This is a genomic window from Pseudomonas sp. F220 (assembly GCF_057813935.1).
Genome location: NZ_JBVASJ010000030.1, coordinates 1 through 57,671, shown reverse-complemented (window position 1 = coordinate 57,671; position 57,671 = coordinate 1). Strand labels below are relative to the sequence as shown.

General features: G+C 58.3%; 45 protein-coding genes and 1 tRNA gene. 29 read left to right on the top strand and 17 right to left on the bottom strand.

Annotated features, from left to right (window positions below; genetic code table 11):
- Positions 1 to 132 precede the first annotated feature (132 nt).
- The 6 genes from ACZYSM_RS21885 to ACZYSM_RS21860 form a co-directional block, all read right to left on the bottom strand.
- Positions 133 to 957, bottom strand: coding sequence for an ABC transporter permease (locus ACZYSM_RS21885; RefSeq protein WP_489074498.1), 825 nt, complete (start codon positions 955 to 957; stop codon positions 133 to 135).
- A gap of 13 nt (positions 958 to 970) precedes the next feature.
- Positions 971 to 2,218 carry an ABC transporter permease gene (locus ACZYSM_RS21880; protein ID WP_489074496.1) on the bottom strand — a complete coding sequence of 416 codons (1,248 nt, stop codon included), beginning with the start codon at positions 2,216 to 2,218 and terminating at the stop codon, positions 971 to 973.
- Between the two features lie 172 nt (positions 2,219 to 2,390).
- Positions 2,391 to 3,434: an ABC transporter substrate-binding protein gene (locus ACZYSM_RS21875; RefSeq protein ID WP_489074494.1), complete on the bottom strand. Its 1,044-nt coding sequence runs from the start codon at positions 3,432 to 3,434 to the stop codon at positions 2,391 to 2,393.
- Positions 3,435 to 3,482: 48 nt separating this feature from the next.
- On the bottom strand, positions 3,483 to 4,607 hold the full coding sequence (locus ACZYSM_RS21870; protein ID WP_489074492.1) for an ABC transporter ATP-binding protein: 1,125 nt from the start codon (positions 4,605 to 4,607) through the stop codon (positions 3,483 to 3,485).
- A 352-nt stretch (positions 4,608 to 4,959) separates the two neighbouring features.
- Complete coding sequence (locus ACZYSM_RS21865) at positions 4,960 to 5,589, bottom strand: response regulator (RefSeq protein WP_489074490.1); 630 nt, start codon at positions 5,587 to 5,589, stop codon at positions 4,960 to 4,962.
- Positions 5,590 to 5,598: 9 nt separating this feature from the next.
- Positions 5,599 to 7,989, bottom strand: a complete 2,391-nt coding sequence (locus ACZYSM_RS21860) for a PAS domain-containing sensor histidine kinase (protein WP_489074488.1) — start codon at positions 7,987 to 7,989, stop codon at positions 5,599 to 5,601.
- Between the two features lie 74 nt (positions 7,990 to 8,063).
- Between ACZYSM_RS21860 and ACZYSM_RS21855 the strand changes: the two genes are divergently transcribed.
- A complete protein-coding gene (locus tag ACZYSM_RS21855) occupies positions 8,064 to 9,059 on the top strand; it encodes an alpha/beta hydrolase family protein (protein WP_489074486.1) in 996 nt (331 codons plus the stop codon).
- Between the two features lie 42 nt (positions 9,060 to 9,101).
- Here the strand turns inward: ACZYSM_RS21855 and ACZYSM_RS21850 are convergent, their stop codons facing one another.
- Genes ACZYSM_RS21850 through ACZYSM_RS21840 form a run of 3 tightly spaced genes read right to left on the bottom strand, consistent with a single transcriptional unit; the run spans position 9,102 to position 11,567 of the window.
- Positions 9,102 to 9,869, bottom strand: coding sequence for a TerB family tellurite resistance protein (locus ACZYSM_RS21850; RefSeq protein WP_489074484.1), 768 nt, complete (start codon positions 9,867 to 9,869; stop codon positions 9,102 to 9,104).
- A gap of 1 nt (position 9,870) precedes the next feature.
- Positions 9,871 to 10,545: an N-acetylmuramate alpha-1-phosphate uridylyltransferase MurU gene (gene murU, locus ACZYSM_RS21845; protein ID WP_489074482.1), complete on the bottom strand. Its 675-nt coding sequence runs from the start codon at positions 10,543 to 10,545 to the stop codon at positions 9,871 to 9,873.
- On the bottom strand, positions 10,542 to 11,567 hold the full coding sequence (locus tag ACZYSM_RS21840) for an aminoglycoside phosphotransferase family protein (RefSeq protein ID WP_489074480.1): 1,026 nt from the start codon (positions 11,565 to 11,567) through the stop codon (positions 10,542 to 10,544). Before ACZYSM_RS21840 ends, murU begins: the two co-directional genes overlap by 4 nt.
- A 130-nt stretch (positions 11,568 to 11,697) precedes the next feature.
- Between ACZYSM_RS21840 and ACZYSM_RS21835 the strand changes: the two genes are divergently transcribed.
- The 11 genes from ACZYSM_RS21835 (at position 11,698) to ACZYSM_RS21785 (ending at position 25,897) form a co-directional block, all read left to right on the top strand.
- Positions 11,698 to 14,496 carry an LPS-assembly protein LptD gene (locus ACZYSM_RS21835; RefSeq protein WP_489074478.1) on the top strand — a complete coding sequence of 933 codons (2,799 nt, stop codon included), beginning with the start codon at positions 11,698 to 11,700 and terminating at the stop codon, positions 14,494 to 14,496.
- Entirely contained in the window at positions 14,477 to 15,793 is a 1,317-nt protein-coding gene (gene surA / locus ACZYSM_RS21830; protein ID WP_489074476.1) for a peptidylprolyl isomerase SurA, read from the top strand. Before ACZYSM_RS21835 ends, surA begins: the two co-directional genes overlap by 20 nt.
- Positions 15,790 to 16,779 carry a 4-hydroxythreonine-4-phosphate dehydrogenase PdxA gene (pdxA, locus tag ACZYSM_RS21825; RefSeq protein WP_489074474.1) on the top strand — a complete coding sequence of 330 codons (990 nt, stop codon included), beginning with the start codon at positions 15,790 to 15,792 and terminating at the stop codon, positions 16,777 to 16,779. The genes surA and pdxA overlap by 4 nt, the downstream gene beginning before the upstream one ends.
- Positions 16,776 to 17,594, top strand: coding sequence for a 16S rRNA (adenine(1518)-N(6)/adenine(1519)-N(6))-dimethyltransferase RsmA (gene rsmA, locus ACZYSM_RS21820; protein WP_489074472.1), 819 nt, complete (start codon positions 16,776 to 16,778; stop codon positions 17,592 to 17,594). Before pdxA ends, rsmA begins: the two co-directional genes overlap by 4 nt.
- A gap of 122 nt (positions 17,595 to 17,716) precedes the next feature.
- Entirely contained in the window at positions 17,717 to 18,097 is a 381-nt protein-coding gene (gene apaG / locus ACZYSM_RS21815; protein ID WP_489074470.1) for a Co2+/Mg2+ efflux protein ApaG, read from the top strand.
- Positions 18,097 to 18,981, top strand: coding sequence for a symmetrical bis(5'-nucleosyl)-tetraphosphatase (locus ACZYSM_RS21810; protein WP_489074468.1), 885 nt, complete (start codon positions 18,097 to 18,099; stop codon positions 18,979 to 18,981). The genes apaG and ACZYSM_RS21810 overlap by 1 nt, the downstream gene beginning before the upstream one ends.
- Before the next feature lie 33 nt (positions 18,982 to 19,014).
- Complete coding sequence (gene glpE / locus ACZYSM_RS21805) at positions 19,015 to 19,344, top strand: thiosulfate sulfurtransferase GlpE (protein WP_489074466.1); 330 nt, start codon at positions 19,015 to 19,017, stop codon at positions 19,342 to 19,344.
- A 297-nt stretch (positions 19,345 to 19,641) separates the two neighbouring features.
- A complete protein-coding gene (locus ACZYSM_RS21800) occupies positions 19,642 to 21,564 on the top strand; it encodes a PrkA family serine protein kinase (RefSeq protein WP_489074464.1) in 1,923 nt (640 codons plus the stop codon).
- A gap of 208 nt (positions 21,565 to 21,772) precedes the next feature.
- A complete protein-coding gene (locus ACZYSM_RS21795) occupies positions 21,773 to 23,044 on the top strand; it encodes a YeaH/YhbH family protein (protein ID WP_489074462.1) in 1,272 nt (423 codons plus the stop codon).
- Positions 23,041 to 24,603: a SpoVR family protein gene (locus ACZYSM_RS21790; RefSeq protein ID WP_489074460.1), complete on the top strand. Its 1,563-nt coding sequence runs from the start codon at positions 23,041 to 23,043 to the stop codon at positions 24,601 to 24,603. The genes ACZYSM_RS21795 and ACZYSM_RS21790 overlap by 4 nt, the downstream gene beginning before the upstream one ends.
- Before the next feature lie 64 nt (positions 24,604 to 24,667).
- Positions 24,668 to 25,897: a multifunctional CCA addition/repair protein gene (locus tag ACZYSM_RS21785; RefSeq protein WP_489074458.1), complete on the top strand. Its 1,230-nt coding sequence runs from the start codon at positions 24,668 to 24,670 to the stop codon at positions 25,895 to 25,897.
- Positions 25,898 to 25,993: 96 nt separating this feature from the next.
- On the opposite strand, the gene folK is transcribed toward ACZYSM_RS21785, so the two are convergent.
- The gene (gene folK, locus ACZYSM_RS21780) at positions 25,994 to 26,512 is read right to left on the bottom strand and encodes a 2-amino-4-hydroxy-6-hydroxymethyldihydropteridine diphosphokinase (RefSeq protein ID WP_489074456.1); all 519 of its coding nucleotides are present in this window, start codon (positions 26,510 to 26,512) and stop codon (positions 25,994 to 25,996) included.
- Positions 26,503 to 26,856 carry a dihydroneopterin aldolase gene (folB, locus tag ACZYSM_RS21775; protein ID WP_489074454.1) on the bottom strand — a complete coding sequence of 118 codons (354 nt, stop codon included), beginning with the start codon at positions 26,854 to 26,856 and terminating at the stop codon, positions 26,503 to 26,505. The genes folK and folB overlap by 10 nt, the downstream gene beginning before the upstream one ends.
- A 74-nt stretch (positions 26,857 to 26,930) precedes the next feature.
- Between folB and plsY the strand changes: the two genes are divergently transcribed.
- Positions 26,931 to 27,500 carry a glycerol-3-phosphate 1-O-acyltransferase PlsY gene (gene plsY, locus ACZYSM_RS21770; RefSeq protein WP_489074452.1) on the top strand — a complete coding sequence of 190 codons (570 nt, stop codon included), beginning with the start codon at positions 26,931 to 26,933 and terminating at the stop codon, positions 27,498 to 27,500.
- Positions 27,501 to 27,554: 54 nt separating this feature from the next.
- Here the strand turns inward: plsY and tsaD are convergent, their stop codons facing one another.
- On the bottom strand, positions 27,555 to 28,580 hold the full coding sequence (tsaD, locus tag ACZYSM_RS21765) for a tRNA (adenosine(37)-N6)-threonylcarbamoyltransferase complex transferase subunit TsaD (protein WP_489074450.1): 1,026 nt from the start codon (positions 28,578 to 28,580) through the stop codon (positions 27,555 to 27,557).
- A 199-nt stretch (positions 28,581 to 28,779) separates the two neighbouring features.
- On the opposite strand from tsaD, the gene rpsU reads away from it, so the two are divergent.
- The 15 genes from rpsU (at position 28,780) to ACZYSM_RS21690 (ending at position 48,469) form a co-directional block, all read left to right on the top strand.
- Positions 28,780 to 28,995 carry a 30S ribosomal protein S21 gene (rpsU, locus tag ACZYSM_RS21760; RefSeq protein WP_002551877.1) on the top strand — a complete coding sequence of 72 codons (216 nt, stop codon included), beginning with the start codon at positions 28,780 to 28,782 and terminating at the stop codon, positions 28,993 to 28,995.
- Between the two features lie 485 nt (positions 28,996 to 29,480).
- Positions 29,481 to 31,442 (top strand): DNA primase, encoded by a 1,962-nt coding sequence (gene dnaG / locus ACZYSM_RS21755; protein ID WP_489074448.1) that lies wholly within the window; start codon positions 29,481 to 29,483, stop codon positions 31,440 to 31,442.
- Positions 31,443 to 31,509: 67 nt separating this feature from the next.
- Positions 31,510 to 33,357, top strand: a complete 1,848-nt coding sequence (gene rpoD, locus ACZYSM_RS21750; protein WP_489074446.1) for an RNA polymerase sigma factor RpoD — start codon at positions 31,510 to 31,512, stop codon at positions 33,355 to 33,357.
- Positions 33,358 to 33,479: 122 nt separating this feature from the next.
- The gene (locus ACZYSM_RS21745; protein WP_489074444.1) at positions 33,480 to 37,223 is read left to right on the top strand and encodes an EAL domain-containing protein; all 3,744 of its coding nucleotides are present in this window, start codon (positions 33,480 to 33,482) and stop codon (positions 37,221 to 37,223) included.
- Between the two features lie 15 nt (positions 37,224 to 37,238).
- A tRNA-Ile gene (locus tag ACZYSM_RS21740) sits at positions 37,239 to 37,315 on the top strand.
- A 94-nt stretch (positions 37,316 to 37,409) separates the two neighbouring features.
- The gene (locus ACZYSM_RS21735) at positions 37,410 to 37,871 is read left to right on the top strand and encodes an Lrp/AsnC family transcriptional regulator (RefSeq protein WP_008067391.1); all 462 of its coding nucleotides are present in this window, start codon (positions 37,410 to 37,412) and stop codon (positions 37,869 to 37,871) included.
- Positions 37,872 to 38,109: 238 nt separating this feature from the next.
- Complete coding sequence (locus ACZYSM_RS21730) at positions 38,110 to 39,807, top strand: flavin monoamine oxidase family protein (protein ID WP_489074441.1); 1,698 nt, start codon at positions 38,110 to 38,112, stop codon at positions 39,805 to 39,807.
- Between the two features lie 13 nt (positions 39,808 to 39,820).
- A complete protein-coding gene (locus tag ACZYSM_RS21725) occupies positions 39,821 to 40,615 on the top strand; it encodes a carbon-nitrogen hydrolase family protein (protein ID WP_489074439.1) in 795 nt (264 codons plus the stop codon).
- 48 nt (positions 40,616 to 40,663) lie between these two features.
- Positions 40,664 to 43,117, top strand: a complete 2,454-nt coding sequence (gene pqqF / locus ACZYSM_RS21720; protein ID WP_489074437.1) for a pyrroloquinoline quinone biosynthesis protein PqqF — start codon at positions 40,664 to 40,666, stop codon at positions 43,115 to 43,117.
- 176 nt (positions 43,118 to 43,293) lie between these two features.
- A complete protein-coding gene (pqqA, locus tag ACZYSM_RS21715) occupies positions 43,294 to 43,368 on the top strand; it encodes a pyrroloquinoline quinone precursor peptide PqqA (protein WP_009045898.1) in 75 nt (24 codons plus the stop codon).
- A gap of 85 nt (positions 43,369 to 43,453) precedes the next feature.
- A complete protein-coding gene (pqqB, locus tag ACZYSM_RS21710) occupies positions 43,454 to 44,365 on the top strand; it encodes a pyrroloquinoline quinone biosynthesis protein PqqB (RefSeq protein WP_489074435.1) in 912 nt (303 codons plus the stop codon).
- A gap of 137 nt (positions 44,366 to 44,502) precedes the next feature.
- A complete protein-coding gene (gene pqqC / locus ACZYSM_RS21705; RefSeq protein WP_489074433.1) occupies positions 44,503 to 45,255 on the top strand; it encodes a pyrroloquinoline-quinone synthase PqqC in 753 nt (250 codons plus the stop codon).
- A complete protein-coding gene (gene pqqD / locus ACZYSM_RS21700; RefSeq protein WP_489074431.1) occupies positions 45,252 to 45,527 on the top strand; it encodes a pyrroloquinoline quinone biosynthesis peptide chaperone PqqD in 276 nt (91 codons plus the stop codon). The genes pqqC and pqqD overlap by 4 nt, the downstream gene beginning before the upstream one ends.
- 13 nt (positions 45,528 to 45,540) lie before the next feature.
- On the top strand, positions 45,541 to 46,671 hold the full coding sequence (pqqE, locus tag ACZYSM_RS21695; protein ID WP_489074540.1) for a pyrroloquinoline quinone biosynthesis protein PqqE: 1,131 nt from the start codon (positions 45,541 to 45,543) through the stop codon (positions 46,669 to 46,671).
- On the top strand, positions 46,637 to 48,469 hold the full coding sequence (locus ACZYSM_RS21690; RefSeq protein WP_489074429.1) for a S9 family peptidase: 1,833 nt from the start codon (positions 46,637 to 46,639) through the stop codon (positions 48,467 to 48,469). The genes pqqE and ACZYSM_RS21690 overlap by 35 nt, the downstream gene beginning before the upstream one ends.
- A gap of 357 nt (positions 48,470 to 48,826) precedes the next feature.
- Here ACZYSM_RS21690 and ACZYSM_RS21685 read toward each other — a convergent pair whose 3' ends face one another.
- Entirely contained in the window at positions 48,827 to 50,110 is a 1,284-nt protein-coding gene (locus tag ACZYSM_RS21685) for an aspartate aminotransferase family protein (protein WP_489074427.1), read from the bottom strand.
- Positions 50,107 to 50,805, bottom strand: a complete 699-nt coding sequence (locus ACZYSM_RS21680; protein ID WP_489074425.1) for an MOSC domain-containing protein — start codon at positions 50,803 to 50,805, stop codon at positions 50,107 to 50,109. Before ACZYSM_RS21680 ends, ACZYSM_RS21685 begins: the two co-directional genes overlap by 4 nt.
- Before the next feature lie 101 nt (positions 50,806 to 50,906).
- Between ACZYSM_RS21680 and ACZYSM_RS21675 the strand changes: the two genes are divergently transcribed.
- Positions 50,907 to 51,836, top strand: a complete 930-nt coding sequence (locus ACZYSM_RS21675) for a LysR family transcriptional regulator (protein ID WP_489074423.1) — start codon at positions 50,907 to 50,909, stop codon at positions 51,834 to 51,836.
- Positions 51,837 to 52,074: 238 nt separating this feature from the next.
- On the opposite strand, the gene ACZYSM_RS21670 is transcribed toward ACZYSM_RS21675, so the two are convergent.
- The 3 genes from ACZYSM_RS21670 to ACZYSM_RS21660 all read right to left on the bottom strand — a co-directional run bounded on the left by ACZYSM_RS21670 (position 52,075) and on the right by ACZYSM_RS21660 (position 57,277).
- Complete coding sequence (locus tag ACZYSM_RS21670; RefSeq protein WP_489074421.1) at positions 52,075 to 53,853, bottom strand: acyl-CoA dehydrogenase C-terminal domain-containing protein; 1,779 nt, start codon at positions 53,851 to 53,853, stop codon at positions 52,075 to 52,077.
- Between the two features lie 248 nt (positions 53,854 to 54,101).
- Positions 54,102 to 55,898 carry an acyl-CoA dehydrogenase C-terminal domain-containing protein gene (locus ACZYSM_RS21665; protein ID WP_489074419.1) on the bottom strand — a complete coding sequence of 599 codons (1,797 nt, stop codon included), beginning with the start codon at positions 55,896 to 55,898 and terminating at the stop codon, positions 54,102 to 54,104.
- 89 nt (positions 55,899 to 55,987) lie between these two features.
- A complete protein-coding gene (locus ACZYSM_RS21660) occupies positions 55,988 to 57,277 on the bottom strand; it encodes a GGDEF domain-containing protein (RefSeq protein ID WP_489074417.1) in 1,290 nt (429 codons plus the stop codon).
- Positions 57,278 to 57,671: the final 394 nt, after the last annotated feature.

The following is a 57,671-nucleotide window of genomic DNA, read 5'->3' as shown; positions in this document are numbered from 1 at the left end:
ATAGCTGGGAAATACACCGTCGTAGGAGCTGCCGAAGGCTGCGATCTTTTTTCTCAATTTCACTTGAATTTCAAGCGCAAGATCAAAAAATCGCAGCCTCCGGCAGCTCCTACAGGATTGTTGCAGGCTGCGTTAGACCTGCGCCGTACGCAGCTTCTCGCTACGCCCACGCAACCACTCCAGAGTCAGCAGCAGAACCACCGAGAAGCCGATCAGTAGCGTCGCAGCGGCGGCGATGGTCGGGCTGAGGTTTTCGCGGATGCCGCTGAACATCTGCCGAGGCAAAGTCGCCTGTTGAGGCCCGGCCAGGAACAACGTTACCACCACCTCATCGAACGACGTCGCAAAGGCAAACAGCGCCCCACTGATCACCCCTGGTGCGATCAACGGCAGAGTCACCCGGCGGAAAGCCGTCAGCGGCGAAGCGCCCAGACTGGCGGCAGCACGCACCAGGTTTTGGTTAAAACCTTGCAAGGTAGCCGACACGGTAATGATTACGAACGGCACACCCAACACCGCATGCACGACGATCAGCGAGATAAAGCTGTTGCCAAATCCCAGCGGAGCGAAGGTCAGGTAACTGGCCACACCAATGATCACCACCGGCACCACCATCGGCGAAATCACCAGCGCCATCACCAGTGGTTTGCCAGGAAAGTCGCCGCGCGTCAGGCCGATGGCCGCCAGCGTGCCGAAAACCATCGCCAGAACGGTCGCCGCCGGGGCAACGATGATGCTGTTCTTCAGGGAACGCATCCACTCCGCCGAAGCAAAAAAGTCCTGATACCAATGCAGCGAGAAACCTTGCAGCGGGTAGACCAGAAAACTGCCGGAGTTGAACGACAACGGAATGATCACCAACACCGGCAAGATCAGGAACAACAGGACCAGCCCGCAGAGAATGCGCAAGCTGTAGAACCAGACCCGCTCAACGGGCGACATATAAGGACTCAGCATTTCGATTCTCTCCTTAGCTCAGGCGCAGGCGACTGGCGCCCACCAGCCAGCTGTAAATCAGGTAGAGCACGATAGTCGCCAATAGCAGCAACCCACCGAGCGCAGTCGCCATACCCCAGTTGATGCTGGTGTTGGTGTAGAAGGCGACGAAGTAACTGACCATCTGATCATTCGGGCTGCCAAGCAACGCCGGAGTGATGTAGTAACCGATCGCCAGGATGAACACCAACAGACAACCCGCACCGACACCGGCATAGGTCTGCGGGAAATACACCCGCCAGAAGCTGGCAAACGGATGGCAACCGAGGGAGATCGCCGCTCGCATATAGGTTGGCGAGATGCCTTTCATCACGCTGTAGATCGGCAGAATCATGAACGGCAGCAGGATGTGCACCATGGAGATGTAAACCCCGGTGCGGTTGAACACCAGTTCCAGCGGCTTATCGATCACCCCCATGGCCATCAAGCCGCTGTTGATCAACCCTCCCGATTGCAGCAAAACAATCCATGCCGCGACTCGCACCAGAATCGAGGTCCAAAACGGCAATAGCACCAGAATCATCAGCAGGTTGCTTTGCCGAGACGGCAGATTAGCCAGCAGGTAAGCCAAGGGATAAGCCAGCACCAGGCAGATTGCGGTGATGATCAGGCCCATCCAGAAGGTGCGGGCGAAGATATCGAGGTAAATCGCCTGGTCCGGCGTGGCCGGGGCCACTTCACCGAGGTCGTCGATGCGGTGATCGACCGCCGCCAACAGGTAATAAGGTGTGAGGCTGCTGGTGTTGCGGCGGATCGCTTGCCAGTACGCCGGATCACCCCACCGCTCATCGAGGCTTTCCAGCGCGTCTTTATAAGAAGCTGGCTCAGTCTTGAACGGCAACGCTCGCGCGGTTTTGGTCAGCAGGCTGCGGTAGCCGGCCAACTCCATGTTCAGTCGCTTGGACAGATCGCCCAAGGTTTGATTCTTGTGGGCTTCGGCCAGATCGAAGCTGGCAGCTTTGTACACCGGCTCAGCCGGCAGGCCTCGACCATCCCAGGCAGCCACAGCCGCCACAGTGCGTGGCATGCCGCCGACCACTTCCGGGTTACCGACGCTCTTGTAGAGCAGCGTCACAATCGGTACCAGGAACACCAGCAACAGAAACAGCACCAAGGGCGCGATCAAGGCTTGAGCCTTCCAGCGGTTGACCCGCTCGGCACGTGCCAGTCGCTGCTTCAAGGTGGGGCTGGTGACCTCGTTCAGGGGAACGGTGATGGCCATAGCGAACTCCGGAAATCTTTGATCGTTACAGAGGTGGCGTACCACCTCGATCGTTTAATGCATACAACTCAAATGTGGGAGCGGGCTTGCTCGCGAAGGCGGTGCGCCAGTCAACATGAATGTTGAATGTAATGACGCCTTCGCGAGCAAGCCCGCCCCCACATTAGTCAGCTTATTTGGCTGCCCAAGAATTGAAGCGCTGTTCCAGTTGCTCACCGTTGTCAGCCCAGAAGCTGACGTCAATCTGCACCTGATTGGCGATGTTTTCCGGAGTGGTCGGCATGTCTTTCAGAACATCTTTGGCCAACAGCGGAACGGCTTGGGTGTTAGCCGGGCCGTAAGCGATGTTTTCCGAATAGATTTTTTGTTGCTGCGGCATGACCGAGAACGCGATGAATTTCTTCGCCGCTTCCGCGCGGGCTTTATCCAGGCCTTTTGGAATTGCCCAAGCGTCGAAGTCGTAGATACCGCCGTTCCACACGACCTTCAGGTTGCTTTCTTTCTGCACGGCTGCGATCCGGCCGTTGTAGGCCGAGCTCATCACGACGTCGCCAGAAGCCAGGTATTGCGGCGGTTGAGCGCCGGCTTCCCACCATTGAATGCTTGGCTTGAGCTCATCGAGTTTCTTGAAGGCGCGGTCCTGACCATCCTTGCCGGCCAACACTTTGTAGACATCTTTCGGCGCTACGCCATCAGCCATCAAAGCGAATTCCAGGGTGTACTTGGCGCCCTTACGCAGGCCACGTTTGCCCGGAAACTTCTTGGTGTCCCAGAAATCCACCCAACTGGTCGGCGCGCTTTTCAGCTTGTCGGCGTTGTAGGCCAGCACGGTCGACCACACGAAGAAGCCCACGCCGCAAGGCTGGATAGCGCCTTTGACGTAGTCTTCGGACTTGCCGAACAGCGCCGGATCGAGTTGCTCGAACATGTCTTCGTCACAGCCACGGGACAGCTCTGGCGATTCTACTTCCACCAGGTCCCAGGACACGCTCTTGGTATCGACCATGGCTTTGACCTTGGCCATCTCACCGTTGTATTCGCCGGCGACGATCTTCCCGTGGCCCGCTGCTTCCCACGGTGCGTAGAAGGCTTTGACCTGAGCCGCCTTGTTCGCCCCGCCGAAGGACACCACGGTCAGGTCCGGGCCCGCCGCCATCGCGTGTGCCGCACCCATCATGCCCAAAGCCAGAGCGGTGAATTTCAGGGATCTCAACATTTATTGTTCTCTCCACGTGCAGGTTGGTGTTGGTGAAGCAAGGGGCGATCAGTTCGCCTCTAGAAGTGGGTCGAGCGCGCGAACGTGTTCGACCTGCCAGCCAAGCGGTACCACATCACCAACCGCCAGAGCCGGGTCCAGCTCGGCGATCGGTTGTTTCACAAAGAAATCGGTCTTACCGCAGACTTCCAGGCGGACACGGACGTGGTCGCCCAGATAAATGAATTCCTCCACTCGCCCCGAGAAGCGGTTGACGCAGGATTCGCTGGAGCCGTTCAAACTCACGCGCTCCGGGCGAATGGACAGGGTCACCGGTTCGCCGGTTTTTCCGACATTCACGGCCAGCGCCTCGACCTTCTCGCCACGACCGAGCTCGACCACGCAACGATCACCGTTCTGGCTGTGCAAGCGACCATTGAGTCGGTTGTTCTCGCCGATGAAATTGGCGACGAAGGTGTTCTTTGGCTCTTCGTAAAGGGTGCGCGGAGCAGCGATCTGCTGGATCTCGCCCTGATGGAACACCGCCACCCGATCGGACATGGTCAGTGCTTCACCCTGATCGTGGGTCACGTAGACCACCGTCAGACCAAGGCGTTGATGCAGGTGTTTGATCTCCATCTGCATGTGTTCACGCAGCTGTTTATCCAGCGCGCCGAGGGGTTCGTCCATCAGCACCAGTTGCGGTTCAAACACCAGCGCCCGGGCCAGGGCCACACGCTGCTGCTGACCACCGGAAAGCTGTGCCGGATAACGCTGGGCGAAGGCGTCGAGCTGAACCATGCTCAGCACACGCTTGACCCGTTCGCTGATGTCGGTCTTGCTCAAGCCGCGCACCGACAGCGGGAACGCCAGGTTCTCGGCGACGGTCATGTGCGGGAACAGCGCATAGTTCTGAAACACCATGCCGATGTCGCGTTTGTGCGGCGGGACGTTGTTAATCGAACGCCCGGCCAGCTGGATTTCACCGGCGGTCGGAGTTTCGAAACCGGCCAGCATCATCAGGCTGGTGGTCTTGCCGGAGCCAGAAGGCCCGAGCAGGGTGAGGAATTCGCCTTTGCGAATTTCCAGGTTGAGGTCTTTGACGATCAGGTTTTCGCCGTCGTAGCTCTTTTGCACACCACGAAAACTGACCAGAACATCATTCGCCCCAGCACTTGAATCGACCTCGCTCATACCCGCACCTTTGTGTTCTTTATATGTAGGACTGCCGTGGGCTAAGCCTAGTGGCTCCTTACAACCACGCAAATCGGGGTGTATGAGAGATTCACCTAAGCCGGATGGAAGGTTCGGGGTAGGGATTGCCCTACAAGGATGGCGTGATTGGGTATGTCACAGAGAAACAGCTGCAAGCGTTGAGCTGCAAGCCGCAAGAACAGGCGAAACCGGCCTTGCGGGGGATGTCGTAGATGGATATGGCTACGCGGTGATCTGTAGGAGCTGCCGCAGGCTGCGATCTTTTCCCCCTGGCGCGACGAAAGCAAAAGCAAGATCAAAAGATCGCAGCCTGCGGGGGACCACGGTTGTGTTAGAGAAGCTTGTGTTCCATCGCGTATTTCACCAGCTCAGCCAGCGAGGTGATGTTGAGTTTCTGCATCAGCCGCGCTTTGTGGGTGCTGATGGTTTTGCTGCTCAATGCCAATTGCTGGGCGATGTCGTTAACGTTCGCGCCTTGGGCCAGCCGTTCGAATACCGAGAACTCGCGCTCCGACAGCAATGAGTGCAAGGGCCGCGAGTCGGTCAGGCCGACTTCGAAGACCATTCGGTCGGCCAGGTCCGGGTCGATATACCGCCCGCCTGCCGCGACCTTGCGGATTGCGGTCAGCAGCAGCGCCGGATCGCTGTCCTTGGTGGCATAACCAGCGGCACCGATTTTCAATGCTCGGGCGGCCATTTGCGCCTCGTCGTGCATCGACAGCACCAGAATCGCCGGAGGATTGTTCAGCGCGCGAATCCGTGGGATCGCCTCCAGACCGTTGACGCCGGGCATGGAGATATCCAGCAACACCACTTCACACGGAACATGACGCAAGGTTTCAAGCAGTTGCTCACCATTGCTCGCCTCCCCCACCACGATCAAATCCTTGGCCAGACCGATCAATTGCTTGATGCCTTCACGAACGATGGTGTGGTCTTCGGCTACCAGTACACGGATCACGCGCTTCTCCTAATCCAACGGCACTCGCACGCTCAACGTCGTGCCTTCACCCAGCTCACTGTCCAGCGACAGACTGCCGCCCATGATCAACACCCGTTCGCGCATACCCACTACGCCAAACGAAGTCGGTCGGCCTGTCGCCGGGACGAAGCCCTGACCATCGTCGCTGACGGTCAGGCACAAATCGCTGCCCTCAAGGGCCAGTGTCAATTCCACAGTATGCGCTTGAGCATGGCGCATGACATTGGTCAGTGCCTCCTGAAGAATCCGGAACAGGCCAATGGCCTTGGCGTCGCTGAGGGCCGGCAGGTTTTCCGGCACCTGGACCAGGCATGGAATCTGCGTGCGCGCCTCGAAACGTCGCGCCTGCCATTCGATGGCCGAGGCGATCCCGGCGTCGAGAATCGGTGGGCGTAGCGCGGTGGCAACATCCCGCACCAGCTGGAATAACTGGGCGATCAGCCGCTTCATACTGTTGAGCCGCTCGTGCAAGCCCGGATCAAGCTGCGCGTAAGCCAGTTCGCACATGGAGGTTTCCAGCTTGAGCACGGTCAGCATCTGACCCAGTTCATCGTGAACTTCCCGGGCAATGCGGGCCTTTTCCTCTTCCCGCACGCTTTCCAGATGAGCGGACAACTCTCGCAGTTGCTCGCGAGAACTGGCCAACTCCAGCTCGATGCGTTTGCTTTCGCTGATGTCCCAGACAATCCCGTCCCAAACCACCGCGCCGTCATCAAGACGACGGGTGATCGCCTTGATCTCCGCCCAACGCTGCTCGCCCTGGCGCGTCACAATTCGTCCCTGCCAGGACCAGTCGCTGTCAGTGTCCAGCGCGTGATCCTGGGTTTGGTGATAGCTGGCTTTGTCGTCCGGATGGACCAGGCTGCGCAAGCCTTTGTCGCGATGGCTCAGTGTCGCCGGGGAATAGCCCACCAGGCTTTCACTGCCTTCGCTGATGTAGGCAAAGTCAATCTGCCCGGTGACCGGCGCCCGCTCCAGACGAAATACCAGCCCTGGAACATTGGCGGCAATACCCTGCAACCGCGCCTCGCTTTCCTGCAACGCGGCCAGAGCCCGGCGACGCTCGGTGACGTCGTTGAGATAGACCACCAGATACTCGCCATCGCGAAAGCGCAGGAAGCTCAGCGACACGTCGGCAGGCAGGATGTTGCCATCGGCACGAACACAGTTTGTTTCGAAGCTTTGCGGCCCGTCCTCACTGGCGCGGGCGCGTTTCCACAACGTCAGCCAGCGATCCATATGCAGGCCGGGCTCGAAATCAATCAAGGGGCGGTCGATGACGCCGCCCGGTGCATAACCGAGCATCTCTTCGGCCGCCCGGTTGGCGTAACGGACATGGCTGTCCCAGTTGACCCAGAGGATCCCCACGGTGCTTTGATCGATGGAAAACTGCGTCAGGCGCAAGGCTTCTTCGCTGGCCTCGCGAAGGGCGATGTCCTCACGGGCCGCCAACAAACGTTGCTCAAGGCTGTGTTGTTGGCGACGCTGCCAGGTGACGATGGCCATGCTGCTGAGCAACAACACGGTCAGCAGTAGACAGAGGTTTTGCCAAAAACCCGGGGACTCGACCAATCGCGGGTATTTGGGTTGCAGCCAGCGACTGTGCAGTTGCTCCAGATCCTTCGCCGCAATTGCATGCAACGCCCTTTCAACGATCCCCGCCAGCTCCGGCCAATCACGTCGTGTGGCGACCCGCAGTAATTGCGGCAGGCCTATGTCACCGACAACTATCAGATCGGCGAACTCCGGCTCGGCCGACAACCGACTGAGCTGCGCTTCATCCACCACGGCATACCGGGCTTGCTGGCTCAAAAGCAACTGCAAGGCTTGGCGCTCCAGTGGCACACCCTGCAAATTGAGATTGCCGTAGGTGCTGCGCAGGTAATCGGCAACTGCACTCGGCATGCGCACAGCGACACGGGTCTGGCTATCGAGCTTCTCCAGGTCCACCGCACCGGCGCCTTTCTGCTCGCTGACCACCAGCTGTGGCACACGCATGTAGGGGTCGGAAAATTGCCAGATCCGCAGTCCTGCGGGGGTTTGGGTCAAGCCTGGGGCGATGTCGACTTCACCGTCACGCACGGCGGCCTCCAACTGCACCTGATCCGGAAAGTTGCGCCAGCTCAGCTCAACCTTGAGGGCTTTGGCCAGCCACTTCATGAGTTCAACATTAGCCCCGGACAAGCGCTGCAAGCGGCGATCAAATTGTGCATAAGGCGCTTGCAGCACCAACCCGACACGCAGCTCTGGGTGTTGCTCGAGCCATTGACGCTGCTCGGCATTCAACTGCGCGGCAGGCACTTGGGGCGCAGGCGCCGCCAATGCCATCAAGGGAAGGCAAAAACAGCCGATAACCAACAGGCAGCGAAAACGCATCATCTGAAGTCTCACACACTGACAAATACTGACCAACCCATTAGGCTGCCGGGATTACTTCTGGCCTGGAATATCCGATGCCCCCTGTCTACCGCTCGGCACTGTCCGCATTGTGCCTGTCGTTGATCCTGCCTTGTGCCTTTTCAGTCGAGGCTGCCGATCCTCCCGGCGCCACGGAAAAAACCGCAGAAGAAAAACCGGTAGAGCGCCAACCCCTGCTTGAGCGTAGTCAGGAAGAAGCGACAGCCCTTGAGCGACAAATCCCACAGCAAGAACAGCAACAGTTGCAGGCTGGCGGTGACAGTTTCCTCGCGCTTTGGAAACCGGCCAATGCCAACAACCCTAGCGGTGCGGTGATTATCATCCCTGGCGCCGGCGAAACAGCTGACTGGCCTCAAGCAATCAGTCCATTGCGTCGAAAATTGCCGGATGCCCACTGGAGCAGCCTGAGTATTACCTTGCCAGACCTGCAGAGCGACGCCAGCCAGCCGCGCATTGTCGAAGCCGCGCCCGCGCCTTCCCCCGTGGACACTAGCAGCAAAGACGCCAGTACCGCTGCGCCCAAACCCATCGAACAAGCTGCTGGCGGTGAGGCTGACGTCGCTGATCGTGCCGCCGCCGGAAGTTCTGAGGAGCAAATCAAGGCTGATGCCGAGCGGATCTTCGCCCGAATCGATGCTGCGATTGCCTTTGCGCAGCAGCAAAACGCTCGCAGAATCGTCCTGCTGGGACATGGCACCGGAGCTTATTGGGCCGCGCGTTATCTGAGCGAGAAACAACCGCCGCACGTAGAGAAGTTCGTGATGGTCGCCGCGCAAACTCCACTTAATGGCAAACCAGAGCTGGCCCAACTGACGCCGACTCTGAAAGTTGCAACCGCCGACTTCTTCTATATGGATAAGGCGCTGGTGCGTAATGCCGCTCTGGAGCGTCTGCAGGCGAGCAAACGCCTGAAGACCACGACCTTCAGCCAGGTTTCTTTGAAGGCATTGCCTGGAAACAGTGCCGCCGAACAAGAGCAGCTGTTTCGGCGTGTTCGCGGCTGGTTAAGCCCGCAGCACACTGGCAGCTGAGACCCCCTATTCAGGACGATCTTTTCGGGGTTACCTGAGCTCCTAACGAAAATCCCGCCGCTCACGAATCAACGTATAAGCATTGTGCAGCTCGCGGGTCTTCTCGGTTGCCTCGCGCACTTGGGACGGGTTCGCGCCACTGCCAGCAATCTTGTCCGGGTGATGGCGACTGAGCAGGCGCCGGTAAGCACGCTTGATCTGCGACGGCTCGCTGGTGGCCGTCACCCCCAGCACTCGCATAGCCTCTTGATAAGCGCCGCCGCTGTTGGCCAGCGGCTTTTTATGCGGCTCGTAGTCACTGGCCAGCGCTTGCACCTGCCGAGGTGTCCAGCCCAGCCATTTACCCCATAGCTTAATCAGATCGCGCTCGGCGCTGCTGGCTCGACCATCGGCCCAGACCATACGCCAGCAGGCGCGTAGAACCCCCTCGGCTGCATGCGGTTGGGCGCTCAAGCGGCGCAAATATCCATGCAATCGATCATGCCCGGACTTGCCCCGATTGAACGCCGCGATGGCTCGCTTTTGCGCCGGCCCACTCATATCGAGCGAACGCATCTCCTGACGAGCCTGCTGGATATGGCCCTCGACCACCCGGCCATCGCTCTTGGCCAGTCGCCCCAACAATACGAACAACAGCTCATCATTGCGCAGCGCCGAACGTCCGCCTAAACGTTCGCGCAGATGCGCCCAACTCTGCAGTTGCAAGCGCCGGTCCAGCGCCTGCCCCAACAAGGCACCCAGCATGGCCCCCGGAATGCTGGCTATGGCAAAGCCCGCTCCGGCTCCGATCAGAGTCCCTGGCCACAACATATCAGCGGCTCGCTTCTAGCAATTGTTCGACTTGCGCCAGACGCTCCAGGGTTCCGACATCAACCCAGCATCCGTGCATGTGTTCGCCCGTGACCTGCCCCTGAGCCATGGCTTCGCGCAACAGCGGAGCCAATTTGAAGGAACCGGCGGCGCACGTAGAGAACAGCCTTGGGTGCAGAACCGAAATACCACTGTAAGTCAGCGTGGCTGAACCCGGTTCGGCGTCGCGGATCTGACCGTCTACCAGACAAAAGTCTCCCCCTGTCGGGTGATGCGCCGGGTTGTCGACCATCACCAGATGAGCAAGTCCGGCAATCGGTTGGCGCAAAGCCGAGAAGTCGTAATCGGTCCAGATGTCACCGTTGACCACCAGGAACGGTTCTTCACCCAACAGCGGCAACGCCCGAAAAATACCGCCTCCGGTTTCCAGCGGTTCCCCCTCCGGCGAGTACTGGATGCTCACACCAAACTGCGAACCATCGCCCAGATAGTCCTCAATCTGCTGGCCCAGCCAGGCATGGTTGATGACGATCTCGGTAAACCCTGCTGCCGCCAACGCCCGCAGGTGGTACTCGATCAATGGCACACCAGCAGCACGAATCAGTGGCTTGGGCGTCGTCAGCGTCAGCGGACGCATACGCTCACCTTTGCCGGCGGCGAGGATCATTGCCTTCATGCGGGCGCTCCAACCGGTTGGCGAAGGCTCGCCAACAACTCACCCAATTCCGCCAACTCTGGCCTACGGGCCAGCACTGCTTCTATATAAGCAAAGAAGCGCGGCACATCGCCCAGATAACGCGGCTTACCGTCACGGTGGCAGATGCGGGCAAAGATCCCGATCACCTTCAAATGGCGCTGCACGCCCATCAGGTCGCTGGCACGCAGGAAGTCTTGAAAATCCGTCTGCACCGGGATGCCCAATTTGCCAGCCTGCTGCCAGTAGTCTTCCAGCCAACCACGCACCCGAGCGTCAGGCCAACTGAGGAAAGCATCTTTGAACAGGCAGGTCACGTCATAGGTGACCGGGCCGTAGACCGCGTCCTGAAAGTCCAGGACGCCGGGGTTCGGCTCGCTCAACATCAGGTTGCGCGGCATGTAGTCGCGGTGCACCAGCACCTTCGGTTGGGCCAGGGCGCTGTCGATCAATAGCTCGCTGGCCCGCTGCCAGAGCGCCAGTTGCTCTTGGTCAAACTGGATACCCAGCTCACGCCCCACGTACCACTCAGGGAAGAGCTCCAGTTCGCGGCGCAACAACGCCACGTCATAGCTTGGAAGCACGGCATCCATCGGCAACTGCTGGAAGGCCAGCAATGCCTGCAACGCATCGTTGAACAAAACGTCGGCATTTTCGCCGTCGATCACGTCCAGATAAGTCTTGTTGCCCAGGTCATTGAGCAAAAGAAAGCCACGCGGCAGATCTTGCGCGTAGATTTGCGGCACATTTATTCCGGACCTCGCCAGCAAGAAAGCGATATCCACGAAGGGTTTGCAGTTTTCCTGGGGCGGTGGAGCGTCCATTACGACAAAGCTACGACCCTCCCCTTCCCAGCGAAAATACCGCCGAAAACTGGCGTCACTGCTGGCCGCAGTCAACGTGGCCGGGGGCACGGCGCCCCAGCCTTGTGCTGTAAACAGAGTTGCCAACTGCTCATCGAGCCAAACTTTCAGGTGTTGCAAACGTACATCTTGGTCAGGCATTGCAAGGGTCTCCGACGGCGCTAGCCGTCAAGCGGGTCATGCTTTATTATCCAGCATCTTTTTCAGACCATCGAGAGGCGTGCGGCCCACACCGCGGGCAGATGGCACGCAGGAAGCCCGGACTAATAAGATGGCATTGAAATCCCCCGCGTTTCGTAAAAAATTTCCGTTGTTGGTTACCGGCAGTTTGCTGGCCCTGCAACCTTTAGCCACTCAGTTCGTGGTCGCCGCGGAACAGTATGACTGCTCAGTCTCTGCTTCGGGTGCCTGGGACTGCGCGCCGAAAACTAACGCAGCTCAACTGCCTCCGCGCCCCGTGCATAACGGGGACGCAGCCAGTGCGAGCGGCGAGAGCCCGGCAGGTAGCAGCTCCAGTGACGAAACCGTCGCCAAGACACCACTGGTCACCGAGGCCAAGGGCCGCGGCCTGCAGTCGCGCAGTGCCGACTACAGCCACCTCGACTGGGTGCCTCGTGAGAAGCTGACTGCTGCGCAATTGGCCGAGACCGGTCCTTATTGCTCTGGTTCCTATATCGAACCGATTCGTCCTGGCATGAATGACACGACGAATAAAAGTGACGCTCCAACCTTTATCGGCGCCAAAGCATCGCGCTATCAGCAAGAGCAACAGATTGCGACCCTGGCCGGTGACGTGGTCATGCGCCAGGGCAGCATGCAGGCCGAGGCAGACGAGGCCAGCCTGTATCAAGCCGAAAACCGTGGCGAGTTGAGCGGCAATGTCCGCATTCGCGACAACGGCGCACTGATCGTCGGTGACCACGCTGATGTGCAACTCGATACCGGCGAAGCCAAGGTCGATAACGCTGAGTACGTAATGCACAAATCGCGCGTGCGCGGTAGTGCGCTGTACGCCAAACGTGCCGAGAACGCCATCATCCGCCTCAAGGATGGTACGTACACCACGTGCGAACCGAACAGCAACGCCTGGCAGCTCAAGGGTAACAACATCACCTTGAACCCGGCGACCGGCTTCGGCACCGCGACCAACGTGACGCTGCGGGTCAAAGACATTCCAGTGCTCTACACCCCGTACATCTACTTCCCGATCGATAACCGTCGCCAGTCCGGCTTCCTGCCGCCGACTATCGGCGGCGGCAGCAAGACTGGCTTGTTGCTGGTCACCCCGTACTACTTCAACCTGGCACCCAACTACGATGCCACGTTGTATCCGCGCTACATGAGCAATCGCGGGATGTTGATGGAAGGCGAGTTTCGCTACCTGACCAAGAGCAGTGAGGGTCAGTTCGGTGCTGCTTATTTGAATGACGACAACACTGATCGCAGTAAGCAGAGCGATTACGAAAAAACCCGCTACATGCTCAACTGGCAGCACAAGGGCGGGCTTGATGAGCGCACGCTGACAGAAGTCGACTACACCAGGATCAGCGATCCATATTACTTCCAGGACCTGGAAACCGATCAGATTGGTGTCAAAACTGGCGACTACGTGAATCAGCAAGGTGCGGTGACCTACCGTGGCGACAATTACGTCGCACGAATCAACGCACAGGCCTATCAGCTGGCAACCGTCGCCAACATCACGCCGTACAACCGCTTGCCGCAGATCACCTTCAATGGTGCGCTGCCGTACCATCCAAGCGGGTTGAATTTCGCGTACAACACCGAAATCGTACGTTTTGACCGTAATTTGAAAAATGGCGATTTTATCGATGAAAACGGCGTTGCCTCGCCACGGCTAGATACAAACGTTGCTGGTCTGGCGCGCGCCAACGGTGATCGCCTGAATCTCGCACCGGAAGTCAGCCTCCCGCTCAACTGGACCTACGGTTTCCTGAAGCCATCGCTCAAATATCAGTACACACAGTACGACCTGGACCTCGACGGCACTGGCAAAAATCAGATCGCCCAGCAGAATGCCGCAGCTGATAGCCTCAACGGCACCTACAGCCGTAATCAGAATCGTGGTGTGCCTATCGCGAGTATCGACAGCGGTCTGTACTTCGATCGCAACACCCAATGGTTCGGCAAGAACTATCGCCAGACTCTGGAACCGCGCCTGTACTATCTCTATGTCCCAGAGAAAGACCAGTCTGACATTCCGATATTTGACACCGGCGAAACTACATTCAACTACGCCTCGCTGTTTCGCGACAACCGCTTCAGCGGTTCTGACCGTGTCGGCGACGAGAACAAACTGTCGCTGGGCGTGACCAACCGCTGGATCGAAGACAATGGCTTTGAGCGCCAACGCATCAGCGTCGGCCAAGCCGTTTACTTCAAGGATCGTGAAGTCCAGTTGCCGGGCATTGATGCAAAAACCCGCGACGACGCACACTCCAACGTTTCGCCTTACGCGCTTGAGTATGAATACCGCTTCAACCGCGACTGGCGTACGACAGCCGACTACAACTGGGACCCGGACAGCCGCAAGCCTCGCTCCGGCAGTGCGATGTTCCATTACCAGCCGGAAGACAATCCGAACAAAGTCATCAACGCCGGTTATCGCTATCGCAATGACCTGGTCCGCTATGACCAGACCACTGGTAAATGGTCGGTTGGCGGTGGCGACTACGGCACTCCGGGCACTCCGGGTTTCGTGAAGGACTACTACAAGATCCAGCAACACGACTTCTCGGTGATCTGGCCGGTCGTGCCGCAATGGAATGCCATCAGTCGCTGGCAGTATGACTACAACCGCAACCGTACACTGGAAGCCTTCGGTGGTTTCGAATACGACAACTGCTGCTGGAAACTGCGCCTGATCAACCGTTACTGGGTCTCCTATGACGAGTTCAGTCAAGAAGCTCCGCAAAACGAAAAAGGCGACCATGGCATCTTCCTCCAAATTGTACTGAAGGGACTCGGCGGCCTTACCGGCGCCAAAGCAGAGAGCTTCCTCAACAAAGGCATTCAAGGTTATCGTGAACGTGAAGACCAAGCTTTCTGATTGTCTGCGCCCGCTGATGCTGGGCGCGTTGTTACTGGGTACCGCAGCGAACGCTGCGGTGCAGTCCATTGATAAAGTGGTGGCCATCGTCGACAGCGACGTAGTCATGCAGAGCCAGCTGGACCAACGGGTTCATGAAGTTCAGCAAACCATCGCCAAGCGCGGCGGCGGCGTACCGCCAACCAGCGTGCTGAACCAGCAGGTGCTTGAGCGCCTGATCGTCGAAAACCTGCAACTGCAGATCGGCGAACGTTCTGGCATCCGTATCACCGATGAAGAGCTGAACCAGGCGATCGGCACCATTGCCCAGCGCAACAATATGAGCGTGGACCAGTTCCGCGCAGCCCTGACTCACGACGGCCTGTCTTATGAAGACGCTCGTGATCAGGTTCGCCGCGAGATGATCATCAGCCGTGTACGTCAGCGCCGTGTGGCTGAACGTGTTCAGGTATCGGAACAGGAAGTGAAGAACTTCCTCGCCTCGGACCTGGGTAAGATGCAGCTGTCCGAAGAGTTCCGCCTGGCCAACATCCTGATTCCAACCCCGGAAAGCGCCAACTCTGAAGCAATCCAGAATGCCGGGCGTCGGGCTGCCGATGTTTATCAGCAACTCAAGCAAGGCGCTGATTTCGCTCAGTTGGCAATCGCCAAATCCGCCAGCGAGACCGCGCTGGAAGGCGGCGAGATGGGCTGGCGTAAAGCCGCGCAACTGCCACCACCGTTCGATCGTATGCTGAGTTCGATGTCGGTCGGCGAAGTGACCGAGCCTATGCGCACACCAGGCGGCTTCATCATTCTGAAGATCCTGGAAAAACGTGGCGGCCAGACTCAGGTGCGCGACGAAGTACACGTGCGTCACATCCTGATCAAACCAAGCGAAATTCGTAGCGAAGAAGAAACCAAGCGTCTGGCTCAGAAGCTCCACGACCGGATTGAAGCCGGCGAAGACTTTGCTGAACTGGCGAAAAGCTATTCGGAAGACCCGGGCTCCGCACTCAACGGCGGCGACCTGAACTGGATCGACCCGAACTCCCTGGTGCCTGAGTTCCGCGAAGTGATGGCCAAAACCCCACAGGGTCAGCTGTCCAAACCGTTCAAGACCCAATATGGCTGGCACGTACTGGAAGTCCTTGGCCGTCGCGCCACCGACAGCACCAGCCAGGCCCGTGAACAGCAAGCAATGACCGTACTGCGTAACCGCAAATACGACGAAGAGCTGCAAACCTGGCTGCGTCAGATCCGCGACGAAGCCTACGTTGAGATCAAGCTCCCTGGCGTCGACCAGGCGTCACAGTGAAACCCAAACGTTTCGCGCTGACACCGGGCGAGCCGGCCGGTATAGGTCCTGACCTATGCCTGCTGCTTGCCTCGCAGATCCAGCCACACCCCTTGATTGCCATCACTAGCCGCGACCTGCTCCTTGAGCGGGCCGCGCAGCTGGGCGTGGTTGTCGATTTGCTGCCGGTCACCCCGGATAGCTGGCCGGATCACCCCGCTCCAGCTAACAGCCTGTATGTCTGGGACACCCCACTACAGAGCAAAGTCATCGCCGGTCAGCTGGATAAATCCAACGCGTTATTTGTGTTGGAAACCCTGACTCGCGCCGGCCAAGGCTGTCTGGACGGGCATTTCGCCGGGATGATCACCGCCCCGGTGCATAAGGGCGTGATCAACGAAGCTGGCATCGCCTTTTCCGGCCATACCGAATTCCTCGCCGACCTGACGCATACTCAGCAAGTGGTCATGATGCTCGCCACTCGCGGCCTGCGAGTAGCGTTGGTCACCACTCACCTGCCCTTGCGGCAGATTGCCGATGCGATCACCCCGGAACGCCTGGAGCGAGTGACACGGATCCTGCACGCCGACCTGCAACACAAGTTTGGCATCGCCCAGCCTCGCATTCTGGTCTGCGGGCTCAACCCGCATGCCGGCGAAGGCGGACATCTGGGCCATGAAGAAATCGACATTATCGAACCCACCTTAGAGCGTCTGCGACGTGAGGGCATGGACCTACGCGGCCCCCTGCCTGCCGACACTCTGTTTACCCCCAAATATCTGGAGCACTGCGACGCAGTGCTGGCGATGTACCACGACCAAGGCTTGCCCGTACTGAAATACAAAGGTTTCGGTGCCGCAGTCAATGTGACCCTCGGTTTGCCTATCATCCGTACCTCAGTCGACCATGGCACCGCCCTGGATCTGGCCGGAAGCGGAAAAATCGACACCGGCAGCCTGCAAGTCGCCTTGGAAACCGCCTACCAGATGGCCGAGACCCATTTATGACCGAGCACTACCAACACCGGGCGCGCAAGCGTTTCGGCCAGAACTTCCTGCACGATGCCGGCGTGATCGACCGCATCCTGCGCGCCATCCACGCCCGCCCTGAAGACCGCCTGCTGGAAATCGGCCCCGGCCAGGGTGCATTGACCGAAGGCCTGCTCAATAGCGGCGCGCAACTGGACGTGGTTGAGTTGGACAAGGACCTGATTCCGATCCTCAATCAGCAGTTCGCCGGCAAAAGCAATTTCAACCTGCATCAAGGCGATGCCCTGAAGTTCGACTTCACCAGCCTCAATGCCGCGCCGAGCAGCCTGCGAGTGGTCGGTAACCTGCCGTACAACATCTCCACCCCGCTGATCTTCCACCTGCTGCGAAATGCCGGTTTGATCCGCGACATGCACTTCATGCTGCAAAAAGAAGTGGTCGAGCGTCTGGCTGCAGGTCCTGGCGGTGGTGACTGGGGCCGTTTGTCGATCATGGTTCAGTACCACTGCCGGGTCGAACACCTGTTCAATGTCGGTCCGGGTGCGTTCAATCCACCCCCTAAAGTCGATTCAGCGATTGTCCGCCTGGTGCCCCACGCCGTTCTGCCGCACCCGGCCAAGGATCATCGCCTGCTGGAACGCGTCGTTCGCGAGGCCTTCAACCAGCGCCGCAAGACCCTGCGCAACACCCTCAAAGCCTTGCTCAGCAACACCGAGATCGAAGCCGCCGGCGTCGATGGCAGCCTGCGCCCCGAGCAGCTCGACCTGGCAGCGTTTGTCCGTCTGGCTGACAAGCTGGGCGAGCAAGTCGTCGAGACGCCCTGCGCCAGCTGACACGCCATAATCGTTATTGGGTAAGACACCAGACGCCATGTCTGGTTTACTACCCGATACTTGGCCTAGACTGATCCCATCAGTTATGTCCCGCGCTCCGCTTTGCTTTTAAGGCCTTTTGCATGTCCGATCCTCGTTATCAGGTCGACGTCAGCGTCGTCACCCGCTTTCTGGCAGAACAATCGCAACCCGAGCAAAATCGATTTGCCTTCGCCTACACCATTACTGTCCAGAACAACGGCCAGCTCCCGGCAAAGTTGCTCTCGCGGCATTGGGTCATTACCGATGGTGACGGGCACGTCGAGGAGGTCCGCGGTGCGGGCGTAGTCGGCCAACAACCGTTGATTGAGGTTGGCAAAAGCCATACCTACAGTAGCGGCACGGTGATGACCAGCCGCGTGGGCACCATGCAAGGCAGTTATCAGATGCTCGCCGAAGACGGTAAACACTTCGACGCCATTATCGCGCCCTTCCGTCTCGCGGTGCCCGGAGCCCTGCACTAATGTCAGTGTATGCCGTCGGCGACCTGCAAGGCTGCCTGGAGCCTCTGCAATGCCTTCTTGAGCGGGTTGCCTTCGATCCCGCCAAAGACCGTTTGTGGCTGGTGGGTGACCTGGTCAACCGTGGCTCGCATTCACTTGAGACCTTACGCTTCCTCTATAGCATCCGTGAATCATTGACCTGCGTGCTCGGAAACCACGATCTGCACCTTTTGGCGGCAGGCCAAAACATCGAGCGTTTGAAAAAGGCCGATACCCTGCGCGAGATCCTCGAAGCACCGGATCGCGAAGAATTGCTTGAATGGGTCCGTCAGCAAAAGCTGATGCACTACGACGAACAACGCGACATGGCCTTGGTCCACGCAGGCATACCGCCGCAATGGACCCTGAAGAAAGCCCTGAAGTGCGCCGCCGAAGTCGAAGCGGCCTTACGCGACGACAACCTCATCGCCCCTTACCTTGACGGCATGTACGGCAATGAGCCAGCGAAATGGGACAGCGACCTTAAAGGCGTCACCCGCCTGCGGGTGATCACCAACTATTTCACTCGCATGCGTTTCTGTACCAGCGAAGGCAAACTCGATCTCAAAGGCAAGGAAGGCGCAGATACCGCGCCCTCCGGTTATGCCCCCTGGTTCCAGCACAAGGAACGCAAGACCAAAGGCCTGAAGATCGTCTTTGGTCATTGGGCAGCCCTTGAAGGCCAATGCAACGAACCGGGCATCTTCGCCCTCGACACCGGTTGTGTCTGGGGCGGTGCCATGACGCTGCTGAATATCGACACAGGTGAGCGCCTGCAATGCGAGTGCGATGCTCAAGGCCACGCCAAGCCGCACGTCGCCTCATCATCCATCCCCGAACAATTGCCGGCCACCGCAAAGCGCTGAAAGGCGCTTTCAGCCACGCCACAGGAGCCCGTCATGAGCGAATTCAAACGCATCCCCCCCGAGCAAGCCCATGCCCTGCGTGAACAAGGTGCAGTCGTGGTCGACATTCGCGACCCACAGACCTATGCCGCCAATCACATCAGCGGCTCGCAACACCTGGATAACCACTCCATTCCCGACTTTATCCGCAATGCGGACCTGGATGCGCCATTGGTTGTGGTCTGCTACCACGGCAATTCCAGCCAAAGCGCTGCGGCTTATCTGATCAGCCAGGGCTTCTCTGACGTTTACAGCCTTGACGGCGGCTTTGAGCTATGGCGTGCGACTTACCCGTCGGAAACCGCGCAAAGTGTTTCAGAATAATTTTCTTCTACAGCTCTAGCCCGCGTCCCCCGCGGGCTTGAGCCATCGCTGACGAACGGTCAGCCAGAACTAATTGCGCATTGCCCCTTGACCTCTCCGATTCCGAACTATCCTTTAGCCACAGGCCATCCAAATTAGGGGAGAGCCGGTACACCGGCGTGCGGGTCATCGGTATTAGCTTTCGAGGTCAATAGCTTTGAAAGTGTTCTGGGGGGTACACAGCAACTGGATTTCAGTTGCACCAGCACTCGACTGACTGATCCGGCGTCGGCTCCACGTATCGAGCGAGGTGACGTCATGAGTATTTTTAGCCACTTCCAACAACGTTTCGAGTCCACACGCCAGGAAGAACTCACGCTGCACGAGTATCTAGAGCTCTGCAAAAAGGATCGCAGCGCCTACGCCTCCGCAGCTGAACGCTTGCTACTGGCAATCGGCGAGCCGGAATTGCTGGATACCTCTGCCAACTCGCGGCTGTCTCGAATTTTTTCCAACAAGGTGATCCGCCGCTATCCGGCCTTTGAAGACTTCCATGGCATGGAAGAATGCATCGATCAGATCGTCTCCTACTTCCGCCACGCTGCTCAGGGCCTGGAAGAGAAGAAACAGATCCTCTACCTGCTTGGCCCCGTTGGCGGCGGTAAGTCGTCCCTGGCCGAGAAGCTGAAACAGCTCATTGAGAAAGTGCCCTTCTACGCCATCAAAGGCTCACCTGTTTTCGAGTCACCTCTTGGGTTGTTCAACGCCACTGAAGATGGCGCGATCCTCGAAGAGGACTTCGGCATTCCGCGACGGTACCTCAATACCATCATGTCGCCCTGGGCCACGAAACGCCTGTCCGAGTTCGGCGGTGACATCAGCCAGTTCCGGGTGGTCAAACTCTATCCGTCGATTCTCTACCAGATTGCCGTTGCCAAGACCGAGCCCGGGGATGAGAACAACCAGGACATTTCCGCTCTGGTGGGTAAGGTCGACATCCGCAAACTGGAGGAATTCCCGCAGAACGACGCAGACGCCTACAGCTACTCAGGTGCTCTATGCCGCTCTAACCAGGGCCTGATGGAGTTCGTCGAAATGTTCAAGGCACCCATCAAGGTGCTGCACCCATTGCTGACGGCGACCCAAGAAGGTAACTACAACAGTACCGAAGGCCTTGGCGCCATTCCGTTTACCGGCATATTGCTGGCCCACTCCAACGAATCGGAATGGCACACCTTCCGCAACAACAAGAACAACGAAGCGTTCATCGACCGGATCTACATTGTCAAAGTGCCGTACTGCTTGCGCGTCAGCGACGAAGTGAAGATCTACGACAAGTTGCTGTTCAACAGCTCCCTGGCCAAGGCCCATTGCGCGCCCGACACCCTGAAAATGCTTGCGCAATTCACCGTACTCTCGCGCCTCAAGGAGCCGGAGAACTCGAATATCTACTCGAAAATGCGCGTGTATGACGGCGAAAACCTCAAGGATACCGATCCGAAAGCCAAGTCGATTCAGGAGTACCGCGATAACGCTGGTGTCGATGAGGGCATGAATGGGCTCTCAACCCGATTTGCGTTCAAGATCCTGTCGAAGGTTTTTAACTTCGACCCCCACGAGATCGCCGCCAACCCTGTGCACTTGCTCTATGTGCTCGAACAACAGATCGAACAGGAGCAATTCCAGGCGGAAACCCGCGAGCGTTACCTGCGCTTTCTTAAGGAGTATCTGGCACCGCGTTATATCGAGTTCATCGGCAAAGAGATTCAGACCGCCTACCTCGAATCCTACAGCGAGTACGGACAGAACATCTTCGACCGGTACGTGCTCTACGCAGACTTCTGGATTCAGGATCAGGAATACCGCGACCCGGAAACCGGCGAGATTCTCAACCGCGTAGCCCTGAACGAAGAGCTGGAGAAAATCGAGAAACCGGCTGGCATCAGCAATCCGAAGGATTTCCGCAACGAAATTGTCAATTTCGTGTTGCGCGCCCGCGCCAACAACAACGGCAAGAATCCGACCTGGCTCAGCTACGAGAAGCTGCGGGTGGTCATCGAGAAGAAAATGTTCTCCAACACCGAGGATCTGCTGCCGGTTATCAGTTTCAATGCCAAGGCCAGCAAAGAGGACCAGCAGAAGCACAACGACTTCGTCACACGGATGGTCGAGCGCGGCTACACCGACAAACAGGTACGGCTGCTCTCCGAGTGGTACCTGCGGGTCAGAAAGTCACAGTAACCCGCTGCCGGTCGCACCGGTTGTCGTTAGCCAGAGGCCTGTGTCAGCAATTTCTGTTACACAGGCTTCAGGAGGGTGTTTGAAAGTCGGCAGCGAGGCTCAGACAGAGAACAGGTGGCGCGACGACGCGAAAATGCACGTGGCGTCGCCCCACTCGATCCAGCCTGGCCCGCTCGCGGCTTTTCAAGGCAGCTTCTAAGGAGCAGTCATGAGCTATGTGATCGACCGACGTCTCAATGGCAAGAACAAGAGCACGGTTAACCGCCAGCGGTTCCTGCGGCGCTACCGTGATCACATCAAAAAAGCAGTTGAAGAAGCCGTCAGCCGTCGCTCCATCACTGACATGGAGCATGGCGAACAGATCAGCATTCCGGGTCGAGATATTGACGAGCCGGTACTTCACCATGGTCGTGGCGGCAAGCAGACCGTGGTTCACCCCGGTAACAAAGAGTTCAGCAGCGGTGAGCACATCCCTCGTCCACCCGGTGGTGGCGGCGGGAAAGGCCCCGGCAAGGCCGGCAATTCAGGCGAAGGCATGGACGAGTTTGTCTTCCAGATCACTCAGGAAGAGTTTCTCGAATTCATGTTCGAAGACCTGGAGCTGCCCAACCTGGTCAAACGCAACCTGGCCGGGACTGACACCTTTAAAACCGTCCGTGCCGGTATCAGCAACGAAGGCAACCCTTCGCGGATCAATATCATCCGCACGCTACGCTCGGCCCATGCCCGACGAATTGCTCTGTCCGGCAGCAGTCGGGCAAAACTGCGTGAGGCAAAAGATGAGCTGGAGCGCCTGAAACGCGAAGAGCCAGATAACTTCGGCGATATTCAGGAAATGGAAGAGGAAATCGAGCGTTTGAGCGCCCGAATTCATCGCGTACCGTTTCTCGACACGTTCGACCTCAAATACAACCTGCTGATCAAACAACCCAATCCCAGCTCCAAAGCCGTCATGTTCTGCCTGATGGACGTCTCCGGCTCCATGACACAAGCGACCAAGGACATCGCCAAACGCTTCTTCATCCTGCTGTACCTGTTCCTCAAGCGTAATTACGAAAAAATCGACGTGGTGTTCATCCGCCACCACACCAGTGCTCGGGAAGTCGACGAGGAGGAGTTTTTCTATTCCCGTGAAACGGGCGGAACCATCGTTTCCAGCGCCTTGAAATTGATGCAGGAAATCATGGCCGAACGCTACCCGAGCAACGAATGGAATATCTACGCGGCGCAGGCCTCCGACGGCGACAACTGGAACGATGATTCACCGATCTGCCGCGATATTCTGATCAACCAGATCATGCCATTCGTGCAGTACTACACTTACGTAGAGATTACCCCGCGCGAACATCAGGCTCTGTGGTTCGAGTACGAGCGAATCAGCGAAGCATTCACCGACACCTTCGCCCAGCAACAATTGGTCTCGGCCGGAGATATCTATCCGGTCTTCCGTGAACTCTTCCAGCGCAGGTTAGTGACATGACCGCCAGAGAGCAGAAACGCCTACCCATATCCACCGGCTCAGAATGGACGTTTGAGCTGATCCAGGCCTACGACCGCGAAATCAGCCGGATCGCGGATCGCTACGCGCTCGATACCTATCCCAATCAGATCGAAGTGATTACCGCCGAGCAAATGATGGATGCCTACGCCTCTGTCGGCATGCCACTGGGCTATCACCATTGGTCCTATGGCAAACACTTCCTCAGCACTGAAAAGTCCTACAGTCGCGGCCAAATGGGGCTGGCTTACGAAATCGTAATCAACTCGGACCCGTGCATCGCCTACCTGATGGAAGAAAACACCATCTGCATGCAGGCGCTGGTGGTTGCCCATGCCTGCTACGGACACAACAGCTTCTTCAAAGGCAATTACCTGTTCCGTACCTGGACAGATGCCAGCTCAATTATCGATTACCTGGTGTTCGCCAAGCAGTACATCATGCAATGCGAAGAACGCCACGGGATCGATGCGGTAGAAGACCTGCTGGACTCCTGCCACGCCCTGATGAACTACGGCGTCGACCGCTACAAACGTCCGTATCCGATCTCGGCGGAAGAAGAACGGCGCCGGCAGAAAGACCGGGAAGAGCACCTGCAAAAACAGATCAACGACCTCTGGCGCACTATTCCCAAAGGCGCAGACAAGTTCAGCGATAAGGATAACGCGCGCTTCCCCGCCGAACCTCAGGAAAACATCCTCTATTTCATCGAAAAACACGCGCCATTACTGGAGCCATGGCAGCGGGAAATCGTGCGCATCGTGCGCAAGATTGCGCAGTACTTTTACCCACAACGCCAAACCCAGGTAATGAACGAAGGTTGGGCCACCTTCTGGCACTACACCCTGATGAACGACCTGTATGACGAGGGCCTGGTGACCGATGGCTTCATGATGGAGTTCCTGACTTCCCATACCAGCGTGGTCTATCAACCCGGCTTCGACAGCCCCTATTACAACGGGATCAACCCCTACACCCTCGGTTTTGCCATGTACCGCGACATCCGGCGGATGTGCGAAACGCCCACTGAGGAAGACTACCGCTGGTTCCCGGAAATCGCCGGCACCGACTGGCTGTCCAGCATCAAATTCGCCATGAGCAGTTTCAAGGACGAGAGCTTCATCCTGCAGTACCTGTCACCCAAGGTGATCCGCGATCTGAAGCTGTTCAGCATCCTGGATGACGACCAGAAGGACGATCTGCTGGTTCCGGCAATACATGACGAAGACGGTTATCGGATCATCCGGGAAACCCTGGCGGCGCAATACAACTTGGGCAACCGGGAACCCAACATACAGATCTATAGCATCGACCGGCGCGGAGACCGCTCGCTGACCCTGCGTCACCAACAGCACGACCGCAAACCGCTGGGAGACTCCACTGACGAAGTGCTCAAGCACCTGCATCGGCTCTGGGGCTTCGATATTCATCTGGAAACCCTGCAAGGCGACCAAGTGATGAAAACCCATCACGTACCGCCAAAGGGCGAACATAGCGATGGCGATTACGGCCGACTGGACTTGGCTGTCATCCACCTTTGATTCTACCCAAAGCCTCCGAAAGTTCGACGCAAGGGTTATCCTGTCGAGCTAACGGAGGTTTTTTATGCAGATTTATAAAGTCGGCGGCGCGGTACGTGATCGCCTGCTGGGCAAGCCTGTCACCGATATCGACTGGGTCGTGGTGGGCGCTACTACAGAAGAAATGCTCGCCAAGGGGTATCGCCCGGTAGGTGCCGACTTCCCGGTATTTCTGCACCCGAAGAGCGGCGAAGAATACGCGCTCGCCAGGACCGAACGCAAAAGTGGCCGTGGCTATGGTGGCTTCACTTTTCACGCCAGCCCGGAAGTCACGCTCGAAGAAGACCTGATCCGCCGCGACCTGACGATCAACGCCATGGCCGAAAGTGACCAAGGCGTTTTGACCGATCCGTATCATGGCCAGCAAGATCTTGATGCCCGCGTACTTCGTCACGTTTCACCCGCATTCGCCGAAGATCCGCTCCGAGTTTTGCGAGTCGCCCGCTTTGCCGCACGCTATGCGGAACTCGGTTTCAGCGTCGCCCCCGAAACCCTCGAACTGATGCGCCAGCTTAGCGAATCAGGCGAGCTTGAGGCGTTGACCGCGGAACGCAGCTGGAAAGAAATCTCCCGCGCCTTGATGGAAGATCAACCTCAGGTATTCATTCAAGTGCTGCGCGACTGCAGCGCACTCAAGGTATTGCTTCCCGAAATTGATGCTCTGTTCGGCGTGCCGCAACCCGAAATCCATCACCCGGAAATCGACAGTGGCGTGCATACCCTGAGTGTCCTCGAACAAGCTGCCAAGCATGCTCAACCACTGACGGTGCGTTGGGCCTGCCTGCTACATGACCTTGGAAAAGGGCTGACACCAGAAAGCCAGTGGCCGAAACACATTGCCCATGAACACAAGGGATTGCGCCTGATCAAGGCGGTGAACCAACGATTCAAAGCGCCAAGGGACTGCCAGGAACTGGCCTTGCTGGTCGGCGAGTACCACACTCACGGGCATCGAGCCCTTGAACTCAAGCCTTCGACATTGCTGGAGTTACTGCAGAGCTTTGATGTCTATCGTCGGCCGCAGCGCTTTGAAGAATTCGTCGTAGCCTGCGAAATGGACGCGCGAGGTCGCAAAGGCCTCGAGCAGAGAAGTTACCCACAGGCGGAATATTTGAGAGGTGCGGCGATAGCAGCGCGGACAGTGGCCGTACAACCACTGCTAGAGCAAGGATTCAAAGGGCCGGAGCTGGGTGACGCCCTCAAGGCTGAACGCCTGAAAGCGCTCAAGGCTTACAAAGAGGCGGCGCTTGGCTGAAAGCATCGTCGGATCGCCGCCCGGAGCAAGCTCGCTCCCACGGGAATTTACAGGGGTCCTGTGGAAGCGAGCTTGCTCGCGATGGCGTCATCCACATCACAACAAATTCGATGGGGTCAACTGCACACCGCGCCATTCAAATGCCACCGGTGCCAAAACCTGATCAATCTGCGCCTCACTCCACAGGACCGCAAAGCTCTTGCCTACGCCCGGATGCAGTCTGTTGGGCGCAATCAACGACAGCGGCCACAGCACAAACGCATTTTTCAGGATTTCTGCGCGAGGCAGGATCAAACCGTCGAAATTGCCCGCCAGATCACCGTAGAGCAACACGTCGATATCCAGGGGCAAGCCCTTGCGATCCGGCGCATAACGACCGTTGTCTGCCTCAATGAATTTCAGCCGACGATCCAGCTCCATCAGTGGCAGATCCGTGTAGGCCGACACCACTAGATTGAAGAACGGACCGCTTTTGATGCCCACCGGCTGGCTTTCAAACACCGCCGAACAGCGCACATCTGCCAGAAAACCAGCCAGAGCATCCAGCCCCGCCTGCAAATGCGGTTCACGCTCGATATTGCTACCGAGACCTAGAAATACCTGAGTTAGCGACATCCGCGCTCAATCTCCACACCCACACCAACGGCGGCCGCAACTGCGCCGGGCTTGGTCAGCTTGAGGTGCAGCCAAGGGATTTGAAACTCGCTCATCAGCACTTGCGCAAGACGCTCGGCAAAGGTTTCCACCAGCTGGAATTGCGCCTCCTCAGCAAACGCCTGAATACGCGAAGACACGCTCGCATAATCCAGCGCCAGAGTCAGGTCATCGCCTGCGGCTGCCGGGCGATTATCCCAGGCGAAGCTCAGATCAAGACGCAGGCACTGTCGGATGCCCCGCTCCCAGTCGTAGGCACCGATCACCGTGTCGACTTCCAGGCCCTCGATAAACACTCTGTCCAAGCACTTTTCTCCGCAGCACGACAAGGGCGCAATGCGCCGTTAGAATCAGGGCGTCCTCGCCCGGAATAGTTAGCATGTTTTGGTTACTGGCGATCCTCGCCTACCTGCTTGGCTCTCTGTCCTTTGCCATTTTGCTCAGCCGCCTGACCGGTAGCCCCGATCCGCGAATGAGTGGCTCGGGCAATGCCGGCGCAACCAACATGCTGCGCCTGGCCGGCAAAAAACTTGCGGTGCTGACCCTGCTCGGCGATCTCTGCAAAGGCCTCTTGCCGGTGCTGATCGCCAGTCTGGCCGGTTTGTCGCTACAGCAACAGGCCTGGGTCGGCTTATGTGCCGTCATCGGCCACCTGCTCCCGCTGTACTTCCGCTTTCGCGGCGGCAAAGGCGTCGCTACCGCCGCAGGGATGCTGCTAGGGCTGTACCCGCCTGCTGCACTCCTGGCCATCGCTGCCTGGCTGCTGACGTTCTACCTCACCCGCACCAGCTCGCTAGCCGCCTTGATCGCCACACCGCTGACCCTGCCCCTACTTGCCTGGCAGGAGCCTGCCGCCTTACTGCCCATGAGCGTACTCACGACGCTAATCGTCTGGCGTCATCGCGGCAATCTACGCGACCTGTTTGCCGGGCGCGAACGGCATTTTTAAATCCTGCTGATGAAGCGGCCCAGGTTCATCGGCCACGCTCAACAAGACAACGGTTTACAACGGCGACAATTGCTCCATCGGCCAGCGGGCCTGCACGCTGATCGCCAGACTTTCCCGCTGCCCAGCCTGTAACCGCTGACAACCGGCAAAAGCAATCATCGCGCCGTTATCAGTACAGAACTCCGGGCGCGCGTAGTAAACATCGCCATTCATGTCGCCGAGCATTTTCTCCAGTGAAACCCGCAGCGCCGTGTTGGCACTTACGCCACCAGCGATGACCAGGCGCTTGAGACCGGCCTCCTTCAAGGCTCGCTTGCACTTGATGGTCAAAGTTTCCACCACTGCCCGCTGGAAGGCCAGCGAGATGTCGCAACGGGCTTGCTCACCGTCGTCCCCGGCGTTGACGCACTGCTGCCAGGTGTTCAAGGCAAAGGTCTTCAAACCGCTGAAACTGAAATCCAGACCCGGGCGATCGCACATCGGACGCGGGAAGACGAAACGTCCGGCAACGCCTTGCTCCGCCAGTCGAGCGATTTCCGGTCCACCCGGATAATTCAACCCCATCATCTTTGCCGTTTTGTCGAAAGCCTCACCGGCGGCATCGTCAAGCGTCTCGCCCAATAGTTCGTATTGGCCGATCCCGTCGACCCGAACCAGCTGCGTATGCCCTCCAGAAACCAACAAAGCGACGAACGGAAACTCTGGAGGTTTTTCCTCCAGCATCGGCGCCAGCAAATGACCTTCCATGTGATGCACGCCAAGGGCTGGAATGCCCCAGGCAAACGCCAGCGCCTGAGCACATGAGGCGCCGACCAACAACGCCCCGACAAGCCCGGGACCCGCGGTGTAGGCGATGGCATCGATCTCGGTCGGCACACAATCAGCCTCTGCCAGGACCTGACGAATCAAGGGCAGCATGCGCTTGACGTGGTCACGCGAAGCGAGCTCCGGCACCACGCCACCATAGGCACGATGCAGGTCGATCTGGCTAAACAGCGCGTCGGCCAGCAGGCCGCGCTCACTGTCGTAAAGTGCGACACCGGTTTCGTCGCAGGAGGTTTCTAATCCCAGTACTAGCATGGGTTTGCGCCTTGTAGAGGCTAAATTCGAAGGCGCGCATAATAGTCGCCACTTCCGGCCCCTACCAGCGGTTTTCGATCAGAGGCTTTGCATTCCGAGCGATGAGGGGTTAACATCCGCAACCCTTAAAAACCGACGTCTTCAAGTGCATTTTTGCCGCGAGGATGTTGACCCCGGTAATGAATGAAGGTAGCTCTGGATGCCAGCCGTCAAAGTTAAAGAGAACGAACCCTTCGACGTAGCTCTGCGTCGTTTCAAGCGCTCCTGCGAAAAAGCCGGTGTTCTGGCTGAAGTTCGTAGCCGCGAATTTTACGAGAAGCCGACTTCTGAGCGTAAACGTAAAGCAGCAGCCGCTGTTAAGCGTCACGCGAAGAAAGTTCAGCGCGAGCAGCGCCGCGCCGTTCGTCTGTACTAATACACAGACGTTCGTAGCAAGCTTCTGCCAAGCCCGGCCCTCAGCCGGGCTATTGGCATTTGCGGATATCGCTTGATGCTTCACCGTCAAAGCCGCCGATGCGACCGAGACAAATCTGCTTCACCACGTCAGACCTGGCTTTTTGCCAGCGGTGCACGTCTTTTCTGACGAGCCTTTCAAGGCTACTGACGAGCACACTTTACCGATTCCCCAACAGACGATCAGCCCAAGGCACGATCTCCTGTGCCCGCTTATGAGCTATCCGAGGCCTACCATTGGCCGTTGCCGGACTCAGAGCAACACGTTCGAAGAGTCGAATACTGATTGAAACTAACGTCAGTGGATTTTCGGCAGATACACTTCCCGACAGCGATTACGCAGACGATACCTGGTCGAGCCGCACACCTGCTGCGCCTCAAAACAACGACCAGATTCCGCCGCCCTTCGCGTTGGTTTAATTTCCGCGCAGTGATGACGAGCACGCCATGGCCGGGCTAATTCCCCAGAGCTTTATTGACGACCTTCTGAACCGCACCGACATTGTCGACGTGGTCAGCTCGCGCCTGCAAATGAAAAAGGCCGGCAAGAATTACACTGCCTGCTGCCCGTTTCACAAAGAAAAAACCCCCTCCTTCAGCGTCAGCCCCGACAAACAGTTCTACTACTGCTTTGGCTGCGGCGCTGGTGGCAACGCCCTCGGTTTCATCATGGACCACGACAACCTGGATTTCCCCCAGGCCGTCGAGGAACTGGCCAAAGCCGCCGGCATGGAAATACCCCGAGAGGAAAGTGGCCGGCCGCACAAACCCCGGCAACCGACCGACTCACCGCTCTACCCGCTGCTCACTGCCGCCGCCGATTTCTATCGCCAAGCACTGAAAAGCCACCCCGCACGAAAAGCCGCCGTCGATTACCTCAAAGGTCGCGGCCTGACCGGTGAAATTGCCCGAGACTTCGGCTTGGGATTCGCTCCACCTGGCTGGGACAATCTGTTCAAGCATCTGAGCAGCGACACGTTGCAACAGAAAGCCATGATCGATGCAGGCCTGCTGATCGAGAATGCTGAAACAGGAAAGCGTTACGATCGCTTCCGTGATCGCGTCATGTTTCCGATCCGCGACAGTCGCGGACGAATCATTGCCTTCGGCGGCCGAGTACTCGGCGACGACAAGCCAAAATACCTGAACTCACCGGAAACACCGGTGTTTCACAAAGGCCAGGAACTCTACGGCCTGTTTGAAGCGCGCAAGAATAATCGCAATCTTGACGAAATCATCGTCGTCGAAGGCTATATGGACGTCATCGCCCTCGCCCAACAAGGCTTGCGCAATGCCGTCGCCACGCTTGGCACCGCCACCAGCGAAGAACACCTGAAACGACTGTTTCGTGTCGTCCCCAGCGTATTGTTCTGCTTTGACGGCGATCAGGCGGGACGCAACGCCGCCTGGCGCGCACTGGAGGCAGCCTTGCCGAGCCTGCAGGACGGACGCCGTGCGCGCTTTCTGTTCCTGCCCGAAGGTGAAGACCCGGACACTTTGGTGCGCTCCGAAGGCACTGACGCTTTCCGTGCACGCATAAATCAACACGCACAGCCACTGGCCGATTATTTTTTCCAGCAGCTGACCGAAGAGTCGGATCCGCGCTCCCTCGAAGGCAAGGCCCACATGGCCACCCTCGCAGCGCCGTTGATCGACAAAGTTCCAGGCGCCAACCTGCGCACGCTAATGCGCCAGCGACTCACTGAAATCACCGGTCTCAACAGCGAGGCAGTCAGCCAGCTGGTGCACAGCGCACCACAAGAGGCTCCGCCCGCCTACGACCCTGGCATCGATTACGACGCCATGCCCGATTACGCCGATTACCACCAACCTCAAGAGGCATATGCACCTCAACAGGAGTGGACACCGAAAAAATCAGGGACCGGCGGCAAGAAATGGGAAAACAAACCCTGGGACAAAAAGGGCAAACGTCAGGGCGATCGCGATCAGCCCCGTGCCCCACGCATTCCCGCCGCCGTAGAGCCACCAACGCTGGCAGCGCTGCGCACACTGCTTCATCACCCGCAACTGGCCAAAAAAGTTGAAGACGCCGGGCACTTTGCCGCCGAGGACCACACTAATACGCAACTGTTGGTGGCACTACTCGAAGCCGTGCAAAAGAATCCTAAGCTAAACTCATTTCAACTGATTGCGCGTTGGCATGGCACCGAACAAGGGCGCCTGCTCAAAGCGTTGGCAGAAAAGGAATGGCTGATTGAGGGCGACAACCTTGAACAACAGTTTTTCGACACTATAACTAGCTTGTCAGCTCGTCAACGCGAGCGGAATTTGGAACAACTTCTCAGGAAGGCGCGTCAAAGTGAATTGAGTGCTGAAGAGAAAAATCAGCTGCGCGACCTCCTAAGTCGCAATGTTTCCGCATCAAACCCGACCTCAACTGGCGCGTGAGGTCATAGCTCAGGTATAATCCTCGGCTTGTTTTTTGCCCGCCAAGACCTTCAGTGGATAGGGTGTTATGTCCGGAAAAGCGCAACAGCAGTCTCGTATCAAAGAGTTGATCACCCTGGGTCGTGAGCAGAAGTATCTGACTTACGCAGAGGTCAACGACCACCTGCCGGAGGATATTTCAGATCCGGAACAGGTGGAAGACATCATCCGCATGATTAATGACATGGGGATTCCCGTACACGAGAGTGCTCCGGATGCGGACGCCCTTATGCTGGCCGACGCCGATACCGACGAGGCAGCCGCTGAAGAAGCGGCTGCAGCGTTGGCAGCGGTTGAGACCGACATTGGCCGCACCACTGACCCTGTGCGCATGTATATGCGTGAAATGGGTACAGTTGAGCTCCTCACACGCGAAGGCGAAATCGAAATCGCCAAGCGTATCGAAGAGGGCATCCGTGAAGTGATGGGCGCAATTGCGCACTTCCCTGGCACGGTTGACCACATTCTCTCCGAGTACACTCGCGTCACCACCGAAGGTGGCCGCCTGTCCGACGTCCTGAGCGGTTATATCGACCCGGACGATGGCATTGCGCCGCCTGCTGCTGAAGTTCCGCCGCCTGTCGATCCGAAAACCGTGAAAGCGGATGACGAAACCGACGACGAAGCCGAAGCCAGCACCGACGACGAAGAAGAAGTCGAAAGCGGTCCGGATCCGATCATCGCAGCACAGCGTTTCGGCGCCGTGTCCGATCAGATGGAAGTCACTCGCAAGGCGCTGAAAAAGCACGGCCGTGGTAACAAGCTGGCAATCGCCGAGCTGGTGCTCCTGGCTGAGCTGTTCATGCCGATCAAACTGGTTCCGAAGCAATTCGAAGGCCTGGTTGAGCGTGTTCGCAGTGCCTTGGATCGTCTGCGTCAGCAAGAGCGCGCGATCATGCAGCTCTGCGTTCGTGATGCACGCATGCCGCGTGCCGACTTCCTGCGCCAGTTCCCGGGCCATGAAGTTGACGAAAGCTGGACCGATGCACTGGCCAAAGGCAAAAGCAAATACGCTGAAGCCATTGGTCGTTTTCAAGCCGACATCGTTCGTTGCCAGCAAAAGCTGACTGCATTGCAGACCGAAACCGGTCTGACGATTGCCGAGATCAAGGACATCAACCGTCGCATGTCGATCGGTGAGGCCAAGGCCCGCCGCGCGAAGAAAGAGATGGTAGAAGCGAACTTGCGTCTGGTGATCTCCATCGCCAAGAAGTACACCAACCGTGGCCTGCAATTCCTCGACTTGATCCAGGAAGGCAACATCGGTTTGATGAAAGCGGTGGATAAGTTCGAATACCGTCGCGGTTACAAGTTCTCGACTTATGCCACCTGGTGGATCCGTCAGGCGATCACTCGCTCGATCGCCGACCAGGCCCGCACCATCCGTATTCCGGTGCACATGATCGAGACGATCAACAAACTCAACCGTATTTCCCGGCAGATGTTGCAGGAAATGGGTCGCGAACCGACCCCGGAAGAGCTTGGCGAACGCATGGAAATGCCTGAGGACAAGATCCGTAAGGTATTGAAGATCGCTAAAGAGCCGATCTCCATGGAAACCCCGATCGGTGATGACGAAGATTCTCACCTGGGTGACTTTATCGAAGACTCGACCATGCAGTCGCCAATCGATGTCGCCACTGTTGAGAGCCTTAAAGAAGCGACTCGCGAAGTCCTGTCCGGCCTCACTGCCCGTGAAGCCAAGGTTCTGCGCATGCGCTTCGGCATCGACATGAATACCGACCATACCCTTGAGGAAGTCGGTAAACAGTTCGACGTTACCCGCGAGCGGATTCGTCAGATTGAAGCCAAGGCGTTGCGCAAGCTACGCCACCCGACGAGAAGCGAGCATTTGCGCTCCTTCCTCGACGAGTGATCACAAAACCCCCAGCCCTGCTGGGGGTTTTGCTTTCTACAGATTAAATTCCCCGCGCGTCACTCCCGCCGAATTGCCCGTCTACACTCGAAACAATCCCCCCGAGCCATAACGAGACCGTTATGCCCAGAATGCCGGCCGTGCTTTTGCTGTCACTGCTTGCCTGGACCGCAACGGCCGGCGCGCTGACTCTCACCGACGAAGAGCGTAGCTGGCTTACGGAACACCCGGAACTGCGCCTGGGTGTCGATGCGTCCTGGCCACCGTTCGAGTATCGCGATGAAGAGGGCCGCTACCAGGGACTGGCGGCGGATTACATCAAGCTGATTCAAGAACGCCTGAACATAAAGGTCACCCCTGTTGAGCCAGTCAGCTGGACCGCGGTGCTGGAACAGGCCAGACAAGGCAAGCTGGACCTCTTGCCAGGGATCATGTCGACGCCTGAGCGCCAGGGCTATCTGTTCTTCACCCGCCCTTATCTGGACTTTCCGATCGTGATTCTTGCTCACGAAGGTGGGGCACAACCGCGAAAACTCGAAGATCTTTACGGCCTGAAAATCGCCGTGGTGGAGAACTACGCGCCTCATGAGCTATTGCGCACACACCATCCCGACCTGAATCTGGTCGCGTTGCCAAATGTCAGCTCAGCGTTACAGGCACTGGCTACCGGCCAGGTGGATGCGGTAGTGGGCGATCTCGCCTCGAGCATCTGGAGTCTGCGGCAACTCAAACTCGAAGGGCTCTATGTCAGCGGTGAAACGCCTTATCGATATCAATTGGCGATGGCCGTACCGCAAGGCGATAAGGTCCTGATCGGCATCCTCGATAAAGTTCTGGCGGACCTGAGCCCCGCAGAAATCAACGCCATCCAGGAACATTGGGTAGGGAACGTTCTCGACCATCGTACTTTCTGGTCCGACCTGTTGTTCTACGGCCTGCCCGGTGTCCTGTTGCTGTTCACCGGGTTGGCGGTAGTGATCCGCATCAATCGCCGACTCAGTTCGGAGATCTCCCGCCGGGTTGCGCTGGAGCAAGAGCTGCGCAGCAGCGAATACCATTACCGCGGGCTGGTAGAAAGCCTTTCAGCGATTGCCTGGGAAGCCCGCATAAACGATTTTACGTATAGCTACGTGTCACCCCATGCCGAGGACCTGCTCGGCTACCCCTTGTCGCATTGGCTGATTCCGGGTTTCTGGCGCAACATCATTCACCCCGCCGATCTGACACGCGCCCAGACCTTTTGCGACCATGAAGTACTGGCCGGCCGCGATCATAGCCTCGACTACCGCGTCATCACCGCCGACGGCCGCTGCCTGTGGGTTCGCGATATCGTCAGCCTGATCGAGCATGGCCATGAGCCGGTATTGCGCGGTCTGATGATCGATATCAGTGAAGCCAAGCGAACCGAGGAAGCCTTGCGCCTGTCCGAGCAGAAGTTCGCGTCGGTATTCCAGCAATGCCCGGACATTCTGGTGATCGCACGGTTGTCCGACGGCTGTTTGCTGGAGGTCAATGAAGCCTTTGAGGAGCAGATCGGCCTGAGCGCAGAGGAAGTCGTCGGCCAGACCGCCACCGACCTGAATATCTGGGGAATAGCCGGCGTCGGCCCCGCTCTCCTGCAGCGCTTACAGGCCGGCAGCATTCGCAATCTGGAGATGCCATTCCGACGCAACAATGGCCAGGTGTTCACCGGCCTGATCTCCGCCGAACCATTCGACCTCGACACCACTCCAGCGCTGGTGGTGGTGGTGCGTGACATCAGTCAGCTCAAGGAAACCCAGCAGCAACTGCAGACCTCCGAAGAGAAGTTCGCCAAAGCCTTCCATGCATCACCCGATGGCCTGCTGCTCAGCCGCCAACGCGATGGCTTGCTGATTGAGGTCAACGAGGGCTTTAGCCGCATCACCGGCTTCAACAGCGCGATGTCTCTGGACCGCTCCACGCTGGATTTGGGTATATGGGTCAACCTGAACGAACGCAAACAGATGCTCGACCTGCTGCAACGAGATGGTTTTGTACGCGACTTCAGTTGCCACATCCGCCGTAACGATGGACAGATTCGTCTGTGCGAGGTGTCCAGTCGCCCGCTGCCCATTGGTGACGAAGACTGCATGCTGACCATCGCCCGGGACATCACCGAGCGCCATCTGATGCAGGAAAAGCTGCAACAGGCCGCCACCGTGTTCGAAAGCACCGCCGAAGGGGTTTTGATCACCGATACTCAACAGCACATCATCGCGGTCAACCGTGCCTTCACGGAGATCACCGGCTACAGGGAAATCGAAGCCCTTGGCCATACTCCCAGGCTACTTGCCTCAGGCTTGCACGACAGCGCCTTCTACGCGGCCATGTGGCATCAACTGACCGCCGAAGGTCATTGGCAGGGAGAGATTTCCAATCGGCGCAAAAATGGTGAGCTGTACCCAAGCTGGCTGACCATTAGCGCTGTGCGTAACCGGGACAAATTCATCACTCACTTCGTTGCGGTTTTCGCGGACATCTCCAGCTTGAAGCATGCCCAGGCGCGCCTCGACTACCAGGCCCACCATGACCCGCTGACCGGCCTGCCCAACCGCACCTTATTCGAGAGTCGGTTGCTGACAGCGCTAAACACTCAGCAAGAGAACGGCGGGCAAGGCGCCGTGTTGTTCCTCGATCTGGATCGCTTCAAACATATCAATGACAGCCTTGGTCACCCGGTCGGTGATCTGCTGCTCAAGGGCATTGCCGTGCGCTTGAAAGAACAGCTGCGCGACATCGACACCGTGGCCCGCCTGGGCGGCGATGAGTTCATCATCCTGCTTCCCGGCCTGCAGCAAGCCAGCGACGCTGAACACATCGCCAACAAGCTCCTCAATTGCTTTGGTGCGCCCTTCCAGGCCGACGAGCACGAGTTTTTCATCAGCGCCAGCATTGGCACCAGTCTCTACCCAAAGGACGGCTGCGACGTCGCCACACTGATCAAAAATGCCGACGCGGCCATGTACCGCTCCAAAGCCAAGGGCCGCAACCGGGTCGAAAGCTATACACGCGACCTCACGGCTCAGGCCAGCGAACGGATAGCGCTGGAACATGAACTGCGCCGCGCCATCGAGCGTAATGAGCTATGCCTCTATTACCAGCCGAAAATCAGCCTGAAAGACCGACACATCGTCGGTGCTGAAGCCCTGATTCGCTGGCGCCATCCAACCTTCGGCGACGTGCCTCCCGAGCACTTCATCCCTCTGGCCGAAGAAAACGGCATGATTCTGCAAATTGGTGATTGGGTACTGGAGCAGGCCTGCCAGCAGATGTACGAGTGGAATAGGGTCTATGACGGCTTCGGCCCGCTATCGGTCAACCTGGCCGGGGCTCAACTGCGTCAACCGAACCTGCTTGGCCGGATCGAACAGCTGCTCAGAGATAACCGCCTCTACCCCGGTTTCCTGCAATTGGAAATCACCGAAAGCTTCATCATGAGCCAGGCCGAAGAAGCCCTTGAGGTCCTGCATCAGCTCAAGCGCCTGGGCGTACAGCTGGCTATCGACGACTTCGGTACCGGTTACTCGTCCTTGAGCTACCTCAAGCGTCTACCGCTGGACTTCCTGAAAATTGACCAATCCTTCGTCCGCGGCCTGCCTGACGACCCCCACGATGCGGCTATCGTCCGCGCCATTATCGCCTTGGGCCGCAGCATGCAATTCACCGTCATCGCCGAGGGCGTCGAAACCCAGGCGCAGCAAGAATTCCTCGCCGCGGAAGGCTGCGAACAGATCCAAGGCTACATTGTCAGCCTCCCCCTCCCCGCCGATGAATTCGCCGCAAGCTTTCTTCGTATAACTCTTTCGGACTTTTCGGATAGCACAGCCGAGAAACCATCGCTATAATCCGCGGCCTACTGAGGGCCTATAGCTCAGTTGGTTAGAGCAGGGGACTCATAATCCCTTGGTCGTAGGTTCGAGTCCTACTGGGCCCACCATACTCAAAGCCGCGCACTGCGCGGCTTTCGTGTTTCAGCGATTCAGCGAGCCTGTAAGATGCTCGCCCACTGATGTGTACCGCCGGAGAAGACCTTGCCTGACACCCGCCCTCCCGTCCTCGACGAAATCGACCGCCAGTTGATTGCGGCCCTGCAGATCAACGCCCGTGAAAGCGTCGCCATGCTCGCCCGCCAGCTGGGCATCGCCCGCACCACGGTAACCTCACGGCTGGCGCGGCTGGAGAAAGCTCGGGTGATTACCGGCTACGGCGTGCGTCTTGGGCAACGGGTGGTCGATGGCGGGTTGCAGGCGTACGTCGGGATTACCGTACAACCGCGCTCCGGCAAGGAAGTGCTGCGCCGCCTCAGCGCTATGGCTCAGGTCCAGCAACTCTGTGCGGTCAGTGGCGAGTTTGACTATGTGGCGTGGCTGCGCACTGACTCGCCAGAACAACTCGACCAATTGCTTGATCAGATCGGCAGCGTCGATGGGGTGGAAAAAACCACCACCTCGATCATCCTCAGTAGCAAGATTGATCGTGGGCAGCCGGTTTAAGGGATTGGATGATCCTGTAGCCGCTGGCGAAGCCTGCGCCCGGCCGCGAAGCTTGCTGCTACGGGGCCACACGACCATTTAGCCCAACACTTTCGTCACATTGCCTAAAAAGCATTCATATCGACGACATTTTGCGTCTTATTAACGTGCTCTACACTCCCTAGAATGGCGGCAGTCTTTTCCTACTTCCAAACTCACAGCGGCCACCACACCGCGCGAGTCGCCAGCAAGGTCAACCATGAACAAGAATAATCGCCATCCTGCAGACGGTAAAAAACCGGTCACTATTTTCGGTCCGGACTTTCCTTTCGCCTTCGATGACTGGATTGAGCATCCGGCCGGTCTGGGCAGTATTCCAGTGACAAACCACGGTGCTGAAGTAGCAATCGTCGGTGCCGGGATCGCCGGGCTGGTGGCGGCTTACGAGCTGATGAAGCTGGGTCTGAAACCGGTGGTGTACGAAGCCTCGAAGATGGGCGGTCGTTTGCGCTCACAGGCTTTCGAAGGCGCCGAAGGGATCATTGCCGAGTTAGGCGGTATGCGCTTCCCGGTGTCGTCCACCGCGTTCTACCACTATGTCGACAAGCTCGGACTGGAAACCAAACCGTTCCCCAATCCGCTGACGCCTGCCTCGGGCAGCACAGTGATCGACCTCGAAGGCCAGACCCACTACGCACAGAAACTCACCGATTTGCCGGCGCTGTTTCAGGAAGTCGCCGACGCCTGGGCTGATGCGCTGGAGGACGGCTCGCGCTTCGGCGAGATCCAGCAAGCGATCCGCGACCGCGATGTGCCACGCCTCAAAGAGCTGTGGAACACCCTCGTCCCGCTATGGGATGACCGCACATTCTATGACTTCGTCGCCACCTCAAAAGCCTTCGCCAAGTTGTCGTTCCATCACCGCGAAGTGTTTGGCCAGGTTGGCTTCGGTACCGGTGGCTGGGATTCGGACTTCCCCAACTCGATGCTGGAAATTTTCCGCGTCGTCATGACCAATTGCGACGACCACCAACACCTGGTAGTCGGCGGCGTCGAGCAAGTGCCGCTGGGCATCTGGCGCCACGTACCCGAGCGTTGTGCTCACTGGCCAGAAGGCACCAGCCTGAGTTCGCTGCACAGTGGCGCACCGCGTACTGGGGTGAAACGCATTGCGCACGCTGCCGATGGTCGCTTCAGCGTCACCGATAACTGGGACGACACCCGCGAATATGCCGCCGTACTGACCACCTGCCAGAGCTGGTTGCTGACCACCCAGATCGAGTGCGACGAGTCGCTGTTCTCGCAGAAGATGTGGATGGCTCTGGACCGCACCCGCTATATGCAGTCCTCGAAGACCTTCGTCATGGTCGACCGGCCGTTCTGGAAGGACAAAGACCCGGAAACCGGTCGCGACCTGATGAGCATGACCCTCACCGATCGCCTGACTCGTGGCACGTACTTGTTTGAAAACGGCAAGTACGACAACGGTGACGACAAGCCGGGCGTCATTTGCCTGTCCTACTCGTGGATGAGCGACGCACTGAAAATGCTCCCGCAACCAATCGAGAAACGCGTGAAGCTGGCGCTCGATGCACTGAAGAAGATCTACCCAAAAGTCGACATCGCAGCGCGCATCATCGGCGATCCGATCACCGTGTCCTGGGAAGCCGATCCGCATTTCCTCGGTGCCTTCAAAGGTGCGCTGCCGGGTCACTATCGCTACAACCAGCGGATGTATGCGCACTTCATGCAGGAAGACATGCCTGCCGAGCAGCGTGGGATCTTTATCGCTGGCGACGATGTTTCATGGACGCCAGCATGGGTTGAAGGCGCGGTTCAGACTTCGCTGAATGCCGTGTGGGGCATCATGAAACACTTCGGCGGCGAAACTCATGCGCAGAACCCTGGCCCAGGCGATGTGTTCCACGAAATCGGTCCGATTGCCCTGCCCGAATGATAGGACGTTCGATATGCGCGTAGCCCTTTACCAATGCCCGCCGCTGCCACTGGATGTCGCGGGCAATCTGCACCGCCTGCAAAAACTGGCGATGGAAGCCAAGGACGCTGATTTGCTGGTGTTGCCGGAGATGTTTCTGACCGGTTACAACATCGGCGTCGAAGCGGTAGGCGCGTTGGCCGAGGCGCGGGACGGTGCGTCGGCGCAACACATTGCGAGCATCGCCAAGACTTCGGGTGTCGCCATTCTCTATGGCTACCCGGAGCGGGCCGATGACGGGCAGATTTACAACGCCGTGCAGTTGATCGACGCCAAGGGCGAAAGTCTGTGTAACTACCGCAAGACTCACTTGTACGGTGAGCTCGATCACTCGATGTTCAGCGTCGGCCCGGATGAGTTTCCACTGGTGGAATTGAACGGCTGGAAGCTCGGCTTTTTAATTTGCTACGACCTCGAATTCCCGGAAAACGCCCGGCGTCTGGCCCTGGCCGGTGCCGAGCTGATTCTGGTACCGACGGCGAACATGGTGCCGTATGACTTTATCGCCGACGTCACAGTGCGTGCCCGCGCCTTCGAAAACCAGTGTTATGTGGCCTACGCCAACTACTGCGGCCATGAAGGTGACATCCACTATTGCGGCCAAAGCAGCATTGCCGCGCCAGATGGCACTCGTATCGCCCAGGCTGGACTGGATGAGGCGCTGATTGTCGGAACGCTGGATCGGCAGTTGATGCTCAAATCCCGCATGGCCAATCGCTATTTTTTTGATCGCCGACCCGAGCTTTATGGTGACCTGAGCAACCGCTGATCGGACATTATCCGCTAGCATAAGCACATCTCTGTTCTGGAAGTGCTCATGTCCGCGCTGAACCACCCCCACCATCACATTGGAACCCTGGCCAACGGGCTGCGGGTTTCACTGCGTCACGCACCACGTTTGAAGCGTTGCGCGGCTGCTTTGCGAGTTGCCGCTGGCAGTCACGACGTATCACTCGCCTGGCCTGGGCTGGCGCACTTCCTCGAACATCTTTTCTTTCTCGGTACTGAGCGTTTTCCCGCAGACCAAGGGTTGATGGCCTACGTGCATCGTCATGGCGGGCAGGTGAATGCGCGGACCAACGAGCGCACCACGGACTTCTTCTTCGAGCTCCCCACTCAGGCATTTAATGGCGGGCTCGAGCGTTTGAGTGACATGCTTGCTCATCCGCGTCTGGACCAGAACGACCAGCTGCGCGAACGGGAAGTGCTGCACGCCGAATTTATCGCCTGGTCTCGGGATGCGTCGGCGCAGCAACAGTTCAGCCTGTTCGATAGCCTTTCGGCGGCGCATCCGCTGCGGGCCTTTCATGCGGGGAATCGCTATAGCCTGCCGGTGCCGCAGCCAGCGTTCCAACAGGCATTGGGCGAGTTCTATCAGCGTTTCTATCAGACCGGGCAAATGACCTTGAGCCTGGCCGGGCCGCAGTCTATTGCCGAGTTGAAGGCGCTGGCGGAAGGGTTCAGCGCAGCCCTCGCCACCGGGCAGCCGATAATGCAGAGCATGCCGCCCGCACTGATGGATACCGTCGACAGCCGTTTTCAACAGGCAGGCGAATGCCGTCTGAACCTACTGTTTGCCTGTGAGCAATTGCCCAACGCATCAGCTGAGGCACTGGGTTTTCTGTGCACCTGGTTACGTTCTTCAAAACCCGGCGGCTTGCTCGCCGAGTTACAACGTCGCCAACTGGTCGACACCCTTAAAGCCGCGCCGCTCTACCAGTTCGCCGGGCAAGCGTTGTTGAACATTGAATTCACTCTCACTGCCAACGGGTCGAAACAGCATCCGTTGATCCGCGAGCTGTTTTTCGACTGGCTGAACTTTTTCAGTGCGAACGGCGATTGGCCTCAATTGCGTGAGGAATATGCCTTGCTGCAACAACGCAAACAGCAGGTCAGTGGCGCAATGGAGTTTGCCCGATTGGACGGTGAGCAATTGGCGTCGGGGTTGTCCGAACACGGTGTCGTCGCACTCAAAGCACTCTTGAAGCAGATGCAACCTAAGCCTGTAGATAAACCAGCAGGCGCATGGCAACTGCCGCCACCCAACCCCTTTCTGCGCCAAGTCACTGAACCCGCTCGGGCCGGATTGATTCGCGGGCAAACCAGTGCTCACCGTGGCCTGCGGACCTTTGCTCAGGATCGCTCGCGCAGCCGCCGCGACAGTTCGAACATGCTTTTCAGCAAGGAGCTTGCGGACGATACCGGTGAAGGCGCGATCTATCTGCGCTGGCGTCTGGATTCTGCAGTGCAGGCCAGCCTTCAGCCGAAACTGGAAAGCAGCCTGAAAACCCTGCAAGAAGATGCCCGCCAGGCGGGTATCGATTTTTCCTTCAGCGCACTGGGCAATGAATGGCTGTTGAAGATGACCGGCATTCATGAGCCGATGCCGGCGATTCTCGAACAAGCGTTGCAACGTCTGACAATGCCTGACGCCGACTTCTGGCAAGAGCAGAGCGCGCCAACCAAGACCGCCCCGCTGATCCCTATTCGACAATTGCTGAAAGTGTTGCCCGAACATTGCCTGGGATACTCCCAGCTGCCGGCGCAGCAGCCTGTCAGCGACACCGATCTGCAACACCTTTGGTCGACCGCTCGCTGGGATGGATTGGCGCTCGGTCTGTCGGCCTCCTCACAGACTGCAATGGCCGGCGTGCTGAACCGAATGCCAGGCATCCCCGACAACCAGGTTTCACTTGCACTATCGATTCGCTCACAACATCTGTGGAGCGAGGTACCAACCGACTCCAGCGAACACGCGCTGCTGCTGTTTTGCCCGACCCCCATCCAGGACATTGCCAACGAAGCCGCCTGGCGTTTACTCGCGCAGCTTTGCCAGTCACCGTTCTACCAGCGCCTGCGGGTTGAGTTACAACTGGGTTATGCGGTGTTCAGCGGGGTGCGGCAAATCAATGGGCAAACCGGGATGCTGTTCGGCGTTCAGTCGCCAAACGCTTCATTGCGAGACCTCCTGGAACACATCGAAATCTTCCTTCAGCGGATGCCAGAACTAATCTTGGGGATCGATGATTCGTCTTTTATTAACCAGTGCCAGACCCTTGCCGCACAATTTGACAGCGGCGCCCTACCCGTCGCCCAAGCAGCCGAACTGCTCTGGCAAGGCAAACTGGCCGGCCATCCATCGGATTACCTGGTGCAGTTGAAAGAGGCGACTCTGACACTGGACCGGCAATCAGCACTGGACGCGGCTCAACGCCTGAGCCAGGCCGAAGGCGGTTGGCGGTGCCTGGCCAGCCGCGGCTGCCACGACTAGCCTTGGCAAGTGGCAAAATGATCATTACCTGGGTTGCAATTAGCTTTCTTCTAGAATGGAGGTCAACGCCTGCGGGAATTTAGTAAGATAGCCACCTAAGCATCTGAACATCTCCCGCGGGAGGTGGACTACATGTATAGGTATCAACCGTCCCACCTACCTGAAGGAGCAACTCTATGTCCTGGTCCAAACCTGCTTACACCGACCTGCGTATCGGCTTTGAAGTCACCATGTACTTCGCAAGCCGTTAATTTACGCCGTTAAATCAGTTGTGCAGCGCAACGCCTCGGCCAGCCGGGGCGTTTTTATTTTCAGCTTTTGTGTGAGGGAGCGGCCATGTTTGTCCAGATTCTAGGTTCCGCCGCCGGCGGTGGTTTCCCGCAGTGGAACTGCAACTGCGTGAACTGCGCAGGTTTTCGCGACGGCAGCCTGAGAGCTGAGGCGCGTACCCAGTCGTCCATCGCGATTTCCGATGATGGCGTGAACTGGGTGCTGTGCAATGCCTCGCCGGACATCCGTGCGCAACTGCAGAACTTTGCCCCGATGCAACCAGGCCGCGCACTGCGCGATACCGGGATCAGCGCGATCATCCTGATGGACAGCCAGATCGATCACACCACTGGCCTGCTCAGCCTGCGCGAAGGCTGCCCGCATCAGGTCTGGTGCACCGACATGGTCCATGAAGACCTGAGCACTGGCTTCCCGCTGTTCACTATGCTCACCCACTGGAATGGCGGACTGAGCTGGAATCGCATCGAACTCGAAGGCACGTTCACCATCCCGGCCTGCCCGAACCTGCGCTTCACCCCATTGCCACTGCGCAGTGCTGCCCCGCCCTACTCGCCACACCGCTTCGATCCGCACCCCGGCGACAACATCGGGTTGATCGTCGAAGACCTGCGCACCGGTGGCAAGCTGTTCTACGCGCCAGGCCTGGGCAAGGTCGACGCACCGCTGCTGGAAATCATGGCCGGCAGTGATTGCCTGCTGGTGGACGGCACGATGTGGGACGACGACGAAATGCAGCGCCGTGGCGTCGGCACCCGCACCGGCCGGGAAATGGGCCATCTGGCACAAAACGGCCCCGGTGGCATGCTGGAAGTGCTTGAACAGTTGCCCAAGCAGCGCAAAGTGCTTATCCACATCAACAACACCAACCCAATCCTCGATGAAGACTCGGTCGAACGTGCCGAACTTCTACGACGAAATGTCGAGGTGGCTTACGACGGAATGAGTATTGAGCTGTAGCAGAGATCGTCTCACGATCCCCTGTGGGATCGCCGCACCGCCGCTCCCACATTAGGCTCGCTTCGTTTTACAGACCGCGATGATGGCGGCTTACCCAGACGACATAAAATTCCACGGTTGTTCCCCGGAGAACCGAAATGACTGACACACCGCTGTCTCCCGCCGAGTTCGAACAGGCGCTGCGCGCCAAGGGCGCCTACTACCATATCTATCACCCCTACCATGTGGCGATGTATGAAGGCCGGGCGACCCGCGAGCAGATTCAGGGCTGGGTCGCCAATCGCTTCTACTATCAGGTGAACATCCCGCTCAAGGACGCCGCGATTCTGGCCAATTGCCCGGATCGGGAAGTGCGCCGCGAGTGGATTCAGCGTTTGCTCGATCACGACGGCGCGCCCGGTGAAGACGGCGGTATCGAAGCCTGGCTGCGTCTGGGCCAAGCGGTCGGCCTGGACCCGGATCAGTTGCGTTCCCAGGAACTGGTTTTGCCAGGCGTGCGCTTCGCCGTGGATGCCTACGTCAACTTCGCTCGCCGAGCCCGTTGGCAAGAAGCCGCCAGCAGCTCACTGACTGAACTGTTCGCTCCGCAAATCCACCAATCGCGACTCGACAGCTGGCCACAGCATTACCCGTGGATCGACCCGACCGGTTATGAGTATTTCCGCACACGCCTGGGTCAGGCTCGACGTGATGTGGAACACGGTATGGCGATTACTCTGCAGCACTACACCACGCGGGAAGGCCAGGAGCGCATGCTGGAAATTCTCCAGTTCAAACTGGACATTCTTTGGAGCATGCTCGATGCCATGAGCATGGCCTATGAACTGAACCGCCCGCCATATCACAGCGTGACTGAGCAACGAGTCTGGCATAAGGGAATCACCCTATGAGTTTCGATCGCAGCAGAACCCCGAGCTGGCGGACCGGCTATCGTTACCAGTACGAACCGGCGCAAAAAGGCCATGTGCTGCTATACCCCGAAGGCATGATCAAACTCAACGAAAGTGCCGCGCTGATTGGCGGCCTGATTGACGGTGAGCGTGACGTCGCGGCAATCATTGCCGAACTGGACGCCAAGTTCCCCGGCGTACCCGAGCTCGGTGAAGACATCGAGCAATTCATGGAGGTCGCCCGTGCTGAGCACTGGATCGAACTTGTCTGAGCAGGCGCAGCCGATGCCACCCAAGCCTGAGATAGGCCTGCCGCTGTGGCTATTGGCCGAGCTGACTTATCGCTGCCCGCTGCAATGTCCCTATTGCTCAAACCCGCTGGATTTCGCCGAGCAGGGTAAGGAGCTGAGCACCGAACAATGGATTAAGGTGTTCCGCGAAGCGCGGGAGATGGGCGCGGCTCAACTGGGCTTTTCCGGCGGTGAACCGCTGGTGCGTCAGGACTTGGCCGAGCTGATCGGTGAAGCACGCAAACTTGGTTTCTACACCAACCTGATCACCTCGGGCATCGGCCTCACCGAGCAGAAAATCAGCGACTTCAAGAAAGCCGGTCTGGACCATATCCAGATCAGCTTCCAGGCCAGCGACGAACAGGTGAACAACCTGCTGGCCGGTTCGAAAAAAGCCTTCGCACAAAAACTCGAAATGGCCCGAGCGGTGAAAGCCCACGGCTATCCAATGGTGCTGAACTTCGTCACCCATCGGCACAACATCGACAAAATCGACCGCATCATCGAGTTGTGTATTGCGCTGGAGGCTGACTTTGTTGAGCTTGCCACCTGCCAGTTTTACGGCTGGGCGCAGCTCAATCGCGTAGGCCTGTTGCCAACCAAAGAGCAACTGATTCGCGCCGAGCGCATCACCAATGAATACCGCGCAAAACTTGCAGCCGAAGGGCATCCGTGCAAGCTGATTTTCGTCACCCCGGACTATTACGAAGAACGCCCCAAAGCCTGCATGAACGGCTGGGGCAGCATCTTTCTCACCGTTACTCCGGACGGTACCGCCCTGCCGTGCCACGGCGCGCGGCAAATGCCCGTGCAGTTTCCGAATGTGCGCGATCACAGCATGCAACACATCTGGTACGACTCGTTCGGCTTCAACCGCTTTCGCGGCTACGACTGGATGCCCGAGCCGTGCCGCTCCTGCGATGAAAAGGAAAAGGACTTCGGCGGCTGCCGCTGCCAGGCCTTCATGCTCACCGGTGACGCCAGCAACGCCGACCCGGTGTGCAGCAAGTCAGAACATCACGGCGTGATTCTTCAGGCCCGCGAAGAAGCCGAGCACGCTACCCAGACCATCGAGCAACTGGCCTTTCGAAATGAACGAAACTCACGCCTCATCGTTAAAGGCTGAACCCTTCAGCGCCGCCAAAGCCGTTGCCGCCGGTATCGACTTCGCTGAGTTGCGGGGCGGCCTGCACGGCCTGTTCTGGAATGAATACCGCCCCGAAGACGCTGCCTGCCGTATCTGGCACTGGCACGATGGCCAGGCCCACTGCCTGACGCCGTCGGGGTTCAGCGTGCGCAGTCGGGTCTATGAATATGGCGGCGGGTCGTTCTGTCTGAGCGATGACGGGCTGGTGTTCGTCAACGAAGCGGACCAACAGCTTTATCGGCAATCGCTGCAAGGTGAGACGCCCCAGGCGTTGACCCAAGGCGAGTGCCGTTATGGCGATCTGCAGTTCGCTGCCGGGCAGGTTCTAGCGGTCGAGGAAAACCACAATCAGCATCGACTGGTCGCCATCGATGTCGCCAGTGGCCAGCGTCAATTACTGGTTGAAGGTGCGGATTTCTATGCCGCGCCGACCCTGAGTCCAAACGGTCAGCGGCTGGCGTGGATCGAATGGAGTCGCCCGCATCAACCGTGGACATCGACACGCTTAATGGTAGCCAAGCGTCAGGCTGACAGCGGCTGGGGTCAGCCGCGCTGTGTAGCCGGTGATGGTGCAGAAGAATCCCTGCAACAGCCGCGCTTTGATGACTCGGGTCAGCTGTATTGCCTGACGGATCGCGCAGGGTTCTGGCAGCCATGGGTCGAATCCGAATCAGGTTTGAATCCGCTGCCCAGCGCTGAAGTGGATCACGCACCCGCGCCTTGGCAACTGGGTGGCAGCACCTGGCTGCCGCTGGGCGAAGGCGCTTACCTGGCGAGCTGGACCGAGGATGGTTTTGGCCGACTCGGGCTGTGCCGGGGCGATGGTTCGCTCGAGGATTTCACCGGCGACTACAGCCGCTTCCGAAATCTGGCACTGGATGAGCAGTTTGTTTACTGCATTGCTGCATCACCGATCAGTCCAGCGGCAGTGGTCGCCATCAACCGCGACACTCATGAGGTCAAGGTCTTGGCTGGCGGCGTTGTGCCGTTGCCCGCCGAACAGATCAGCTGTCCGCAAACCTTGCGCTACCCAAGCGGCAAGGGAGAAGCCCATGGCTTTTTCTATCCCGCCATGAACGGCGCCACTAAACCACCTCTGGTGGTATTTATCCACGGCGGCCCGACCTCCGCCTGCTACCCGATGCTCGATCCCCGCCTCCAGTACTGGACGCAACGGGGCTTCGCCGTCGCCGATCTCAACTATCGCGGCAGCAGCGGCTACGGTCGTGCCTATCGACAGGCGTTGCATTTGAGTTGGGGTGCTGTGGATGTCGAGGACGCTTGCTCGGTCGTCGCCTATCTCGCCGGGCAAGGGCTGATCGACGGCGAAAAAGCCTTCATCCGAGGTGGTAGTGCAGGGGGTTACACCACCCTGTGTGCACTGGCGTTTCAGAATGTATTTCGTGCTGGCGCCAGTCTGTACGGGGTCAGCGATCCGCTCGCCCTGGCTCGCACCACCCACAAATTCGAGAGCGATTACCTGGACTGGCTGATCGGCGACCCCGAACAGGACGCCGAACGCTACAACGCCCGCACGCCAGTACTGCACGCAAGCAACATTCGCGTGCCGGTGATTTTCTTCCAGGGTGAACTCGACGCCGTCGTCGTGCCGCAACAGACCCGCGACATGCTCAAGGCCTTGCAGGACAACGGCATCCCGGCCGAAGCGTACTACTACCCCGACGAACGCCACGGCTTTCGCAAGGCGAGCAATCAGGCCCATGCGCTAGAGCAGGAATGGTTGTTTTATCGAAGGGTGATGGAGCTGATGGACTGACAAATGCGATCAGTCAGTCAAACGGAGGCGCCTCATTCGCGGGCAAGCCTCGCTCCTACAGGTGATTGCGTACTCTTATAGGAGCGAGGCTTGCCCGCGATGGCTATCTAACAGCCAACGCAGATCTCAACGCTTGGCAATGATGATGCGGATAAAGTCCATGAGTCAGCTCCTGATGAAAATCGGCTCGTGTAAGCCATACAACTGATCGACCTATTGCGCCAGGCAGGGTTCAGTCCAATTCCAGCCACAAGCCATGGACCGTCGACAAAAAAACGCCCCATGCCAAAAGAATCAGGCATGAGGCGATGCGTTATACCGCGAGACGGTTCGGGAATTAGAGAGGGAGCAGATCGATCAGACCGCCACACCTTTTCGGCATTGCAGTTGCGCGGTGCGAACACGGGAAAAGGCGCGGGCCAGCCGTAGAAGCATTTCGTCGATGTTGGCCTTGCTGACGGTCAGGGCCGGGGTGAAGCGCAGGCAATTGGCTTGTGGTGCGCTCAACAGCAGGCCTTCGTAAAGCGCTGCCTTGACCACCGCGTCCGCCGAATCATCGGCCAGGGTAAGCCCCCAAAGCAGACCTTGTCCGCGTAACTCGCCCTGTCCATAGCGGTTGACCAAACGAGCGAGGCCTTCGCGCAGGTATTGCCCGGTTTCCCGTACTTGCGCGAGAAAGCCGTTCTCCAGAACGCTGTCGAGCACTGCCAGACCGGCCGCGGTCATCAAGGCATTGCCGTGATGGGTGCCGTCCAGCTCGCCGATGTCGAAACAACAGGCCTTGCCTCGAGCCAACAGCGCCGCCAGCGGTACACCGCCGCCGAGGCCCTTGCCGAGGGTGACGATATCGGCGCGCACACCGTAAACCTGCTCGGCCAACAGCGTGCCGCAGCGGCCAATACCGGTTTGCACTTCATCAAGAATCAGCAGGATCCCCAGCTCACGACACAGACGTTCGACGCCTTTGAGGTAATGCTCGGTGGCCGGAATTACTCCGGCTTCGCCCTGGATCGGCTCCAGCATGATCGCCACGGTCTGCGCATCCACAGCGGCATGCAGCGCTGGCAAGTCATTGAACGGAACGTGGTTGAAACCTGGCAACTGCGGTTCGAAGCGGTTCTCGAGATTTGCGCCACCAGACGCTGACAGCGCACCGAAGCTGCGGCCGTGGCAACCGTGGCTGGCGGTGATGATTCGGTAGGCGCCGCCGCGGTGCAGTTGACCCCATTTGCGCACCAGTTTGATCGCCGCCTCACAGGCTTCGCTGCCGCTGTTGAGAAAGTACGCCTGATCGCTGCCGGTGCTCTGGCACAAACGCTCGGCCAAATTGAGCTGACCGCGATGATGCAGGCCTGCGCCCGGATTGATCAGCGTCTGAGCCTGGCTGGCAATGGCATTCACCAACACTGAAGGGCTGTGGCCAAGACTATTGGCCGCACCGCCTTGAGTGAAATCCAGGTAGGCGCGGTCTTCGCTGTCCCACAGCCAGGAACCCTGGCCACGAACAAAAATCTGCTGGGGCCGTTCGACACTGGGCATCAGGCGCTCGCTGGAAAAGTTGTCACGCCTCGATGACCAACGCTGGTCTGCCATCAGGTCATCGAGGCTGGGGGGATTGCGACGTAAGTTGAACAAATTCATGCCCGCAGGCCCTCAAGCGGTAGGCCGAGCAAACGTGAGGACCAGTCTTCGACCTGACCGGTGCGCATGCGTTTGATCGCGATATCGCGCCAGCGTGAGGACAGCGCCGGGCAATCCACCAGTTTCTTCAAGCCTGCGTGCTCCAGAGGCTCCTGATAAAAACTGCGCAAGGCCCAGGCCACGGTCAGCCCTGGGTAGCTGCGCTGAATCAGCTCGAACGGCTGATCGGCGCTGACGAAGCCCGGTTTGAGCACCCGATAGAACCAGCCGCAGCGACCTGTGTCCTGTGCTTGTTGCGGCAGGTCCTGCAAACCCCAGCGATGGCTCAAGCGATAACACGACGAACGCGGCTGGCTTATCTGCAGCAGAGCGCCACCCCAACGGAACATGTCGCCCAGACACACCTGATCTTCCGTCAGGCCAAGGGTCGAGAGGTTTTCGCCGAAAGCCGGCGCACACCAGCCGATCTGTGGATAACGTTTACGCCAGTAGGCGTAGTGCTCGGCCGGGTAATGATGCAGAGCGCGTTCTGGGCCGGTGTGGAAACGCGGGTCACCGTGCTCGTCGCTGCCCAAGCCTTGCGGCCACAACCAAAGTCGATTTGCAACCGGGTGCTTATCCGTATCGCTGATCAAACCCTGTCCGAGGTTTTTTGCCTTGCCTATGTAAACACCATCAACATAAACGGTATTCATCGCGCTCTCTGGCCCTATAAGCCTTGTGAATACGGTTAGACTAGGCTTGTGCATGGCCCGGGGCCATTTCGATTTTCCAGCTTTTTCGATAAGAATTACTTATGGATTTTAAGCAGCTGCGTTATTTCGTCGCGGTGTATGAAGAGGGTCACGTGGGGCGGGCCGCAGAGCGCCTGTCGATCTCCCAACCAGCGCTCTCGCAACAGATTCGCCATCTGGAACAGAACCTCGACGTCAGCCTGTTCGAACGCAGCAGCAAACGCCTGTTACCAACCCTTGCCGCTCACACCTTGTACAACCACGCCCTGCCCTTGCTCGACGGCATGCAGCGGGCCCGTGAGGCCTTGGGCAACTTCAAGGGACAGGCGCTGCGAACCCTGGCCATCGGCGTGCTACAGACCGTCCATACCAGCCTGGTGCCGCAGATGCTGGAGCGGGTACGCAAAGCGCAACCGCACCTGGTGGTGCAGATCTATGAGCTGACAGGACTGGAAATCGAAAAACGCTTGCTCAACGGTTCGCTGGACATCGGCATCAGCTATCTACCGCCGCGTCAGCCGGGGCTGCATGGCGTGCTGTTGTATGAAGATGAACTGACCCTGGTCATCCCAGCCGAGCATCCGCTGCGCGAATTCAAGAAAGTCTCAATGAGCCAGGCTGCAGAGTTGCCGATGTTGTTGCTCGGAGAAGAGTTCCAGGTACGACAGATTTGGCAGGCGCAATTGGCCAATCTCGGACGACGCCCGCAGGTGCAGGCAGAGTTGAACAATATGGCGGGGATTCTCGACAGCCTGCCTCACACAAAACTGGCCACCGTATTGCCTGGCCGCTCCCAGCAGGAACACGGCAACAAGGCGTTGCTATGGAAACCGTTGAGTGAGCCGCGGGTGCCGTTGAAGGTCGGTCTGGTGTGTCGCGATGTGCAGCGTCAACAAGCCACGCTGGCGTTACTGCGTAATCTGCTGGAAGACGTAATGAATGGCCCGGACGGGCGGATGGCGAACCCGGCAACCCTGGATGTGCTGGGCTGAGAAACAAGGAAACAAAAAATGCAGGCAAAAGAAAACCCCGCCGAAGCGGGGCTTTGCAGACTGTTTCCCTGACATCCATTTCACTCCGCCGTCCTGGCAGAATCCTACGTGTCCATGTTGTTGCTTTGCGCTTCCTGCGCTACGTCCATGTGAAGTAGATTAGCTCTGGATCCAATCTGATGATATGGGAGAAAGGCAGTACGCCATGTAAGAGAATGCTTACATGACGTTACACTCGTCAGAACTGCGCCGCGTCCAGCAGAAACAGCGATTCACTGCCCGCCTTGACCGAGGCGCTCAGCGAGTGAATCCGCGGCAACAGCCGGGCGAAGTAGAAGCGCGCCGTGCCCAGTTTGCTGGCGTAGAAGTCGTCCTGCGCTTCTTTACCGAATGCCGCTTTGGCCATCAATACCCACATGTAGGCGTAGGCCATGTAGCCGAATGCCTGGAGATATTCGACCGACGCTGCACCAATCTCGTTTGGATTGCTTTTCGCGCGGTCAAGCAGCCAGGCCGTCAGCTCGTCGAGGGTGTCCACAGCATCGTTCAACGGATTGGTGAACTCGGCCAGATCTGCGCTAGCGGCCGCGGTGAAATGGCGAATCTCGTCAGCGAACAATGTGTAGTAAGCCCCGCCGGTACCGACAATCTTGCGCCCCACCAGGTCCAGCGCCTGAATGCCGTTGGTACCTTCGTAAATCTGGGTAATCCGCACGTCACGAACCAATTGCTCCTGGCCCCACTCGCGGATATAGCCGTGGCCGCCGAAAACCTGCTGGCCATGCACGGTGGTTTCCAGACCCAGGTCGGTGAGGAATGCTTTGGCGACCGGCGTCAACAAGGCCACCAGGTCATCCGCGCGCTTGCGGGTCGTGGCGTCTTCGCTAAACTTGGCGGTGTCCAGTTGCATCGCCACGTAAGTTGAAAACGCACGGCCGCCTTCGTTCGAGGCCTTCATGGTCAGCAACATGCGACGCACGTCAGGGTGGACGATGATCGGGTCGGCGACTTTATCTTTGGCTTGTGGACCGGTTGGCGAGCGGCTTTGCAGCCGATCACGGGCGTACTCGACCGCGTTCTGATAGGACCGCTCGCCAGACGCCAGGCCTTGAATGCCGACGCCCAGACGCTCGTAGTTCATCATGGTGAACATCGCCGCGAGGCCTTTGTTCGGCTCGCCGACGATGTAACCCACCGCCTCATCGAAATTCATCACGCAGGTGGCGGAAGCCTGGATACCCATCTTGTGTTCGATCGAGCCACAGGTCACCGGATTGCGCTCACCGAGGCTGCCATCGGCATTGACCATGAACTTCGGCACCAGGAACAGCGAGATACCTTTAGGCCCGGCCGGTGCGTCCGGCAGCTTGGCCAGCACCAGATGGATAATGTTTTCGGTCAGGTCGTGCTCACCGCCAGTGATGAAGATCTTGGTCCCGCTGACCTTGTAGGAACCGTCGGCTTGCGGGTCGGCCTTGGTGCGGATAATCCCCAGATCGGTCCCGGCGTGAGGTTCGGTCAGGCACATGGAGCCGGCCCAGACGCCGGCGTACATGTTTGGCAAATAAGTAGCTTTCAACTCGTCGCTGGCGTGGGCGTTGATCGATACACAGGCGCCAGACGTCAGCATCGGATACAGACCGAAAGCCAGACTGGACGAGTTGATCATTTCCTCAACCTGGGCCGAGACCGCCTTCGGCATGCCCATGCCACCGTAGGCAGGATCGCCACCGACACCGACCCACCCCCCTTCAGCGTAGGTCTGATAAGCCTGTGGGAAACCTTGTGGCGTGGTGACCACACCGTCGCTCCAATGGCAGCCTTCTTCGTCGGCGCTACGGCTCAACGGGGCGATACTTTTGCTAGTGACTTTGCCGGCCTCTTCGAGAATAGCCTCGACAGTTTCAGCATCGACTGTGTCCGCCAGGGCAGGCAGCTCGGCCCAGAGTTTGGCGACCTCGAAAACTTCATTGAGGACGAAGCGCATATCGCGCAGGGGCGCTTTGTAGTCAGCCATGGCAAACCTCGTGAGAACTTAACAAGTGATTCGTAGGATCGGGTTTATTCTAGACCCCGAGTGTAACCGAACAACTTTTAAGACACATAGGGTCAGCTAGTGACCGTTTTGTAATTTTTAGTCACTACGACTGGGCGTTATATTTTCGCTGTCTGTGCGGATGTCTCGCGGGCAAGCCTCACTCCTACAGGTCCGTACAATCCGTAGGAGCGAGGCTTGCCCGCGATAGCGCTTTCCCGGCTTTACCGTCAAAGCGCGAATAACTCCGCTGGCAACTTCATCAAGCAATCACTCCCCGCCTCCACCGCAGCCCGATGGGCGGTCGTGCGTGGCAACAACCGCTTGAAGTAGAACTCGCACGTTGCCAGTTTGCCTTGGCAATAATCCGCATCGCCGCTGCCCGCCTCCAGTTGTGCCTGAGCCACCAGCGCCATACGCAACCACAGGTACGCGAGGATGATGTAACCGCTGTACATCAGGTAATCCAGGGCGGCGGCGCCGACTTCATCCGGGTTCTTCATGGCCGCCATGCCGACCTTGGTGGTCAGCTCGCCCCACTGCTGGTTCAAGTCGTTGAGTTGCGCGATATAGCCTTTGAGCTGTGGATGCTCGGCATTGGCGGCGCAAAACTTATGGACGATTTTGGTGAAGCCACGCAGTAGTTTGCCCTGACTGCCGAGGACCTTACGCCCGAGCAAGTCCAGTGCCTGAATGCCGTTGGTGCCCTCGTAGATCGGCGCGATCCGGCAATCCCTTACCAATTGCTCCATGCCCCACTCACGAATAAAGCCATGGCCGCCGAACACCTGCATGCCGTGGTTGGTCACCTCCAAACCGGTCTCGGTCATGAAGGCTTTGCAGATCGGCGTCAGGAAGGCCAGCAGGTCTTCGGCGTCCTGACGCCGGGTTCCGTCTGCGCTTAAATGAGCGACATCCAGCCATTGTGCAGTGAAGTAGGTCAACGCCCGATTGCCTTCGTTAAAGGCTTTCATGGTCAGCAACATTCGCCGCACATCGGGATGGACGATGATCGGATCAGCGGCTTTCTCTGGCGCTTTCGGGCCAGTCAACGAGCGCATTTGCAGGCGGTCGTTCGCGTATTTGATCGCGCCCTGAAAGCTCGCTTCGCCCAGACACAAACCCTGCATCCCAGTACCGAGCCGCGCGTGGTTCATCATGGTGAACATACAGTTCAGGCCTTTGTTGGCCTCACCGATCAGGAAGCCTTTGGCGCCATCAAAGTTCAGCACGCAGGTAGCCGACGCCTTGATGCCCATTTTGTGTTCGATGGAGCCACAACTCACAGCATTGCGTTTGCCGGCTTCGCCTTCAGCATTGGGTAAAAATTTCGGCACGATAAACAGCGAAATACCCTTGGTTCCGGCCGGCGCGTCCGGCAGTTTGGCCAGCACCAGATGAATGATGTTGTCACTCATGTCGTGTTCGCCGGCCGAGATGAAAATCTTGCTTCCAGAGACCGCATAACTACCATCGGCCTGCGGCACGGCGCGCGTCTTGATAATGCCAAGGTCAGTGCCGCAATGGGCTTCGGTCAGGCACATGGTGCCGGTCCACTGGCCAGCGGTCAGTTTGCTCAGGTAGGTCTGTTTCTGCTCCTCGGTACCGTGGGCGTGAATCGCCGACATCGCGCCGTGAGTCAGGCCGGGATACATACCCCAGGAAGTATTGCTGGAGCCAACCATCTCGCTGATCACCAGCCCTAACGAAAGCGGCAAACCTTGACCGCCATAGGTCGGGTCCGCGGCCAAGCCGTGCCAGCCGCCTTCAACGTATTGCGCAAAAGCCTGCTTGAAACCGGCGGGTGTCGTGACTACGCCATTGTCGAAATGGCAGCCCTCTTCATCGCCAGAACGGTTCAACGGCGCCAGCACGTTTTCGCAAAATTTCGAGCCTTCTTCGAGAATGGCATTGACCATGTCCGGGCTGGCATCAGTGGCCCCAAGCACGGCGTAGGTGGCGTGAAAGTCGAAGACATGGTCGATCAGAAAGCGCATGTCGCGCAGGGGAGATTTGTACTCGGGCATGGTCGTTTCTCCGGCGGCAGATAACCCAACCTACTGCGCAGGCCCGACCCGGACAATCACAGTCCAGATGCTGAATGCGCCATCATCACTCAACCCGCAGCGGCGTCCATCCGCACCGCGCCACGACGGTTTTGACCGAACGCCATGACGCAATTACGTCCCGCACCCTTGGCGCTGTAGAGCGCCTGATCCGCCGATTTGAGCACTTCTTCCGGCGTTCGTTGCTCAACCCGTTCGGCCACCCCGATGCTGACCGTTACCGAAACGCTGGACGCAGCGCTGCCGGCTCGCCGCTGCCGCCCCTGCTGATCGTCCTGCGGGCGGCTGTCCTGGTTGCGCAAATGAATATTGTAAGTAGCAATGGATTCGCGGATGACTTCAAGGTGCGGCATGCACTCTTCCAGAGTATTGCCGGCAAACACCAGAGCGAACTCCTCACCACCGTAGCGATAGGCTCGCCCACCGCCGCTGATCTTCGACAGCTTGCTGGCCACCAGACGCAGCACCTGGTCACCGACGTCGTGACCATGGGTGTCGTTGAATTTTTTGAAGTGATCGACGTCGCACATCGCCAGCACGTAATTGCGGCCCAGGCGCTGCAAGCGTTCGTTCAACGCGCGGCGTCCGGGCAGGCCGGTCAGTTCGTCGCGGAATGCCATTTGATAGGCTTCGTGGGCAACTGCAGCGGCGATGATCAACATCACCTGACTGCACATGACGTTCAGCGTGAATGGCAGGATGAATGTCTTGGGCAGCATCCAGAACAGCCCGAGCAAACCCACCAGTTGTGCCGCATGCAAAGGCCGAGGGTTGCGCCAGTACTGCGCAGCCAGCAGCACAAACGAGGCGAAGAACACCGGGTAGGACAGCTGGATCAAGCTCATCCACGAACCGTGCAATGCTGGCCAGCGGATCTCCGCCAACCAGGCCAGCAACGCATGTGGATAACTTTGCTCAAAGCCCAGCGCAACACTGCCGAACGCCAGCAACACCGCGAAACGCGCCACCATGTCCTGAAACAAATGAGTGCGCTCCTGCCAGGCGGCGAACAATCCATACAGCAAGGGCAGCAGCAGGCAGCAGAGATGGAACACCACCGCAGCGTCTTCACGGACTTTTCCGTTGTCGCGGTAATAGTCGGTCTGGGTGTCGAGCAGAAAGTAGGCGATGTACACCGTGACCATCAGAAACAGTTCACGTTGGCGTCGGTAAACCGTGCAGTAAGCACCGCCGAGCAATAGCACCAAGGTCGGTAGCACGTTGAACAGGGAGGTGAAGAAAACGTTCAGCTCCTTGACGTAGGCAGCCGCAAGCCCCGCAAGCAACAACAGTAATGAGGGCAAAAAATGACTGAAACGTGCAGCGGAAGAACGCGGCAAGGGTAAAGCTCCAACCCGGCAAATCAATAGATGGCATTGTGCCTGCACTGCACGCAGTTAAGCACTCACATTGTGATCTGGATCACGATGCCCTCTCTTTAACGGCAGAAAAGGCAATCATCTGAGTAATTTGGTCGGTTTTTTTAGAAGGCTTACGCGGTCCTTGCAGGAGCCGGGCTTGCCCGCGAAACAGGCTCTGCGGTTAGTCAGATGCACCGCGTCACGGCTTTCGCGGGCAAGCCACGCTCCCACAGGAATTTGCAGTGCATCGAGTAGGAGGCGGGGTCACCCCCGCCGTCCTCTCACACCACCGTACGTACGGTTCCGTATACGGCGGTTCAAGCTATGCGGCTAAGCCGGTTTATCGTATCCAGTATTGAGACCAGCCCCAGCC

Excerpts from the sequence above, each read along its gene's own strand:
- ACZYSM_RS21680 (WP_489074425.1), bottom strand. The coding sequence starts at position 50,805 with ATGAATACCGTTTATGTTGATGGTGTTTACATAGGCAAGGCAAAAAAC.
- ACZYSM_RS21800 (WP_489074464.1), top strand. The coding sequence starts at position 19,642 with ATGAGTATTTTTAGCCACTTCCAACAACGTTTCGAGTCCACACGCCAG.
- tsaD (WP_489074450.1), bottom strand. The coding sequence starts at position 28,580 with ATGCTAGTACTGGGATTAGAAACCTCCTGCGACGAAACCGGTGTCGCA.
- ACZYSM_RS21855 (WP_489074486.1), top strand. The coding sequence starts at position 8,064 with ATGCCCCCTGTCTACCGCTCGGCACTGTCCGCATTGTGCCTGTCGTTG.
- ACZYSM_RS21850 (WP_489074484.1), bottom strand. The coding sequence starts at position 9,869 with ATGTTGTGGCCAGGGACTCTGATCGGAGCCGGAGCGGGCTTTGCCATA.
- folK (WP_489074456.1), bottom strand. The coding sequence starts at position 26,512 with ATGTCGCTAACTCAGGTATTTCTAGGTCTCGGTAGCAATATCGAGCGT.
- ACZYSM_RS21670 (WP_489074421.1), bottom strand. The coding sequence starts at position 53,853 with ATGGCTGACTACAAAGCGCCCCTGCGCGATATGCGCTTCGTCCTCAAT.
- pqqC (WP_489074433.1), top strand. The coding sequence starts at position 44,503 with ATGACTGACACACCGCTGTCTCCCGCCGAGTTCGAACAGGCGCTGCGC.
- ACZYSM_RS21685 (WP_489074427.1), bottom strand. The coding sequence starts at position 50,110 with ATGAATTTGTTCAACTTACGTCGCAATCCCCCCAGCCTCGATGACCTG.
- rpoD (WP_489074446.1), top strand. The coding sequence starts at position 31,510 with ATGTCCGGAAAAGCGCAACAGCAGTCTCGTATCAAAGAGTTGATCACC.
- ACZYSM_RS21725 (WP_489074439.1), top strand. The coding sequence starts at position 39,821 with ATGCGCGTAGCCCTTTACCAATGCCCGCCGCTGCCACTGGATGTCGCG.
- ACZYSM_RS21730 (WP_489074441.1), top strand. The coding sequence starts at position 38,110 with ATGAACAAGAATAATCGCCATCCTGCAGACGGTAAAAAACCGGTCACT.
- apaG (WP_489074470.1), top strand. The coding sequence starts at position 17,717 with ATGTCCGATCCTCGTTATCAGGTCGACGTCAGCGTCGTCACCCGCTTT.
- pqqD (WP_489074431.1), top strand. The coding sequence starts at position 45,252 with ATGAGTTTCGATCGCAGCAGAACCCCGAGCTGGCGGACCGGCTATCGT.
- plsY (WP_489074452.1), top strand. The coding sequence starts at position 26,931 with ATGTTTTGGTTACTGGCGATCCTCGCCTACCTGCTTGGCTCTCTGTCC.
- ACZYSM_RS21665 (WP_489074419.1), bottom strand. The coding sequence starts at position 55,898 with ATGCCCGAGTACAAATCTCCCCTGCGCGACATGCGCTTTCTGATCGAC.
- ACZYSM_RS21675 (WP_489074423.1), top strand. The coding sequence starts at position 50,907 with ATGGATTTTAAGCAGCTGCGTTATTTCGTCGCGGTGTATGAAGAGGGT.
- pqqE (WP_489074540.1), top strand. The coding sequence starts at position 45,541 with ATGCCACCCAAGCCTGAGATAGGCCTGCCGCTGTGGCTATTGGCCGAG.
- ACZYSM_RS21875 (WP_489074494.1), bottom strand. The coding sequence starts at position 3,434 with ATGTTGAGATCCCTGAAATTCACCGCTCTGGCTTTGGGCATGATGGGT.
- ACZYSM_RS21835 (WP_489074478.1), top strand. The coding sequence starts at position 11,698 with ATGGCATTGAAATCCCCCGCGTTTCGTAAAAAATTTCCGTTGTTGGTT.
- pqqB (WP_489074435.1), top strand. The coding sequence starts at position 43,454 with ATGTTTGTCCAGATTCTAGGTTCCGCCGCCGGCGGTGGTTTCCCGCAG.
- dnaG (WP_489074448.1), top strand. The coding sequence starts at position 29,481 with ATGGCCGGGCTAATTCCCCAGAGCTTTATTGACGACCTTCTGAACCGC.
- ACZYSM_RS21860 (WP_489074488.1), bottom strand. The coding sequence starts at position 7,989 with ATGATGCGTTTTCGCTGCCTGTTGGTTATCGGCTGTTTTTGCCTTCCC.
- glpE (WP_489074466.1), top strand. The coding sequence starts at position 19,015 with ATGAGCGAATTCAAACGCATCCCCCCCGAGCAAGCCCATGCCCTGCGT.
- ACZYSM_RS21885 (WP_489074498.1), bottom strand. The coding sequence starts at position 957 with ATGCTGAGTCCTTATATGTCGCCCGTTGAGCGGGTCTGGTTCTACAGC.
- murU (WP_489074482.1), bottom strand. The coding sequence starts at position 10,545 with ATGAAGGCAATGATCCTCGCCGCCGGCAAAGGTGAGCGTATGCGTCCG.
- ACZYSM_RS21690 (WP_489074429.1), top strand. The coding sequence starts at position 46,637 with ATGAACGAAACTCACGCCTCATCGTTAAAGGCTGAACCCTTCAGCGCC.
- ACZYSM_RS21870 (WP_489074492.1), bottom strand. The coding sequence starts at position 4,607 with ATGAGCGAGGTCGATTCAAGTGCTGGGGCGAATGATGTTCTGGTCAGT.
- ACZYSM_RS21790 (WP_489074460.1), top strand. The coding sequence starts at position 23,041 with ATGACCGCCAGAGAGCAGAAACGCCTACCCATATCCACCGGCTCAGAA.
- pqqF (WP_489074437.1), top strand. The coding sequence starts at position 40,664 with ATGTCCGCGCTGAACCACCCCCACCATCACATTGGAACCCTGGCCAAC.
- rpsU (WP_002551877.1), top strand. The coding sequence starts at position 28,780 with ATGCCAGCCGTCAAAGTTAAAGAGAACGAACCCTTCGACGTAGCTCTG.
- ACZYSM_RS21880 (WP_489074496.1), bottom strand. The coding sequence starts at position 2,218 with ATGGCCATCACCGTTCCCCTGAACGAGGTCACCAGCCCCACCTTGAAG.
- ACZYSM_RS21840 (WP_489074480.1), bottom strand. The coding sequence starts at position 11,567 with ATGCCTGACCAAGATGTACGTTTGCAACACCTGAAAGTTTGGCTCGAT.
- ACZYSM_RS21795 (WP_489074462.1), top strand. The coding sequence starts at position 21,773 with ATGAGCTATGTGATCGACCGACGTCTCAATGGCAAGAACAAGAGCACG.
- ACZYSM_RS21745 (WP_489074444.1), top strand. The coding sequence starts at position 33,480 with ATGCCCAGAATGCCGGCCGTGCTTTTGCTGTCACTGCTTGCCTGGACC.
- ACZYSM_RS21785 (WP_489074458.1), top strand. The coding sequence starts at position 24,668 with ATGCAGATTTATAAAGTCGGCGGCGCGGTACGTGATCGCCTGCTGGGC.
- ACZYSM_RS21810 (WP_489074468.1), top strand. The coding sequence starts at position 18,097 with ATGTCAGTGTATGCCGTCGGCGACCTGCAAGGCTGCCTGGAGCCTCTG.
- rsmA (WP_489074472.1), top strand. The coding sequence starts at position 16,776 with ATGACCGAGCACTACCAACACCGGGCGCGCAAGCGTTTCGGCCAGAAC.